Here is a 48,857-nt window from a genome sequence, read left to right on the forward strand (position 1 = left end):
CCGGGTACTCCATCACGACGCCATGAAGCTGTTTTGTTGGCGTAAAACTGGCAATGGCACGATCATGCCGCGCGTCGATCTCGGCTTCGGTCGGAAATGGCTTTGGCTGCGGCACGTTGCGCGCTGCAATCAAGCGGGCGCGTGCTTCCCATGTTGGCAGGTCGCGGAAGTAGTCGCGCGCCTTCTGATAGGCCTCGCGGTTTCTGCCCTCGACAATGAGATCGCAGATCTCGTCCAGTTCTGGCGACATCACAGCCTCCGCGCGTTCGGGCAGTAGCGCGTCAGGCGGTCGCGGAACTCTTCCGCCGCTTTGGCCACTGGCCATGCGGTCAGCCGGCCGCGCATCGGGATGGGCTTTGCCGCGTCGATCGCCGCGCCCCAGCTCTTCGGCGCCGGCATTAGCAGCTGGCGCTGTTCTGTCGCCAGCATGCGCAGGTCGAAGTCGGCGATGGTTGCTCGATAGGTCTTGCCGGGCGGCGGCAGGCCGGCGGCGCGCCAGATGGCCGCATCCAGCCTCGCCTTGGCGGTGGCGATCAGCGTCTCGACCATGCTGGCGGCGGCCGTCCCGTAAAGCTCGGCGGCCATCAGCGCCAGCCATTTGGCAACCGGAGTGGTCATGTCGCCGAAGACATACTCATGCCCGTCATGCACGAGGAAATAGGCGGCAAGGTTGATGTCGCGGGTTTCCTCCATCACGGCATCGGCACCGACGACGCTGTGCTGGGCAACACAAAAGGGATTGCCTGGCACCGCCCCGCCATAACGGCAGATACGTGCCAGGCCCTCGGCGACATCGCCATAAAGGTCGATGTCGAGCGCCGAAAAGCCCGTCATCGGGAAAGCGCGGCCGGTGATGGTCTGCTTCCACAAACCGCGATTGCTGGCGTGTGCGTTCATGCGCGTTCGCTCCGGCTGACATCGGCCTTCTGCGCGGCGGCGACGGCATAGAGGATGCGGTTCACCTCGCGATCGATCAGCGGCAGCTTGCGCAGGAAGGATTTGAGCAGCGCTAGGCAGCGCTCGCTTTGCGACCACCAGGGATCAAGCTTGAAGGCCGCTCGGGCCGAACAGTAAGTGCGCCAAAGCTTTTCTGCGGCGTCCTCGCTGGCCGGATCGAGGCCAGCCGTCTTCGGCATGATGTGCGCCGCCGACAACAGCGCCTTTTCGATTATCTGCGGCACGCGGTCGCCGGCCGGCTGGATCTCGCGGACGAAGCTTTCGGCGATGATGATCTTGGCCATCGGCAGGTGCTCGATGATCTCGCCGACCGAGAAGCCGAGCATGGAGATGTCCTTTTCCGTGGCGCCAAGGCCACCACCGGCGATCTCGCGGATGGCATCGGCCAGCTCAATCGCGCGGGGATGCCGCGTCGTTTCGGTTTCCGGATAGACCGGGCGCGTCTGTGGTGACGGGCGCTCGCCGCGCCCGGCAAGGCTGTGCGGGATTGCGGAGCGCAACGTTTCGGTATCGGTGATGCGGGCGTCCATTTCAGGCCTCCTGTGGCGGTTGGTCGAGCCGGGCAATCGCAGCCTGCAACTCGGCGTCGGAAAAGGTGTCGCGCCAGTCCTTCGGCGCGTGCGCATCGAGGCCAAGACCCTCACATTCGGAAATCAGTTCCTCGCGTGGCGAGAGCGGTTCGCAGGGCATGCCCATCACAGCGCCCCGAAGAGGAGGGCGGTGCAGAACAGCATTGCCGCGACCGCCGCCAGCGAGGCGAGGTTCTTGGCCAGCGAGTAATCCTCGTGATAGCCTCGCGTCCGCTGCAGGCGATCACCTTCAATGACGCCGAGATTGCGCGGGGGAGTTGGATGCGACGATTGATGACCGCGGCGGCGCTGGTGACGGCTTGGGCCGGGCAGGGGCGAGCAGACGATCCTGCCGTACTCGGCCGCGCTGGCATGGAACAGGTTTACGTGTGGCGGGATTACGATGCGTGGAGCGAGGGGCTGGCGCTGGTTCGGGCCGGTGTGCACAAGTCCGACCCGCAGATGGTTCTTCGCCTGATGGCGTGCGTCGCCAAGAATGGTGACCACGCTGTGGTCATCGCAAGGGCCGGCGTTGCATCGAAGACCGTCCTGGTCATTGACGGCGCCCAGAAAGGTTGCCGCGGCTTTGTGACCGACGAGGATCTTGGGTTGCGGTGACACTGGGTGCTCCATCGGCTTTGATGCGATGGGCCAAAGTGTGAATTACTCACATCATGGTGTCAAGCGGTAATGTGATTAACTCACACTGACAATTCAAGCCGTGAGAATCAGGCAGCTCTTATGGAGCCCGTTTGCGCGGCTTGGCCGCAAGCATTGCCGCCAGTTCGCCCGCCAGCCTGACGACCTTGGTGCGCTCCTCGTCGTCGAGTGGAGCAAGGTAGGCGGCAATGACCTCGCCAAACTGCGCCGCCAGGTCTTCGCCGAACGAGCGCTCCAGCCTGTCGATCACTTCCCGGTTGAGGCTCCTGGCGCCGCGAACCGCCTCGAGTCGGGCCTTGAGTTCTGGCGGCAGGCGGACATGGAAGCTGGGGCGCGGCGGGCGTGACATGCCCCGACTTATCGCCGAAAGGTCAAGTCTTCGAAATGGTTCCAGATTTGCTAGGAAACTGGTACTACTTTCCCCGCTATCCACAGGGTATGGTTACAGCTTGAAATATTCTGGTGATCTATCGGCAAGGGTTGTAAGCGTATCAAAACGGGACAACCGGACCGCGTGAAAAAACTGATTTGACAGCCTAAAGGAAATTGTTCCTAATTTCGATGCCGTCCGGTTTGGGAGAGAAAAGCAAGTGATCCAGTACGAATCGCGCGAAGCGGCGGGCGAGCAGGCGATGGAAGAGTTGCGGGCGATGGCGATGTCGCCGCAATCAAGGGCCGCGATGATTGCCAGGCGGATCGACAGGGACACGCGATCAATCGTCGCTGCAATGATGGAAATCCATGGCGGGCGCTGGCGCGTGCTAATCGATCACGATGTCGGCGTGGTCGCGGTTTCGCGAGATTTCTCGGCACCGCTCGGCTCGCCCAGCGCGAATCTGGCATAGGTCAGCACGGCGGCCTGCACTTCCCGCGGCGCCGCCGCCAGACGCGTGAAAACCTCGCGCAACTCGTCGCTGCCATCGATGTCCTGCGGTAAGCCTTCGCCAGTGATCAGCCAGGCTTCCCTGACCCGGAAAGCGCGGGCATAGTCCTTGGCCGCACGGGTGATGCCGGTCCTGCCGCTTTCGTGCTGGATGTAGGTATTGTAGTTGAAGCCGAAACGCTTCGCGGCGGCCTTCGCATTATCGAAGCCGCGCATCTCGCGAGCCTGGCGCAGACGCGCGGCCTGCTCGTCTATTCGGGTTACATCCGTCATGGCGTGACTTTTTCACATTTCCGCTGTGAGTTTCTACTTGACAGATTGATGTGACTTTCTCACACTATCGGTCATGTTGGATCATTCGTTCGAACTAGAGACGGACAAAGCAGTCGACGTGGTCGCCCTGCGGGGCGCGCTCGGTTGGACGCAGCTGCAGCTCGCGGAGCATTGCGGCGTCGACCGCTCGACGGTCTCCACCTGGGAGACGCGGCCGCCGACCAAGGGGCCGGCCCTGATCCTTCTGCGCCAACTTCAGGGCTCGCTTTCTCGTCAGCCGCAGCGATCCGCCGCCGGCGACAACAACGATTTCGACGCCGCCGCCCCTGCGGTCGTCGCTGCCGGCCCCGATTGCCCCTCCCAAGCCGGGGCCGGCCTTTCTTTTCAGCAATTCCAGGAGACGGCGGACAAATGAGACATCGAGCATGCGGGCCTCCATAGCGGCTGTTTAAGACACCGCCACATCACCATCACCGCAGCATTCCCACCACGGGAAACGACGCCGGATTTTCCCGGCGCGGGAAAGCTTTTGTCCGCGAGGCAACCATGTCCGACAAAATGCCCAGTGCCTGGTTCTATCGGCTGAAAGCCGCGCAGCGCGATCTCATCGCGCGGGCAGGCGGCATCGAGCGCTCCGCCGAGATCGCGTCCCTTTCGAAAAGCCAGATCGGCCGCTTCAATAATGCCGGCGACCCGGAGCTGATGCCGCTGTCCGCGGTGCTGATGCTGGAGGCCGAATGCGCAGCGCCCCTGGTGACGCAGGTGATGGCCGAACTGAACGGCCGACGCCTCGCTGACGCCGAAGTGGGCGAGGCGGCGAACGCCTGCATCATGGCCAGTCACGCCGAAGTGGTTGTGCAGGCGGGCGAGCTGATGGCCAAGGGCGCCATGGCCTTCGCCGATGGCCGGCTGACACCTTCCGAAGCCGCAGGCATCGACCGGCAGGCCGCATCGCTAGAGCACGCCGTGTCGGATCTTCGCCGCGCTGCCGCCAGTGCGCGTGTCAGCGGGCTGACGGTGGTCGGGGGCGCGAAATGAGCGCTTTCAGCACGCTTCGCGAGGCGAATGAAGTTCGACAGGCTGAATGGGACAAAGAGAGCGGCATATCGCTGTCCTATCGGGGCAACGAACTGGCCGGCGAAGTCGGCGAAGCGTGCAACGTCATCAAAAAACTAGAGCGCGAACGGCTAGGCATTAGAGGATCGCGTGCAACGATCGAACAATTGGCCGAGGAGTTGGCTGATGCTGTGATCTGCGTCGACCTGATCGCGATGCACGAAGGCATCGATCTGCAGCAAGCTATTGCCAGGAAATTCAACTCCACGTCAGAAAAATACGGGCTCGCAACCCGCATGATCGTTGCTGAGGCGGGCTCCAGATGATCCCCGCCGACACCATCGCCAAGGCGCGCGACATGTCGATCGTCGACGTGGCGCTGGCTCTGGGCGCCGCGCAAGGCGTCAAGATCGATGAGCGCGGCGTGCCGTGCCCGGCCTGCGGCGGCACTGACCGGTTTTCCGTCGACAAGACCAAGAACGTTTTTCTCTGCCGGCATTCCGGTACCGGCGGCGATCCGATCGCGCTCGTGCAGCATGTGCATCAATGCAGCTTTGGCGATGCGATCGAGCATCTGACCGGCGCCAAGCCGTTGGCCACAGCCAGGCGTGCGCCGGCGCAAAGCGAAGACCAGAAAAACATCTATCGCGAAAAAGCCCGACTGCGCGCCTGGCGCATCTGGCAGGACGGCGCGCCGATCGAGGCCGCGCGTGGCGGCCGCTGGGTGCGCGACTATTTCGCCCTGCGCGCCATCCCTTTCCCCGCATGGCGCATCAAGGTGCTGCGTGAGGTCTCGCACCTGCCTTACTGGCACCGGTCGAAGCCCGACCAGTCCTTCGTCGTTATCCATAGCGGTCCGGCGATGCTGGCGGCGATCACCGGGCCGGACGGCCACTTCATGGGCGTGCACCGCACCTGGCTGGATTTTTCCCGCGCCAACGGCAAGGCGGTGATCGTCGACCCGGAGACGGGCGAGGTCCTTGACGCCAAGAAGGTCGAGGGCAGCCAGAAGGGCGGCAAGATCGTCCTGCGCGACGGTGAGTCCGGCGGTGTCTGCGCGGTTGGCGAGGGCATTGAGACGGTACTGTCGTGGGCCGAAATGCAGGCCAGCGCAGCGAGGGAATATCTGGCCAAGCCAGCCCTATGGGTCGGCATCAATATGGGCAACGTCGCCGGCAAGGCTGCCGAGCAAATCCCGCATCCTTCGCTGACGGTCACCGACACGCTCGGCCGCAAGCGCCGTCAGAAGGTCGGCGGCCATGAGCCGGATCTGAACGACACCGAATGCCTGCAGATCCCCGCCGACGATTTCGGGCGGCTTATCCTGCTCGGCGACGGCGACAGCGACCGCTTCACCACGCAGGCGGCGATGCTGCGCGCCCGCAAACGCTTTGAGCTGGCCGGACACACGGTGCGGATCGCCTGGGCGCCAGACGGGCAGGACTTCAACGATGCGCTGCGTGGCATGGCAGCGCCACGGGCGAGGGCGGTGGCGTGATGGGCGGCTCACTGTCAGCACCGGAACCGGCCGGGCTCTACTATCGCTTCTCGGTCAAGTGCGGCCGCGAGATGAATGCGGCGATCGAGAAGGCGGCGAAGGCGGCCGGCATGAGCTCGAGCAGCTTCGTGCAGAAGCATTTCGACGACATCCTTTCGACGGCGCGGCAGCCGATCGACAGCCCGCCGCCCTTAGTGCCTGCGGCCGATGGAAGGCGCGATTTCGACGTGGCGCAAAGCCTCGGCATCACGGTCACGACGCTTCGCCTTTATCGGGCGATGGATCATGCCAAGGACGGCAACGGCAATGTACAGATGTCGCAGCTGGCGCTGGCCGAAGCGGCGGGCGTGGCGCCGGCCTCGGTCAAGACGTTTCAGCAGAAACTGGCGCAGCACCGGTTGGTGAAGCAAGTCGCGCCACCCGGTCACCGGATACCAGCGATCTGGCACGTCTATTCGATCGGAGACGATCGATGACCCTGCAGGCCTATCACGATTTCCTTGCGAAAAAACGCATCGCCGATGTCGCCACCGGCCTGATCAAGCTGCCGGACTTGCCGGAGTTCCTGTTCCCGCATCAGCGCGACATCGTGCGCTGGTCGCTGCGGCGGGGCAGGGCGGCGGTTTTCGCCGGCACCGGCCTCGGCAAGACGCTGATGGAATTGGTCTGGGCGCGCGTCGTCTCAAATCACACTGGCCTGCCGGTGATCCTCTTTGCGCCGCTCGCCGTCGGGCCGCAGCATGAGGACGAGGCCAGAAAATACGATCTGTCCGCCCGTGTCGTCACGCGCGATGGCGTCGTCGACGAGACGGCGATCACCAATTATCAGAAGCTCGACCTGTTCGACCTGACCCGATATGGCGGCATCGCGCTGGACGAAAGCTCGATCCTGAAAAGCTTCGATGGCCACTATCGCAACCGTTTGATCGAGATCGCCAAGCCGATCCCTTTCCGTCTCGCCGCCACCGCCACGCCAGCGCCAAACGATTACATGGAATTGGGTAGTCACGCCGAATTCCTCGGCATCATGTCCTATTTCTCGATGCTGGCGACCTTCTTCACCCATGACGGGTCGGAGACGCGCAACTGGCGGCTGAAAGGCCACGCCGAAAACGACTTCTGGCGCTGGATGGCGTCATGGGCGGTGATGCTGCGCAAGCCGTCCGACCTCGGCTATTCCGACGACGGCTACGAGCTGCCGCCGCTGACCAAGCGCCTGCATGTCGTCGAGACCGGATCGCACTGGCAGAGCGATGGCCAGTTTTCCATGCTGCCGGTGCTGGCCAGAACGCTGCAGGAACGCAACCACGCCCGCAAGTCGACGATCGACGATCGCATCGCCAAGGCCGTGGAGCTGACGCCGGCCGACAAGACCTTCGTCTGGTGGGGCAATCTCAACGCCGAAACCGAGGGCGTGACAAAGCTGATCCCCGGCGCGGTCGAGGTGCGCGGCTCGGATCACGACGACTACAAGGAAGAAAAGCTGAAGGCCTTCAGCCAGGGCAAGATCCGCGTGCTGGTCACGAAACCGTCGATCTGCGGCTTCGGCATGAACTGGCAACACTGCCACCGCACCGGCTTCGTCGGCCTCAATGACAGTTTCGAACAGGTCTATCAGGCGATCCGCCGCTTCTGGCGCTTCGGCCAGAAGGCCGAAGTGACCGCCGACTTCATCGCCGCCGACACCGAAGGCGCGATCATCGCCAATCTCGACCGCAAGGAAGCCGACGCCGAGCGGATGGCGGCGGCGATGGTCCGCCACATGGCGGACCTGTCGTCGGTCGCGGTGCGCGGTTCGACGCTGGACCGTCCCGACTATCAGCCGAAACTGAAACTGCGCCTGCCGCAGTGGGAGGAATTTTCGCGATGAACGATGATCAAGTTGCGTGGCTTGAATTGCGCGAGCCGCGTTGCGTGCCTGAGCGAAAGGGTCCGTTCAAACAGGCCGCACTCGCTGCGACGCTTCGCGAATTCATGGATGCTAGGCCGCAGGCGTTTATCACTGTGATTTCGTTCGATTGCTATGGGCGCCCAATGCTTCAGGATGGGCCAGAAGCCCTCTTGATGGCCGATGGCCGCTCCAGAGGGCGCGCTAATCGACATCGCAAGACCGCCGCGACAGCATTTGCTGATGCGTTTGGCTCTGTCGCCGCCGGCATGTTTGCGGCACTCAAAGCTTTGGAAGCCGTTGGCTATCTCAGGGATCACAGCTGCGCCGGAAAGGATGGCGGTGCTGCACTCAAGCTCGGTCGCGATGCCATCGACGCTGCTCGCAAGGGAGGCTTCGCGTGATACCAAAATATCGGGCGCTGTTCGACCATATGCGGGACGGCATCGTCTCCGCCACAGATCAAACCGGCAATCCCATGGAAGCGCTGATGCTTATGTCGGATGTGAGCGCCGCTGTGCTGATCAAGGTATTTCCGCGTGACCAGTGGGAAGCATCTGCGCAGGTATTCTCCAATCGCCTCGACAACACCATTGATCGTGAAATCGCGATGCAGGGGAAGCCGTCATGAAAAAGCTTCCCGCCATCAAAGCCGTCGACCAGGTCGTGACCGACCGCTACGCCATCTATCAGGGCGACAGCTGCGAACTGATCCGGGCGGTTCCGGGCGACAGCGTGCATTTCGGCGTGCATTCGCCGCCCTTCGAAGGCCTCTATAAATTCTCAGGTTCCGACCGCGACCTGTCGAATTCGGAAGGCGGCGCCTTCTGGCGGCATTACCAGTTCCTGATTTCCGAAATGCTGCGGATCACCATGCCCGGCCGCATCCAGGCGGTGCATGTCATGCAGCTGCCGACATCGAAACGCCGCGACGGCTTCATCGGCATGCGCGACTTCCGCGGCGAGGTTATTCGCGCCTGGCAGGATGCCGGCTGGCATTTCCATTCCGAGGTCTGCATCTGGAAAGATGCGGTGGTGGCGCAGGCGCGGTCGAAGTCGCACCGGCTCAACCACAAGCAGGTGGTGAAAGATTCGACGATTTCAGGGCAGGCTCTGGCGGACTACATCGTCGCTTTCCGCAAGCCTGGCGACAATCCCGAGCCGGTGGCCGGCGCGCTAAAACGCTATGTCGGCGAGGGCGACGGGCCGGACTACGCCAAGTTCACCACCGACAACGATAGCCGCAACTGGTATTCGATCGAGGTCTGGCAGCGCTACGCCTCGCCTGTGTGGATGGATATCCGCCAGTCCCGCACGCTGCAATATCTGACGGCGCGCGGCGAGGCGGATGAAGCCCACATCGCGCCCCTGCAGCTCGACGTCATCGAGCGCTGCATCGATCTGTGGTCCAATCCCGGCGACATCGTCTTCACGCCCTTCCTCGGCATCGGCTCGGAAGTCTGGTCGGCGATCCATTCCGGCCGCCGCGGGCTCGGCTTCGAGCTGAAGGACAAGTATTTCCGGCAGGCGCGCCTCAACATGACGCGCGATCTGGCCGACAAGGAGCCGGACTCGCTTTCCAGCATCGAGCCTCACACAGGCGAGGATGAGGCCGAAGACGTCCCGATGCAGGGCGATGATACCGACGCTGTCCTGGAGGCCGTTTCCTGATGGCCCGTGTACACGCTTGCCTTGAATGTGGTGAGGGCACGACGCGCCAGCGCGAGTTCTGCTCGGCCAAGTGCCGCAGCGACTGGAACAACCGCCGCAAGCAGCGCGGTGCCGAGCTTTACGATCTCTACATGGCGCACCGCTTCGACCGCGCCAATGCGCAGGCGCTGCGCGTGTTCCAGGCGATCAATCGCATGGCGTCCAACTTCCGCGAAGAAGACAAGGCCAGGCGCGCCGGCCGGCAGTCGTGGCGCTCGCCGCGAACGGTGATCGAGGAACGGCCCTATCTGCGCAGCATCACCACGCACGTCCGCATCGGGCGGTCGGGCGGCTGACGCATGCACGAAGACGACGACTTCATGCCGGATCTGCCGGACGACGACCTGCCGCCGCCGGAAGGCGGCGAGGACGGGCCGACGCCCGAGCAAGCCTTGCTTGCCGCATGTGCGGCCGAGCCGGAGACCGACATCGGCAATGGCCGGCGTCTGCGCCGCCGCTTCGGCGATCTGGCCAGGCAACATGCCGGTGCCGCCAGCCATATCGCCATCTGCGTCGCCCATATCGGCTGGCACGTCTTTGACGGCAAGCGCTGGAAAGAGGACGAGGACGGCTCGCTGATCCGCCGGCTGGCGCACAAGACCGCCGAGGCGATCCGCCAGGAAGCGGCGATAATCGATGCCAGCGAGGAAGAGCAGGCCATCATCGGTGCAGGGCAGGTGGCCGCGTCATCGCTGGAAACCATGCTTGGCGACCGCAAGGCGCGACTGCCCGACATGGCCCGCGAGCAGCAGCGGCGCGACTACGAGAAGATGGTCGAGGCGGCCGAAGAGATCGTAAAACTGATCGAGGCCAGGCGCGGCCAGCGTCGCCGTCACGCCAAGTCGACGGCCGGATCGTCAAAGCTCAACAATCTGCTGGCCGAGGGCCAGCCCTACATGTCGGCCAAGGTGCAGGATCTCAACACCGAACGCTATTGGGTGAACTGCCGGTCTGGCACGATCGAATTCCACCAGGTGCCGGACGAAGAGCCGGACCCGGATGGCAACGACCGCTTCACCTGGCATGCACGGCTGCGCGAACACCGGCAGGGCGATTTCATCACAAAGATGGTCGAGGCCGACTGGCAGGAAGGCACCAGGCCCGACATGCCGGAATTCAAGAAATTCCTGATCAAGGTCCAGCCCGATCAGTTGATCCGCGCTTTCCTGAAACGCTTCTGCGGCTATCTGCTGACCGGGCTGACGATCGAGCAGGTGATGCTGTTCTTCTATGGCGTCGGCCGCAACGGCAAATCGACCTTTGTCGAACTGATCTGCTTCATCCTCGGCGATTATTCGGTGACGCTGTCGATCGACAGTTTTTCCGGCGACAACAAGCGCGGCGGCGCCGAGGCGACGCCCGACCTTGCCCGGCTGCCGGGCGCGCGCCTGGTGGCGGCATCGGAACCGGAAGCCGGCACCAAGCTGAAAGACGCGCTGATCAAGACGCTTACCGGCGGCGAGAAGATCCCGGTGCGGCGCCTTCACAAGGATTTCTTCGAGGTCGAGCCGCACTTCAAGATCGTGCTGTCGGGCAACCACAAGCCGCGAATCGATGATGATTCGGACGGCATATGGCGCCGTCTGCTGCTGGTGCCGTGGGCAATCCAGATCCCCGAAAGCGATATCGATCGGGCGCTGCCGCGCAAGCTGCGCGCCGAAGCGGACGGGGTGTTCGCATGGATGGTGGAAGGCGCGGTCGAATACCTCAATCACGGGCTCGACGTGCCGGCTGGCGTGCGCGCGGCGTCGAACGAATACCGGCAGGAAAGCGACGCGATCGGCACCTTCATCCGCATCGCGTGCCATGTCACCGGCCTGCCCGAGGACAAGGAAAAGCCCATCGATCTCTATCATGCCTTCGAGAAATTCGCGGCGTCGGAAGGTGTGTTCGCCTTTAACCGTTCGACCTTCGAAAAGCGTTTTTCCAAGGCCGCCGAGCGCAGCTTCGAAGGCCCTGACGGCACCATGAAGCAATTCGCCCGCTCCCGATCGAACGGCGACACCTTCTATCGCGGCATCGGCATCCGCATCGAATGGCAAAGCCAAGGTGACCACGGCCACGGTCACGGGGAGGATGAGCGGTGAGAGAGCTTCGTGTTTTGATCGGTTGTGAGTTCACCGGCGTCGTGCGACGCGCTTTCGCAGCACTTGGTCACGACGCATGGTCGTGCGATCTGCTTCCCGCCGAAGATGGCAGCAACAAGCATATCGTCGGCGACGTCCGCGACATCTTGGGCGACGGATGGGATCTGCTTATGGTGGCGCACCCACCATGCACGCGTCTTTGCAACTCTGGCGTTCGATGGCTTTCCAATCCGCCTCGCAAGCGGACGCTGCCCGAAATGTGGGACGAATTGCGCGTCGGCGCCAATCTCTTTTCGACATGCTGGAATGCGCCGATCGAACGCATATGCGTCGAAAACCCAATCATGCATAAACACGCTACGGCTTTGATAGAAGCCTATGAGAAGCCGGCGCAGATCGTCCAGCCATGGTGGTTTGGCGAGCCGCAGTTCAAGGCCACGGGCCTCTATCTCAAAGGGCTGGCGCCGCTGGTGCCGACCAACAAGCTGACCCCACCAAAGAGCGGCACGGCCGAACACAGGGCATGGTCCAAGGTACACCGCGCGTCACCCGGTCCTAACCGCGGCCGCGAGCGCTCCCGATTCTTCGACGGCATTGCCACCGCGATGGCTGGTCAGTGGGGATCTGTCGGCTGATGGTCCCGCAATCAACTGCTTTTCCCTTCTCCCCTTGTTTTGGCTTCGCGCTACGAGGGCCGTTATCGCGTCTGTCGGCACTTTCGCCAGTGCCGCTAGTGCCGGTCCTGCGCACTCGCCGCGCGATCAGCACTGCGAAAGGGATAGGGAAATCAGCAGCTTGTGCCGGAAGTGCAGATAGTGCCGGTTAGCGGCGGGTAACGCATGTGATGGCTTGGCGATGGGGATGGGGGCAAGCGTCTTTCCAGTCATATGCGTTATCGCCGTCTATCTGCACTTCCTGCACTTGCGTGTCTTTGCCTTTTAATTTGCTTGCGAAAGCAAGGGTTTATTCACCTTTGAAAGAGAGTGCAGATAATGAAAAACAGTGCAGCTAGTGCCGATCTCGGTTTTGTGACCAGCAAGAACCGACCTTTGAGCCGAAACGCTGCCGGCAAGCGTGCCGGCCCGGTCGAGGATGTCATCGCCTGGGCATGGCGCGACGAGCTGCCCAAGGTACCGAGGCGGCAGGACGGGCCGATGACCATGGCGGGCGGCTGGGATCGCGCCGGTCGCTTTGCCGAACTGCTGTCGCTGGTCGATCTGTTCGGCGTCAACCAGTTCGGCGCCGTGCCTGACTTCTCTGCCGAGAGCTGGCCTTGCCAAGATGCGCAGCTGATCGGCGGCGCGGTGATGGCGCTCGACGACTATGCGCTTGAACTGCCGGAGGACTGGCATCCGGCGCCCGAACTCGACCGCTTCGGCGGCCTTGGTGCCAAGGCGTTGAGTGAGGCCTGGCGGCGCATGACGATCGACGATGGTCAGGGCAGGGTGACGCTGCGGCTGAAGCCGTCCGAACTGATCATCCGCCGCGCGGTGATGGGCTGGGAAGCCGACGCCATGGTGCTGGACGACACCACGCAGGAAATCGAACGGCACGCCAACGGCAAGCCGCGCTATTACCTGAAGACGACGCAGCACCAGCTCACCGGCCGTGTCGTCGACGGGCAGGATGAGACGGTGGCGCGCATCGTCGAGGTCAATGGCGTTAACAAGAAGGGCGAGGCGCTGCCCGGCGCCTACACCAAGCCCTATCTCGACCCGAACCCGGTCAATGCGATCATCGCACGGGCCGAGCATGAGATCTGGGTGTCGGCGCTGGCGATGGTCTTCGATGCCGTCGCTGGTCAGATGGAAGATGTCGTGATGCTGCCGAGCACCGTGCCGCTCGCGCCGTGGCTGGCTGATGCGCCCGTGGCGCGCGTACTTCCCGATCTCGTCGGCGACGCCGCCCTTCGAAAGGCACAGCAGGAGAAGGCTGACGCCTCGCTGAAGGCGCGCTTCCCGCGATGGTTCAAACTCTTCGAAAAGCAGCGTGAAAAAATCGCTGCAGCACCTGCTTGACGGGGGCAGCGATTTGGAGGATGTCTTGTCACGGATAAAAAGTTTCGAAAACCCCGCTGCCGATTCGGACGCGGGGTTTTCGCGTTTCAGGGCGCACGATGTCCGTTGAGCTTCACGTCTACGCGTCAGACTTCGAGCACCTGGCGCGCGGCATTGCGCGCTTGCCGGAGCAGATCAAGGCCAAGGCCGCAGCGCGCGCCATGCGTCGTGTCTCCGATATGGTGAAGACGCGCATCGTCAGGCGGAATGCCGAACGGGTCGATATCCCGCAGTCTCGGGTGAGAGCGCTGACCACGGCGCACTTCAACGCTGGCGGCAACAGCTACGACACCATCGTGCGGTCGAATTGGATTTCGCTTTATAAGCTTGGCGCGACGCAGACCGCCAAGGGCGTGCGTGTTCGCATGAGAGGATCTTATAAATCCGCCTTCATCGCAGAGATGGGCAGCGGCCATGCTGGCGTGTTCAAGCGCCAGGGCAAGGCACGGCTGCCGATCCGCGAGCTGTTCGGTCCAAACCCTGCCCACGACATCACCAACAATCCCGATGTCTATCTCAAGGTCATGGCTGAGGTGATCGAGCAGTACCTGATGCCTCGCTATCTGCATGAGGTCGAGAACCTCTTGCCTCGCTAGGCACCCCCACCCCTTCGGGTCCTTCCCAGCCCTCCACCCCATGCGGGCCGGGGCGACCCCGAAATCCCGCTAGTGAGGCTGGTCAAAAACTGACCTGACAACCCTGACATCGACGCCATGACAACCTTACAAAGCGATGCCGCTGCGAAGGGCGTCTGGATCTCGATTTCGGATCTGGCGAAGCGCAAGAACATTTCGCGCCAGTCGGCCAAGGAACGCGTCGACCGGCTTGTGTCGAAAGGCCTGATCGAGACGCGGCCGGAAGGTCGGTCGAGGATGATCGACCTGGCCGCCTATGATCGGGCGGTCGGCGAAATCGGCGACGCCTACCGGGAAACATCGGCCGAAACCAAAAAGGAACCGGCCCCGGCGCACAAGCCGTTGCGCGACGCCCAGACCGAGCGTGCGCAATACGAGGCGCGCCTAAAGGCGCTTGACCTCGCCGAGCGTCAAGGCAAGATCCTGCCCATCAAGGGCGACCACGGTATCGAGAATGCGCTGACAATCGCCGGCGTCATCATCGCCCGCGAGATCGATCGGTTCATGACGGTGGTCGACGACATCGCTGTCGCGGTCGCCAAGGAAGGCGTGATCGGCGCCAAGCGCGTCATGAAGGAGGCGATCCGCGAGCGCCGCGCTCGCGTCGCAGAAGCGCTGGCCGAGGTCATCGCCAAGGGGCAGGCGGCCGAGCGGGACGGCCCAATCTCGACGGATGTCGGCAGCGACCTGGACGACTGAATGCGCATCGATCATTCGCGCTCGGCGCTTGCGGTCGCCGCCGCCGTGCTTATGGCCCAAATCAGGATGCCGGAGCGCCTGTCGCCGTCCGAATGGGCCAAGCGGCATCTGATCCTGCCGGACGGGCCGCGAGCAAACGAACTTTGGGATATCAACCACGGCCTGCACATCGTCGAGCTGGTCGACGCCATGGGGCCGGACTCGACCGAGAATGAAGCGGCGGTAATGAAGTCGGCGCAGACCGGTTACACGGTCGCGCTGATCATCATCGCCGGTCACTCGATCGACACCGATCCGTGCCGGTTGATGATCACCCAGCCGACCAGCGGCGCGCTGTCCGACTTCAACAAGGAGAAATTGCAGCCGGCGATCGAGGCGACCGAACCACTCGCCGCCAAGGTGCGCCCGACATCATCGCGGTCGTCTGAAGGGTCGACTGCGTCATCCAAGCAGTTCGCCGGCGGCTCACTGATCCTGGCGCTGGCGTCATCTGCGGCCGAGCTGCGGTCGAAGACGATAAAGAAGGCGCTGTGCGACGAGATCGACCAGTATCCCGACGACCTCGACGGGCAGGGCGACCCGCTCGAAATGATCGAGGCGCGCCAGATCTCGTTCCTGAATTCCGGCGACTGGAAGCGCGCCTTCATATCGACGCCGACCGTCAAGGGCGCGTCGAAGATCGAAAAGAAATATCTGGCTGGCGATCAGCGGCGCTGGCACGTGAAGTGTCCCGGCTGCGGCGATCGTTTCGTCTTCGAATTCGACCGCAAGCATTTCCGCTTCAACGACGCGTTTCCGTTCAATGCGCACTACGTGACGCCGTGCTGCGGCACGATTATCGAAGGGCACGAAAAGACCGCCGTTTACCGGACCGGGATATGGACCGCGACGGCACCTCGTCCAGGCGCGCGCCACAGCTATCACTTCGACGCGCTGTCGTCGCCGCTGGTGCCGTGGGACGAGATCGCCCGCAAATATGTCGAGGCTGATGGCGATCCGCAGCTGCTGAAGGCGTTCTGGAACCTCTATCTCGGCCTTCCCTACGAGATCCGCGGCGACGCTCCGGATCACGTCAGGCTGATGGAACGGCGCGACACCGAACTGAAGCGCGGCCACATCCCGCCGCTCGGCCTGATCCTAGTCGGATCGGCAGACGTGCAGATGCGCGGCATCTATTATTCGATCCGGGCGTTCGGCCCTGACCGACAGAGCTGGGTCGTCGACGCCGGCATCATTGAAGGCGAGACCGACGATCCGCAGGCCGGCGCCTTCCTGAAGCTGGTGAAGGTGTTTGAGACCAGCTATCCCGACGCCTTCGGCGGCCGGCGCAAGGTCGATGCTTTCGGTGTCGATTCAGGCTTCCGCAGCCATGTCGTCTACACCTGGGTCAAGGGCCGCCTCGGATGCTTCGCGCTGAAGGGCCTCGACGGCTGGCACCGTCCGGCGCTCGGCACCGGCACGCCGGTTGACATCGACTTCAATGGCAAGCGCATCCGCAACGGCGCCTATGTCTGGGGTGTCGGAACGTGGTCGCTCAAGGGCGCCTTCTATGACGACCTTCGCAAGGAAGGGCTGAAGTCCGGCAAGGATGCCAATCCGCCCGGCTACATCCATTTCGGCCACTGGCTGGACGAGGTCTATTTCCGCCAGATCACCTCCGAATATCTCGGCAACGAGAATTTCAAGGGCAGGGTGCGGCGGGTCTGGAAAGTCAGGGCCGGCGAGGAAAACCACTTCCTCGACTGCGAAGTCTACAATTCGGCACTGGCCGACTATCTCGGCCTGTCGCGTCTGACGCAGGACGATTGGGCAAACCTCGCGGCGCAGCGCGCAGCGCCGGAAATCGCTCGCAACCCGGACATGTTTTCGCCAGCGCCGATTCTGGCCAGGGCGATGCCGAAACCGCAGGAACAGGACGGTGCCGATCGGCCGTCCGCTCCCGCTTCGCCCTCATTCTGGGATTGACCGATGGCCTGGACGCAAAGCGATCTCGATGCGATCGAAAAGGCCATCGCCACCGGCGCGCGCCGCGTGCGCTACCAGACGCATGAAGTCGAGTACCAGAGCCTCAGCGACATGCTGAAGGTTCGCCAGATCATCAAGGACGAACTGGCCGGCAATTCGCCGGGCGTCGTTCTCACAGAATACCAGAGCGGGGCGTAATCCCTTTGAACCCGATCGATGCCCTGATCGCATTCGTCGCGCCGGAGCGTGGTGTGCGCCGCATTCTGGCGCGCGACGCCATTCGCTCGCTTGCCGAGACTCGCGCCTATGCCGCCGCCGGCCAGGGTCGCCGCAACAAGGGCTGGCGTGCCCGGCCGACTTCGTCCAATGCCGAGATCGGCGCTTCGCTCAACAATCTTCGCAACCGGTCCCGCGAATATGTCCGCGACAGCTGGGCCGGCCAGCGCATCCTCGACGTGATGGTCTCGCATGTCGTCGGCACCGGCATCGTGCCCGCCGTCGAAACGGGAAGCGATCGGGCGAACAAGAAATTCTCGCTTGCGTGGGAAGAGTGGAGCGCCGCAGCCGACATTGAGGGCGTGCTTGATTTCGGTGGCCAGCAGTCGCTTGGCGTTCGTTCGATGATCGAGGGCGGTGACACCGTCCTTCGCTATCACGACATCACCATGAATGAGGCCGGCCGCACCGTCCCGTTCAGGCTGCAGGGCCTGGAAGGCGACCAGATCGACACCTCGCGGGACGCGCAGCTTGCCGATCAGAATGTCCGCCTTGGCGTGAAGCTAGGCGCCAACGGTCGCCGTCTTGGGCTCTACCTGCACGAAGATCATCCCGGCGAGATGACGCTTAAGGGCACGTCCTATTCGTCGAACCTGGTCGCGTGGAATGACCTGTCGCATCTCTATCGGCCGCTGCGCTGGGGCCAGGTCAGGGGCGCTTCGTGGTTCGCGCCGATCCTTCTGACGGCCAAGGAAATACAGGACCTCACAGACGCGGCGATCGTCAAGGCGCGCGTCGAGGCCTGTTTTGCCGCCTTCCGCAAGAACGCCGCCACCGGCGCATCGCCCTTCGCCGCCAAGACCGACGAGAATGGCGACAAGGTGACCCGGATAGAGCCGGGCATGATTTTCGACATCGGCGATTCCGACATCGTCTTCGCCCAGCCTTCATCGCAGTCATCCTTCGCCGAGGTCTACATCGCCGGCATGCAGGCGATGGCTGCCGGTATCGGCATGACCTATGACCAGCTGACCGGCGATCTGCGGCAGGCCAACTATTCGTCGATGCGTGCCGGACGGATCGAATTCCGCCGCCTGGTCGAGCAGATCCAGTGGCACATTGTCATTCCCCGCCTGTGCATTCCGGTCTTGAACCGTTTTGTGGCGAGGGCGGTTCTTTCCGGCATCCTGCCCGACCGCAGGGAAGGCTATCCGGTCAAGTGGATCACGCCGGCCAACGAGCCGATCGATCCCAAGAAGGACCTGGAGGCGGACATCCTCGCCGTCCGCTCCGGCCGCCTGTCGCCGCAGGAATTTATCTCGGCATGGGGCCGCGACTGGCGTGCCGTGGTTGCCGACTACGCGCTTTTCCTGAAGGCGATAGACGACGCCGGCGTGCCGCTCGACATAGATCCGCGCAAGCCCGCCAACGGCCTCGCCGCTCCGGCGCCTGGCGATCAGACCAAAGGAAATCAGGATGGCTGAGATCATTCGCCTGCCGCAGATGCTGCGCGACGCCGAAGTTCGCGCCGGTTCGTTCGACGATGCCGCCAACACGATCGAGGTCATCTGGACCACCGGCGCGACCGTGCGCCGGGTGTCCTGGCTGGAGGGCGAGTTCGATGAAGAGCTGATCGTCAGCGCCAACGCGGTCCGGCTCGACCGGCTCAACAGCGGCGCGCCATTTCTGGACACACACGGCCAGTGGAGCCTCGACAGCGTCATCGGGTCTGTGGTGCGCGGCACGGCGCGGATCGAAGGCGGGCAGGGTCTTGCCCGCGTCAAGCTGTCCGCCGCCCCGGATGCCATTGATCGTGTCGCCAAGATCAAGGAAGGCACCGTTTCCAACATCTCGGTCGGCTACCGCATCCATTCGGTCGAGCGGAAAGAGCGCGACGGCAAGATCCCGCTGCACCGCGTCATCGATTGGGAGCCGTGGGAAATCTCTGCCGTGCCGATCCCGGCCGATCCGGGCGCGCAGGTTCGCAGCGCCAAATCCGACATGTTCGACTGCATGGTTGAGCGCGCGCTTGCCGACGACAACGACGTTCGCCGCATCCGCCTTGCCATGCAGCAGCGCATGGCCGGGCTCGGCCGCTAACCAGTTCACCCTCTCACAGGCCGCCTGCGCTCCACCGGGGACGCAGGGCGACGGCGTATCGCCCCGGAAACGCAAAGGAACAAGCCATGAAAAAGGCTTCATTCTCCGCGGCCGTCGCCATGATCCTGTGCGCCGGCCTCATTCTCGGTCTGGGAGCAGAGGCAGCTCATGCTCTGCCTCACCTTTCGCTGCCGGTTTCGCATGAGCATTTCAATCTTTCCGATCACATTCTGCATGCGTCGGTCGCGCTTGCCGGGCTGCGCAGCAAACTGGCGGACCTGACCACCAAGGCCGAAAAGAAGATCGGTGAGATCAAGGACGACACGTCGCCTGAAGCGGCGCGCACGATCCAGACGGAACACACCGGCCTTCTCGCCGATATCGATCAGGTTCGCGCCCAGATCCGGGACGCCGAGGAAGAGGAAGCGCGCCGCAATGCGCCTCCGGCTCCCGACACGGCGACCCGTGCCGCCGACATCGTCGGCATCGCCGCCGCCGCCCGTGCCGCCGGCGCCGAGGTTTCGACCGAAGACGAGCAGACCGCGATCCGCACCAATGTCGAGCCGGCGACCTTCCGTGCCCAGATGTTCGATCGGCTTGCGGCCCGTTCCAGCCAAAACCGCACCGATCCGGCGCGCATCACCCAGGATGAACGCGAGACGCGCCGCAATGCCATGACCGAAGCCCTGTCCTATGGTCTCGGCGCACCGATCCCGCAAGCCGGTCCTTCGGCCGCTGCCCGTGGCTTCATGGGCCGTGGGCTGATCGACCTTGCCGCGCAATGCATCGACTATCGCGGCGGCCTGGTCATGAATGCCCGTCAGATCGACGACATCCTGACGCGCGCCGGCATGCACTCGACTTCGGACTTTCCGATCATCTTCGAAAGCGCCGTCAACCGCACCCTGGAAGGCCGTTACGCGCTGGCGCAGCCGACCTTCCGCCGCATCGCCCGCAAGCAGAACTTCCGCGATTTCCGCCCGCACACCACCGTCAAGCTCGGCGATTTTCCGATGCTGCAGAAGGTGCTGGAAACCGGCGAAATCAAATACGGCACCTTCAATGAAGGCAAGGAAACCGTCCAGGCCTTCAGCTACGCGATCGCCATCGCCGTCAGCCGTCAGATGCTGATCAACGACGACATCGGCGCCATTGCCGATCTGCTGTCGAGCTATGGCGCCAGCGTCGCCCTGTTCGAGGAGGTCATGTTCTACAGCACCGCCTTCAACGCCAATCTGGCGGACGGCAACCCGGTGTTCCATGCCAGCCACGGCAATCTCGCCGGTGCCGGCACTGTCATCGACGTGACCAATGTCGGCAAGGCGCGCGCTGCCATGTCGAAGCAGAAGAGCGTCGGCGGCAACCTGCTGCTCGAGAACCGCGCCCGCCTCCTGCTGGTCGGTCCGGACAAGCTGACGGAAGCGGAAATGCTGCTGGCATCGATCACGCCGGCGACCGTCGCCAACGTCAACATCTTCTCCGGCAAGCTGGAGCCTGTCGACACCGCGCAGGTCACTGGCAACGCCTGGTACACCTTCGCCGACCCCTCGACCGGTTCGAACTACCGCTGGGGCTATCTCGAAGGCTACGAGGCGCCGCGCGTGCGCATGGACGAGCCGTTCGGCAAACAGGGCTTCGCCATGTCGGTCGAGCACGACTTCGGCGTCGGCGCCACCGACTACCGCTTCGGCTACAAGAATCCGGGCGCCTGATCGCCCGGCCGAAACCCTGTCCTGAAACCTTTAGGGCGGCATTTCCCATCTTTCGGGAGCCGCCCATTTCACAAGGAAAGAAGCGATGAAAAACTTCATCCAGCCGGGCAATTCGATCTCGGCAATCGCGCCGGTCGGCGGCGTCGTCTCTGGCATTCCCGTTATCATCGGGTCACTGGCCGGCATCCCCGGCACGACCGCCTTGGAGGCGGCCGAATTCGAACTGCACCTGGTCGGCGTCTATGACATCGACAAGGCGACCGGTGCGGCCTGGGCGGTCGGCGACAAGATCTATTGGGACGCAACCGCCAAGAAAGGCACCAAGACCACGACCAGCAACACGCTGTTTGCCGTCGCGGTGGCGGCCGCCGCTTCCGGTGATACCACCGGCCGCATCCGTCTTGGCGCGCCGGCAGTCTAATCCGGCGTGTCTTCGTTATTCGCGTCCTTGGCAGGGCTTGCCCGCACGACCGTCGAGCGCGTCCATGGAGAGGCTGTCACCATCCTCCCCATGGATCGCCCGACCGGCCCGAACGGCAAGCGGCAAGCCTCGTCCGCGCGGATGCCGTGGCAGGTCTTCGCGCTGTTCTATCGCGAGGCCGAGGGTGTGGACCGCGACATGATCTCGGCGTTCCCCCGCGGCGGCTCGAGCAACACAGGCGGCGTCATGCGGGCGGGCCGGCACACCGCGTCTGTCGGCAAGGGGCCGCAGGGCCAACTGCCGATCGAGGGCGATGTTCTGCGCCAAGACGACGGCAGCCTGGCGCATTTCGAGATCACAGCCATCGATCCCGATGGCCTCGGCCACTATACGCTGACGCTCGCCACGACCAAGGCACCGACATGACCATCTCGGCCGAAATGGCGCGGCTTGTCGCGATCGAGTGCCTGGCGCCGACTGCCGCCCTTTTGGCGGGCAGAGGTTTTCCGACATTGGCCGGCGGCAATTTTTTCGACAGCCGGCGCATTTCGGTGGGCGAGCTTTCGATCGAACGGTTCACGCCGGCAGTGTCGCTCTACACACGAAAGGCGGAATCGCCGCGGCGCGGCCAGGGGCAGGGCAGCGTCGAGCGCTTCGCCCGTACGGCACTGGAAATCGTTGCCGAACTGGCGATCGGGGCCAGCGACGAGTCCGGCGACTTCACCGATGCTCTGGCGGAGGACGATGTCACAGCCAGGCTGACGCTTGCTGCGCTGTGCGGCCAGATCGTCCAGACGCTGACCGCGTCACCCGCCGGTGCGCTGTTTCGCAAGGCAGTCATTGCCATCGACGGCATCGACTTCGAGCCGCATGCGATCCCGCAACTCAATCTTCGGTGGCAGCGCACGACCATGCTGTTCGATTGTCAGATCCCCGGTGACGACTTCACGGTCGGCGGGCAATTGCCGGAGCCGAGCGCGGCTTTGGCCTCGCTTCTCCCGGCAGGATCATACGCGGCTGGCATCCTTGCCGACCTCGGCAGCCGGTTTGCGGCATCGCCGACCTATCCGGCAATTCAGACCATTGCCTTTGAGGTGAAGCGAAACGGCGTTTCCGGCGAGATGGGAACCACTGCCGCCGTAGCACCGCCGTTCCCAGATATCGAGGACTAGATCATGGCCAATCTCGTTCATGCCAGGCTGGCGGATGCTTCGCACCGCATGCCCCATCCTTTCCGCCAGAACACCGACTTTCCCGCCGAAGGCCAGACGATCGACATGGAAGATCCGGCCTGGATGCAGCTCGTCAAGGACGGTTCGCTGGTTGTCGACCCAATCGAAGCGCCTGCCGCCCAGTCCCTTCCGGGTCATGGGTCCGCAGGCAAGCGCAAGGAGAAAAACTGATGGGCATCCTGTTCAACAACATTCCCGGCGCCGGCCTGGTTGCACCGCTGTTTGCCTTCGAGGTCACCTCCGGCGGCAGCTACCAGTCGGCCTCGCGCCTGCTCTTGATCGGCCACAAGAACACCGGCGCGGCGATTGCCGATAATGTGCCGACGCCGGTCGGTTCTGCCCAGGAGGCTGTCGCGCTTTGCGGTGCCGGCTCGATGCTGGCCGAGATGGCCCGCGTCGCCTTCCTCAACGCGCCGACGCAGGAGACCTGGATCATGACCGCGCCGGCGACCGGCACGGCGCGCGTCGACACCATCAAGGTCAATTCGGTTCCGGCCGGTGGCGGTGTCGCCACCATCGAGATCGGCGGCGAGCCGGTGCAGGTGCAGATCGCGGCGGGCGACAGCGTCAATACTGTCGCCGCAGCTCTGGCCGCAGCCATCAACGCGTATTTCAATTCGCTGACCGGCGCCTCGCTGTCGGTCACCGCCACCGTCGCCACCGACACGGTGACCGTCACCGCCCGCCATCTCGGCCTGATCTACGTCGACTATGATTTTTATGTGCCGACCGTTGTCGCCGGCAACGCCTTCGCCGGGGCTGCCGTCACCATCACCAACACCGTGGTTCCGACCGGCAGCCCTGATCTGTCGGCAGCTTTGGCGGCGCTTGGCGACGATCCGTTCGATTGGATCGTCTCGCCCTTCTCGGATGCGACCAACATCACCCGCTACACGACGGCGATGAACGATGTCTCCGGCCGCTGGGCTTATAACCGCCAGGTTTACGGGCACGTCTTCACCACCGCGGCCGGCACGCTGTCGGCGCTGACCACGATCGGCCTGGCGCTGAACGACCGCCATCTGACCATTCATCCGCGCCTGCCTGTGGCCGCCGGCAACCCGACGCCCGCCTGGCTGGCCGCCGCTGCTCGCACGGCGCGCATCGTGCCATGGTTGTCCGACGACGCCACGGGCAATGTCTCGCGCAACCAGAAGGGCCTGGTGGTGCAAGGCGAGCGGCCGCCGCGCGACCGTTCGCTGGTGCCGACCTATGCCGGGCGCAACACCATGCTGCGCTCCGGCATCTCCAGCGTCATCGTCAACACCGATGGCGGCGTGGCGATCGACAAGGTTATCACCACCTACCAGAAGGACGCCAATTCGCAGCCGGACGAAACCTTCCGCGACATCCAGGCCATCGGCCAGCTCGTCGCCATCCTGCGCTATTTCCGGGCGCAGCTTTCTTACGAGCACGGGCAGAAGTCGCTTGCCGACGAAAACCCCGGCGGCCTCGGCGCGATCTCGACGCCGAAGGCGATCAAGGCGACACTTGTGCACGCCGCCGACACGCTGGAAAACCGTGGCGTGCTGGAAAACGCCCGCGGCTTTGCCGACCGGCTGATCGTCCAGCGCAACAGCCAGAGCGCCAACCGCGTCGACATCATGGCGCCGATCGATCGCGTCAACCCGCTCGACGTGATCGCCGCCAACGCGATGCTTTACAGCCAGTATCGCGCCGCCTGATCGTCGCAGCCATCCATTCAACTGAGAGGAAAAACCGATGCAGAATTTCGGCGGAGAAATGACGTTCGGTCTTTCGACCGGCGAGCGGATCGTGGTGCGCGGTGCGGCCGAGATCATGCCGTCCAATGTCGAGATCACCGGCGCCGCGAACCAGGACGGATCGGTGTATCGCACGAGCGAGCCGACCGGCTTCAAGGCGAACCTCACCTTCGAGGATTTGCCGACCGACGACTGGAACCGGCTGATGCGGGCTTCCGGCTTCAACGTGACGCTCAACGAAAGCTTCACCGGGGTCCAGCATCTGTGGACCGAAGCCGCCTTCACCGGCACGCCGACGATCAACCGGGCGACCGGTGAAGTCACCGGTGTCGCGCTGATCTCTCGCGTCTACCGGAAGATCTGACGATGGCGGAAACGGTCGTTCCGCTGTCGAAGCGCTATGAGGCCCACGACGAAGCCTTCGAAAGCGTCACCCTGCGGGAGCCGCGCTTCGAGGATCTGCTGGCGCTGGGCGAGCCTTACGAAATCCAGCGCGCCGCCGGCAACAATGTCGTGATCGAGAATGTCGATACCGTCGCTGCCTATGTTCGCCGCTGTGTCGTGGCGCCCGGGATCGAGAAGCTTGGCGTGCTCGAGCTGGCCGACGCCAGGCTGGTGCGCGACGCGGTGATCGGTTTTTTTATGCGTACCGCGCCGGCGGTTACCGAGTAGGCGAGGTCGTCGGCATTCAGGCCGATGACCTGATGTTCTTCTTCAACTGGCAGCCCGGCACGGTGCTGCCGATGCCGTTTTCCGAGATCGCCATGCTGCACAGGCGCGGCATTGAATTCCTGAAGCGTAGGCCGAAGACATGAGCAACCGCACGATCGAGGCCATACTGCGCCTGTCGGCGAAGCTCGGCCCGATGGGCGCCTTTGGCCAATTGTCCAGCAAGCTCAACCAGGTCAATCAGAAGGCGCTGGCGTTTAACCGCACGCAAGGGCTGATGGCGCGCAACAGCATGCTGGCGGCAAACGCCGTGCGCGGCCTGGTCGCGTATGGCCTGGTACGCGGCACGGCGGAACTGGTGACACACTTCGCCAGCGCCGAACGGCGTCTGAACCGCATCGCCATCAATGCCGATGCCGGCAAGGACAAGCTCGCCGAGATGTTCCACACCGTCGATCGCGCCGCGCTCGACTATTCGACGACGCAGGACAGCGTCACCTCCGGCCTTGAAACGCTGGTCGCCGCCGGCCGCGACCTCGACGATGCGCTGGCCTTCCTGCCGGCGGTGACCGCCACGGCGCAGGCCGCTGGCGCGGAGATCACCGACATCGCCACCACCGCCGATTCGATCGGCACCAATTTCGGCATTGCCGGCGACAAGATGCAGCGCGCCTTCGACATCCTCGTCACCTCGGGAAAGCAGGGCAAGTTCGAGCTGAAGGACATGGCGCAGTATATTCCGAGCCTGGCGCCGGCCTTCGCCGCGCTCGGCTACAAGGGCGAGAAAGGGCTTGGCAGGCTGGCGTCGGCGCTGCAGACGATCCGCATCCGCGAAGGTGACGCCTCAGAGGCCGCGACCGACCTGCAGAACGTGCTGCAGAAGATGGAATCGAAGGAGACGGTCAAGAACTTCGCCAAGTTCCACATCAATCTGCCGGAGGAGCTGGACAAGGCCCGCAAGTCGGGCAAGGACTTGCTCGACGTCATGATCGAGCTGACCGAAAAGGCGACCAAGGGCGACCTGTCGAAGATCCCGCGTCTGTTCACCGATCTGCAGGTGCAGAAGGGCATGCGGGCGCTTGTCCAGGGCAAGGACGCCTTCCACCAGTTCGTTGCCGACCTCGACAATGTCGACGGCTCGACCCTGCGTGATCTTGGCCGCATCCTCGACGACAACCAGTCGAAGATCGACCGCATGGGCGCGTCCTGGGAACGAATGATGCGTTCGATCGGCTCCGGCATTGCGCCAACCGCGACCGGCGCCATGGATTTCGTCAGCTCCAACATGGACAAGGCGCAGTTCATCAATGCCGAGTTGGACAAGGAAGGCATGGGCTGGTGGGAAAAGCGCATGTGGTGGCTGCGCAACGGCTTCGACAATCAGGACCAGGGGCTGACGGCTTTCAAAGGCGGATGGCGTTCGCCGGAAGGCATTCTTGCCGCGAAAGGCACGCCCGATGTCAATCCAGAACTGCCGTCCCACAGGCAGGACCAGCCGGGCCGCACGCCGATCCCGACACCGCGCCCGGTTGCGCCGAGCGTGGCCGAACAATACCGGCTCTACGGTCGCGGCCACGCTGCCGCCGTGCGCAACAGCGTTCAGGTCGCAAAACCGGCCGGCTACTTCGGCAACGAAATCGATTTCAGCGCGATGGAACGAGCCACGGACGCCGCAGCCGCCGACCTGAAGGGCGCCGGCGTCGAGACGGCATCGTCCGTTGCTGACGGCGGCAAGCAGGCCGGTGACAGCATCAAGTCTGGTGCCGACACTCTGGCATCGGTCGCGGGCAAGCTGGAAGCGGCAATCGTCGCCGGCGCCAATGCGCTTGCCGGAGCTGCCCGCAGTGCCGCCGCCGACCTGTCGCGGCCTATCGGCTCGCTTAAGGCGGTGCGCGCCGACACCGGCAAATCCAATGCCGGCCATCTGATGGGGCCACGCTGATGCGCGACTGGCTGAAAGCCTTCCGGCCCGCGTCATTCCGGGGCGTGCCGTTCTTCGTCGAGGCCGAGGAAGCCGAAGGCGGCCGGCGCGTCGCCATCTCGCCGATCGCCTATTCCGATCTGCACATTACCGAGGACATGGGCGGTGATGTCAGGCGCTTCAGTCTTTCGGCCTATGTCGCGGGCGACGTTGCCGATGCCGCCGCCCGCAACTTCACCGCTGCGCTCAACGCGCCGGGCGCTGCGACGCTGGTGCTGCCGATGGGCGGTCCAGTCCTCGTCCGCGTGCCGCGCTGGTCACTGTCGCGCGAGCGCGGCCGTGCCGGCTATGTCGGTTTCGACATAGAATTCGTTGCGGCCGGCCTGCCGGCGTTGCCTTTCGCCGCGGTGCCCGGCGCCTTTGCCATTGCCGGCAAGATCGCTGCCGGCGTCGACATGATCGCGTCTGCCGCCGCGTTCCGCATGCGCGATGTCGCGCCCGGTCAGGCGGCACCCTCGGCACTCGCCGCCGCATCTGCCGCGGTGGCGATGGCCTCGGTCGCCGATGCGGCGGAGATGCCGGCCGAAACACGACCCGTCATTGCCGATCAGATTGCGACGATCACGCGCCTGTCGTCAGAGCCGGTCACCCAGGCCGGTCCGATTGCTGCGGCGATCGTCTCCACGGTCGGCGCCATCGCCGATGCGGCGAGGCCGACCGAAGCCACTGAAGCTTTTGCGGTTGCGGCCGCACCTTCCGGCACCGATGTCTTCGCCCTGGTGTCGGCCGCCGCCTTCGCCGCCGGCTTTTGCCAGGCGCTTGCTGCCGGCGATTATATTTCGCGGCAAGATGCGCGCCGTGCCCGTGACCGCATTGCGCCGGTCGTCGATCCCGTCCTCGAGGCGCTGTCCACAGGTCTCGACGTGGCAGTCAGCGAATGGCTGTCGGATATCGCGGCGACCGCGGCATCCGACCTAAGTGCCGTTGCCGCCAATCGGGCGCCGCTGGTCAGCGTTCAGACCGAAATATCGTTGCCGGCGACGGCGCTGGCCTACGCGCTTTATGGCGATGCTGGCCGCGCCGGCGAGCTGGTCCAGCGCAACAGCGTCGCCACGCCTGCGGCCATGCCGATCAGCTTCGAGGCCATCGCCCCGTAGCCTACGTGTACACGCTGCCCCACAGGGCAGCCTGAGAGGATCGTGCCTTGCCGCTTGAGACCATTGTCATCCAGGCAGGCGGGCTGTTTCTGCCGTGGCAGGATGTCTCGATCTCGATCTCGGCCGAAGAGGCTGTGCGCAGCGCCGTGGTCACCGGGCACATACCGCCGGGTGCCTCACCGCCTTGGCCCGATGACAAGGCCAGCCTGACGGCGAACGGCACGCTGCTGTTGACTGGCTATGTCCGCGACCTCAGGCCCGATCAGGGATCGGACGACTGGCGCGCGACCATCTCTCTGGTTTCGCGCACCGTCGATGCTGTCGAGACATCGATCCTGCACAAGACCGGCCTGGTCGAGAACAAGGACATCAAGGGCATCGGCGAGGCCTTCGACAATTGCGGCATCGGCATCGAGGCGAAGGGATCGTTCGAAACCATTGCCAAGCATCAGATCGAGCCGGGAGAATCGCTCTACTCGACACTGGAGCCGCTGGCGCGCGCCGAGGCGGCGATCATCCACGACACGCCGGAAGGCAAATTACGCATCGTCCAGAAGCCGGAGGGATCGCACAGCGGCGGCCTGGCGGCTGGCGTCAACATCATTTCCGCCGCAGCGGAATTTTCGGGCGAGGGCAGGTTCAACCCGGTCATCGTTCGCGGCCAGCAATCGCGGGGCACGACACCGCAGGCACTGCGGCCGGAGGCCAAGGCGTCCGATCCATCGGTCGGCCGCAGCCGCCCCAAGATCGTCGTTCTCGATGGCGAGGCAACGACGAAGCATATGAAGAACGCGGTCGAATGGGAGACGCGTGCGGCGGCTGGTCTCGCGGTCAACGCGACCATTACCGTTTCCGGCTGGCGCGATGCCGGCGGCAAAATCTGGACGCCGAACTTTCTGGTCTATGTGCGCCATCCTCGCGTCTATCTCGACCAGATGATGGTCATCAAGTCGGTGGAACTGACGCAGGACACGCAAGCCGATGGTGACGGCACGCGGGCGACCCTGACGCTGACCGATCCGCGCGCGCTCGGCGGCACTTCGTCCGGTTCGAAGTCGGGCAAGGGCTGGTCCGCGCCGGAGCCAAAGGCGGAGTATTCGGCACAATGAAATCTTCCGCGCACCTGACGCGTTTCGAGATCGACTCTTCGCGCTTCGACAATGGCCAGCTGCTGATCTCCGGTCGTGGTCTTGCCGGCGAGACATTCAAGGATCTGCTCTATGTCCAGCCGCATGGCGCCGCCAGCCGTCCGCCCAAGGGCGCGATCGGCGTTGCCATGGTCATGCCCGGCCGCCGCACACAGGCGATGCTCATGGGCATCGAGCACGCGCAACACCGGCCCGACCTGCCGGACGGCGCTGCGGCGCTTTACGACGCGTCGGGAAACATCATCAAACTGTTCGCGGGAGGCGTGACCATGGATTTCGGCTCGCGGACCATCACGCTGACCGGCGGCACCTGGAATTTGAAAGGCGACCTCAACGTCGACGGCAACATCAACGCCACGGGCTCGATCATCGATGCCGGCGGCAACACGCCGCACCATACGCACTGATGATAAGGATCGTTCCACTCACCGGCGACGGCGAACCGCTGCTGTCGCCCGATACGCTATGGGACGGCACGTCAGGCGACTGGGCGCTTGCCGGCGACGACAAGGCCAATGCCGGCGGCCTGCGCGCCAAAGCGGAACTTGCCACCGCCGTGCTGCTCTGCCTGATGACCGACGCCCGCGTCGAGCCGGACGAGCTGCCGCCCGAAGAGCAGAACCGCGGCTGGCCGGGCGACAGTTTCGACCTGCGTACCGACCTCGGCGAGACCGCGATCGGCTCGAAACTCTGGCTGCTGCGCCGTTCCACGGCAAACGACGCGACAGCGCTGCGCGCCGAAGATTATGCCCGTGCCGCCCTGCAGACGCTTATCGACCAGGGCGCGGTCTCGACGGTCGAGGTGACCGGCACGGCCGACCCGGCGCAGCGCCGCATCGATTTGAAAATCACGTTGAAGGACCGCGATGGCGCGGTCGTCTTCGATCGCCGTTTCGGCGTCCTGTGGGAGCAATTGCGTGGCCTGGACCGTCCTCTCGCCAACTGAGATTTCGACCCGGCTGCGCGGCACCTTGCGGCGCTACCTGCCGGGCACCGATGCGCTGGTCTGGCCGAACAATCTGACCGCGATCGTCAAGACCGTCGCCGCCGGCATGCACGACATGCATCTGCGCGCCGCCTGGCTTTACGATCAGATTTTCGCCACTACGGCCAGCGTTCAGCATCTGGAGCGCCACGGTGCCGAACTCGGCATCTATCGCCGGCCGATGGCGCGGGCCGAGGGCGTGGTGACGCTCAATGGCTATGCCGACACCATTTACCCGGCCGGCATCGCCTTCATCGCCGGCAATCGGCTCTATCGCTCGGTGTCGGATGCCCGGTCAGACCTGACAGGCCTTTTGACGCTGACCATCCTGTCCGACGATTATGGCGTCGCCACCAACATCGCCGCCGGCGAGACTTTGCAGCGCGCCGACCCGACGCAGTTTCCGAATCTCGAGCTGGAAGCGACCGTGGCCAGCGGCGGCATTGGCGGCGGTGCCGATACCGAGACGGATGCCAGCCTCCGCGCGCGCATCCTCGACCGCAAGCGCAGGCCGCCGCAGGGCGGCGCCTATTCGGACTACGAGCAGTTTGCCCGTGCCGTGCCCGGCGTCACTCAGGCCTGGGCCTTTCCATTCGCCGACGCGCCCGGCACGGTCGGCGTCTGGTTCCTGTTCGAAGGCCGCGTCAACGGCATTCCGGAGGCTGGCGACATTGCCCTGGTGCAGGATGCGCTGGAAGCGCGGCGACTGATCCGTGCCGGCCTGTCGGTTTCGGCACCTATCCCGTCGCCGCTCGACATCACCATCGCCAATCTTGCCGTCGACACGGTGCAGACGCGTGCGGCGATTGCCGCCTCGATTGCCGCCATGCTGGTCAGACGCGCGCGGCCGGGCGTCGCTTCCGCACCTTTCACACTGTCGCGCTCGTGGATCTCGGAGGCGATCAGCCTTGCTGTCGGCGAGGACCGGCACTTCCTGATCAACCCGTCTGGCGACATCATCTATGTCGCCGGCGAAATGCCGGTGCTGGGCACGGTCAACTATGTCTGATGCCGTGCGCTGGCCGCGCTATCCGGGCGAGGACGAGCTTGCCTTCTTCCATTTCGCCCCGGATGACCCGTTCATCGGCGCGCCGCCGCAGGGCGATGTCCTGTCCGATCCCTCGGATGAGGCCGCAGAGGGTTTTCTGACGGCACTGTTGCCGAAGGGTGCGGCATGGGGCACGCCCGACAACCAGGCACTCGATCCGCTGTCAGTGCTGTCGCGGTTCTGGCGCGCGGCCGGCTCGGCCTTTGCCGATGCCTATCGGGCGCTGTTCGGGGTCGCGCTCGAATCGACGGCGGTCACGCTGGTCACGTCGCTCGACGACTGGGAAATCGAATACGGGCTGCCCGATCCATGCCTGGGGCCGGACCAGACGATCGACGCGCGCATGCGCTCGCTGCTGCTGAAAATCCGCTCCGGCGGCACCATCACGCCGGCCGATTTCATCAAGCTCGCCGCCGATGCCGGCTATGCGATCTCGATCGAGGAGCCGACGCCGTTCCGGGCCGGCGCCTCGACTTGCGGCGGCCCTGAGGCAATCGCCGGCGGCGATGTGGTCGAGTATGTCTGGATCGTCAGCGTCCCCGGCGTATCCGTCGAATATTTCCGGGCCGGCGATGGCCGCGCCGGCGAAACGCCGCTCGGCCGGCTCGGTCTGCCTGACGATCTTATCTGCCTGTTCAACGCGCTGAAGCCAGCCTGGACCACCATCGTTTTTTCCGTCTGAAAAGAGGCCGCCATGAAGTTCGTCAATCCGCGCAATGCGCCGCCATCCGAGGAGCGCATTCCTTACTGGAACGAGAACCGGCCGGCCGGCCTTACCGGCGCCATCCCTCCGGCCGATGTCTTCAACGATCCGCAGGACGAGATACTGAAGGTGATCGTCGAAGCCGGCCTTACACCCGATGCTGCGGACAAGACGCAGCTCTGGCAGGCGCTGCAGGCGCTGATCGCCGACATCGTCGCCGGCGGCACGCCGTCGATCGAGGTGCCGCCCGGCTCGGTCTCGATGTTCGCTGCCGCAACCGCGCCGACCGGCTGGCTGAAATGCAATGGCCAGGCGGTCAGCCGCACCACCTATGCCGACCTGTTCGCGGCGATCGGCACCAGCTGGGGCGTCGGCGATGCGGTTTCCACGTTCAACGTGCCGGACTTTCGTGGCGAATTCCTGCGCGGCTTTGACGACGGACGCGGCATCGACGCCGGCCGTGTCTTCGGCAGCTTGCAGGACTATGCGACGGCGCGTCCGCAGACCGACGATGTCGCGCGCGTCGATCCGGCGACCGGCGATCCCGTCACGCTCAAGCAGGCCGGCAATCCGTCTCCGGCGACCAATCCGTCAGAGGTCGGCTTTGTACGCGCCTCGAAGCTCGGCGAGCGCATCGTCACCGGCGATTTCGATCCTGGCGGCGGCGGCAACCCTTATGTCGACATCGTCAACGTCGTGACCGGCGACGAAGAAACGCGGCCGCGCAACCGGGCGGTGCTGTATATAATCAAAACTTGACGCCCCGCGACGCGCACCGGCCGGTTCGGCCTCAGCTCTTCTCACAACTGGATTGACCCATGGCCGCACCCGACCTGTTCGGTATCCTTGATGTCGTCAAGAAACTGACGCCGCCGGCGGGCATGGGCACCGCCCATGTCGACGGCTTCTCCTGGGCGCGCAACGGCCTGTCCTATGGCGATTCGACCAAGCTGACAGCCGACGACTGGAACCGCATCATCGCCAATCTGCGCGTCGTGCTGATCGCCTCCGGGGTTAATCTCTCAACGCTCGACCCGGCCGACCCGGCGCTGCTGAAGACCGTGCTGGAGCTCTATCTGGGTGCGGCGGTCACCGACATCCTGTCCGGCGTCGATGTCGGTGGCTACGGCATGATGGCCAAGTCGGTCTATGACGCCAACAATGACGGGCTGATCGATATCGATCATGGCGGCACCGGCGCGTCCAGCCTGATTGATGCCGCCGACAATCTGTCGGCCATGTCGGCTGACATCGCCAGCGCCGCCACCACCGATCTTGGCGACGGCACCGGCATCAACGTCCGGATTACCGGCACCGACGCGATCTCTTCCTTCGGCTCGGCGCCGAACGGCGCCATCCGCCGCCTGACCTTTGCTGCCGGGCTGACGCTGACCCATAACGCCACCAGCATGATCCTGATCGGCGGCGCCGATTTTGCGACCGAGGCTGGTGATACCGCGTGGATGCAGTCGCTCGGCTCCGGCAACTGGCGCATGCTCGGCTTTTTCAGGGCCAGCGGCGCTGCGCTCAGCAACATCCTGCGGCAGGGCTCAAACCCGCTGCCGACCGCCGATGGCGATATCCGCTGGGACACCGACGACAACATCCTGGTCATCGGCGATGGCGCCGGGCAAAGGCTGTTCCTGGCGGCGCCGCCAGGCCTGGTGGCGGGTGACCTGCTTTATGCCACAGGGCCGAAGGTTCTGGCGCGAGTGCCCAAGGGCGCAGCGCGGCGCACGCTGCGCATGAATGCCGCCGCGACCGCGCCGGAATATGGCGGCGGCAACGGCCTGCCTGATGCCGTGCTGGAGGACCAGAAGCCGTCCGGCACCAATGGCGGCAGCTCGGCGCCCGGCAATGGCGCCTGGGTGACGCACATCCTCAACACCAAGGTTCGCGACCCCTACAATCTAACGGCGCTGGCCAGCAACGTCTTCACGCCGGCGAACGATGGCCAGGTTGAATGGCAGGTCGTCGGCTATGGCACCGAACTGCAGGTGCGCCTGTTCGACGTGACCGCCGGAGCCGAGGTCGGCATCGGCATGGGCGCGGGAGGCAACACCTCGCCGGATACCGGTTGCATTGCGGTCGGCGGGGCGATGGTCGTCGGCGGCCACGCCTATCGCCTGGAATGGCGCACGTCACACACACACGCCAACGGCCTCGGCCTAGCCTTTGGCTTCGGCTCGATCGAGGTCTACGCCCGCGTGAAATATTGGGGAGACTAGATGAGCAATTTCGTCCTCGTCGAAAACGGCATCGTCGTTCAGTCCGACCGTTCGGGCGCCGAGCCGGAAGGTTTTATCGAAGCCGGCGACGAAGTCTGCCCTGGCTTCCTGTTCGACGGCCAAATCTTCACCGCGCCGCCAATCGAGCCGGTCATTCCCGATCGGGTTTCGGCACGACAGTTCAAACTGCAGCTGCTCAATGCCGGCCTGCTAGCAGAAGTCGAGAACTGGATCGCGGCGCAAGGCCCTGCCGTCCAGATCGCCTATGACAACAGCGGCAGCTTCGTGCGCGCCGATCCGACGATGCAGGCCGGCTTTGCTGCTCTGGGTTTCACCGGCGCCCAGATTGACACCTTCTTCTCCGCCGCATCGGATCTCTGAAAAATGGCCAAGTATGTCTTTCCCGATGTCGAGCCGATCCGGCCCGGCTATGATTTCGAAATGCGCCTGCAATTCCCGCAGGATCTGTGGGATGCCGAACAGATCGGCAGCGGCCGGCTGGTGGCGCAGTTCCGCTCGGCCGTACCCGGCCCGGTGCTGTTCGAAGCCGACACGCTTGATCTGACGATCCAGCGCGAGGCACCGCGCACGCTGGCCTTCTTCCTGTCGGAAGCGGCGACGCGTCCGATGGATGTCTCGACCATCGTCGTTTTCGACATCGCCCGCATCGACGGCACTGACAGCCGCATGGTGCTCGACAAAGTGATCTGGCCAGTTTTGACAACGGTGACGCGCGATGTCGTATGATGCAATCCTCGAAATCCCCAATGTCGTCGTCGTGCCCGGTCCGGCTGGCCAGTCCCTGTTTGTTGTGCAGGACGCGGCTGATCTCGCCGCTGATTTCGGTCGCGACGATGACCGTGCCATCATTCGCGCCACGGGCGCCGAATGGCTGAAAACGGCTGGCGCCTGGGCCGCGACCGGCGCGAATTTCTGGGGGACGTTGCTGCCGCAAGCCGCCGCGATGGTCGAACTGGCGCGTCGTTGGGCAGAGGAAGCGCCAGACGTCGATGTCGATGGCGGGTTCTCGGCGCTGCATTGGGCCGGCCGCTCGCAATATTGGGCGACCCGGCCGGAAGTCATCACGGTTTCGATGAACATTGCCGCCGTGCTTGCGGCTTCTGACAATATGGCGGCGATCATCGACGCGCCGGCGCAGGCGACGGCGGCCTCAACTGCCGCCGGGCAAGCCCTTGGATACAAGAACACCGCCTCGACCAAGGCCGATCTTGCCGCCGCCTGGGCTGAAGGCACGCTGCCGGGTGGTGCCGGCACGAAGTCAGCCAAGGAATGGGCCGAAGTGTCGACCACCTCTGTGCTGGTCATTGTCGAGTGCTCGGATGAGACGACGCCGGTTCTTGCCCAGACCGGGCTGCGCTTCGGCCGATTTCCCTACGCCGGCACCATTCAGGACGTTCGGATTGAGCTCGGCGATTCGCAGACTTCCGGCGCCCTTTTCACGGTCGACCTCAAAGTCTGGAATGGAGCGGCATGGGTGTCGATCTTCTCGACAAAGCCGACGGTGGACAATGGCGAACTGACCTCTGTCACGGCGGCCATACAGCGCGTCATATCAACCAGCGCTATCACCGATGACCAGCAATACCGCATCGACGTGACACAGATCGGCTCGGGTGATGCGTTGGGCCTGAAAGTCAAGATTTACCTGGCGCGGGCATAGCTGAATGAACGCGATCACAGTCCCGTTTCCGCAGGGTCGAGCGCGCAAGTTCGATCGTATCGTCGCGGGCAGTTTGGGGCAGGGCTCGAAGGTGGTTTTGCAGAACCTGCGGACCGTGACCTATCTCGAATATGCGGTGTTCGTTCAGAACGGCGAGGGCAGCGTCGAATGGTGGCGCCACCTGGTCAGCAACCGCTTTCATACCCTAAATCCCAATCTCGGCGCACCCCGATCGCTGGCGTGCACGCTCTGCTACCTCTACGCCACGACAGCTGTCGCGGCGCTCGCCTCGAACAAGGCAACCGGCACGACAGGGCAGGCAGCGATCCTCACGCAGGGAACTAGCAGCGGTACGTACACCGGAACATTTGTCGGCCCGACCACTATCGTTGGTGTTCCGGACATTAAATACTCCTCCACGATCGGAGATTTCGTCACGTATACAGTGACGGGGGTCTCGCGAATAGTGTTCCGAGGTGCAATCACCAGTAACGGCGGCATTGAGTCGGTACTAATCACCGATAATAGCACTGGCTTTGAAATTCCAGCCGGTGACTACCTGTTGCCCTCGACCAAGCTAATCAATTGGGCGGGGCAATCATCTGGGCTAGCCCATATCCCAGGTGCAAATGTCGATCCGGCGAAAACTTACACCGTTAAGAAAACGGTTCACGCGAGCAATCCCGCTGGATTTCGGATGTACCAGGGCGGCCTGCTCGGGTACGCGCCCATTGCCTTCGATGCTGTCGGTGTTCATGGGATCGTCGATGTCACGTCGATAGCCGGCGTCAACGCCGTCCGCTCCTATCCATCGGGTACGGTAAGGGTCGAACGCTTCGACAACGCCACCCGCATCGACTGGCAATACGTCACCACCAATGCCAGCGGCATTGCCGTGTTCAAGGTTTACAACAGCCTCGGTGTCGAGATCGGGGCCTACGACGCCACGCAAAAAGACACCTATTCGACATCCACCGTGCTCGCCAGGATGAAGGTGGCGAGCGGACTGCCAAAAGGCACCTACTACCTGCACGTCACCTCGAAAACGACGAAGAATGCGGCCTCTACTGACTACCGCCTTTACGACTTTGGAGGCTTCGCGGTCGACGAGACGCAAGTTGGCAATCCGGCTACCGACGAGTTCGACATTCTGGATATGTCGCTTTCGCCCACCAGCGTCGCTCAGTTCGGCAACAGCCTGGGCACCGGAACTGGAAACCTCGAGCTGGCCATTCAGTTGCGAAAGTCGACCGATGCCCTCGGCCTGCAGGAGTTCGTCGGCGGAACGCACGGCCATGAAAGCGCGCCCACCGGCTTCACGGTCAAGGTGGATGGTGTTGTCATAAACTACGCCGCTGCCACACAATTCCAGCGATGGAGCGGTTCGATCATCGAAATCACGATGCAATCGAACTTGCTGGCGCCGAGCGATGGAAGCGTTGTTGCGAATGTCGCATGGACGCAGACGTTCTTCGGCTCCTACTACGTGCCGAGCGAGGTCATAACCACCACGGCACCTGTCAAAGTGCATGTCGATTACGGCACTATGCTGCACGTTCCCAACGCGCTTGCCGGGACGCAAGGCATCGGCGGCGGCTACAACAAGGTCGCCTTTGATGGCGTTGGCGACATTTCAGGCTTGCCCGGCAGCAATCTGGTCACGCCGATCCCTGGCCACCAACGGGGGGTGTGCTTCTACAATTCGGACTATGCGGCGATGGCCTATCCGCTGAACGAGCCCGATTGGACGGGCTTCTTCCCGGGCGCTTCGTTCCAGACGACCCGCAGCCTGTGGCAGTCATGGGATCGCAACGACCTCAGTGCAAAGGTCTACCAGCGGATGTATGGCGGCGACGAGACGAATGGCGTTCTCGTGCCGGCCGGCACGACTTGGAGCCGTCGCAAGGTGATCCGCGTAATGAAACACCCGGATATGCCTGCCCTGCTCGGCCTGGCGGCGTGAATTCGAGGAACCTGAAATGATTACCGCAGAGCATCTGTCAGAAGCACTTGGCGAGGCGGTCGAGGATGGCGACTGGTATGACGACAGCACCCTCAACTCTGTCATAGTGGATGGCCATATCGACCTTGAGGAAGCTGCTCGGCTCCTCAATGCCGCCACGGTTTCCCGTGAGACCGTCCTTCTCGCCTGCGCAAAGGCTGCTGCGGTACAGATGGCCGTCGCGGAATATATGGCCAACTGTGACGGACGGGACGACACGACGCAAGAGGCGTGGGAGGGCTGGGCAACATTGCCGGGGCTGGGGAGTATCTACGGCCCCTCCGATGAGCTTAAGGCTCTCCGCGCGGCTATTTTGGCCATCGACCCAACGTGGTCGTGGACAGAGCGCTAGACGCCTGTTCTCGGCACCATCAGCGGCCCAATCTCGCTCGCCCAAACGCGATAGCCGTTCCCATTCAGGTGGAGACCGTCAATCGTGAAATCTCGCTGTAGGGCACCGTCTTTGGAAAGCAGGGCGTTGAGATCGAGGTACCGGCAGTTCGGTGCGCTGTCGCATAGGACCGCAAGCGCGTCATTCAGGCGTTTGATGGCAGCATTATTCTTGGCCTCGCCGCTCGTGAACAACGTCGACTGCACTACGATCTGGTCGACGCCAGCCAAACCCTTGATGACGTGGCCATAGGCTTCTGCAACGTCATCAGCATCGGCATACGCCCGAATGTCATTCACCCCGAGCATGATGAAAACTATCTGCGGCCGGGCAGCGGTAATTTGGTCGAGCCTAAGCAGGACACCCGCAACCCCATCGCCGGATATGCCCCGGTTAATGATCGACAGCTTAGGGAAGAGCTCCTGCCAAAGGGCATTTTCGGTGAGGGAATCGCCGAGCATGACGATTTCGGCATGGCCGTCATAGTGGCTGAACTCGTCGACCTTTGTTCGCCAGTGATCGTTCTTGGATATGTCGGTGGTTCGTTGCCACAGGTAGACAGACCGAACCAAGCGGTAAATCGGGCTACCTTCGGAAGACGCCGCCGCGTAGCCTGAGGCGAAGACCGCAGCAAGCACTGCCGACAGCATACCGCCGACGATCAATTTCTTCTTCACGTTGAATGCCCCTCAAGCCCGCCGGCAAGTTGCACCTATAACGGGAAAAGTCAATCTTCCTCCCGCCAAGTCCTCACACCAATTCCGTGAATATCTCAACCTGCCCGTGAGGGCCGAAAGGACTTCCCATGTTCGACGCTTCGACGCGGCATGCGATCGATGGCCTTGCCGGTCGGCTCAAATGCTCGCCTGCCGCACTGCAAGCAGTGGCCGAGGTCGAGAGCAACGGCCAGGTGTTCGCCATGGTCAAGGGCAAGCAGGAGCCGTTGATCCGTTTCGAGGCGCACTATTTCGATGCGCGGCTCAATGCCACGAACCGCACCATTGCCCGCGCCCAAGGCCTCGCCAGCCCGGTTGCCGGCAAGGTGAAGAACCCGGCATCGCAGGCGGATCGCTGGATGCTGCTGGCGCGCGCGGCCAGGATTGATCGCCAGGCCGCGCTCGAAAGCTTCTCGATCGGCCTCGGCCAGGTGATGACGGCGCATTGGCAGAAGCTCGGATTCGCCAGCGTCGACGACATGATCAAGCTGGCGCGCAGCGGTGCCGGCGGCCAGATCGACATCATGGCCCGCTTCATCGACAAGTTCGGACTGGCCGACGAGCTGCGCCGGCTGGATTTTGTCGCCTTCGCCCGCGGTTACAATGGCCCTGCCTACAAGAAGCAGGGCTATCATTTGAAGATGGCGGCGGCCTATCGGCGCCTCAGCGGCGGCGCGCAGCCGGTGTCGGCTTCGACCGGCATGCTGCGCATGGGCTCGACCGGCGCCCGCGTTCGCGACCTGCAGACGCTGCTGGCGCGCGCCGGCTATGCCGTCAACGTCGACGGCGACTATGGCCCGTCGACCCGCGATGCGGTGCGCGATTTCCAGAAGGCGCAGAAGGTCACCGCCGACGGCGTCGCCGGGCCGGAGACCTTCCGCCGCCTCGATGCATGGAAACAGAGTGCGGCCGAGCAGCCCGGCGAGCAGCTGGTCAGCCAGGTGCCGGAGGTCAAGGAGGCCACCAAGGGCGGCGGCGTGCTGGTGCTGATCATAGCGGCGCGCGACCAGGTCGCCGAGACGGCAAGCTATCTGACCGGCATCGAAGCCGACACGGCGCAAATAGTCGCCAACGCGCTGCTTGCCGGCTCCAGCCTGATCGGCCTTGGCCTTGCCGCCTACGCGGTGTGGGGCTGGTTCAAGAGCCGCCGCACCGACGAGGGCGACATCGCGATCGACGCCGAGGCCGCGGCGCCTGACGCGGTGCTGGCATGATGGCCTGGATCATCACGCTTGTCGCCGGCCGGCTGGGCGTCAGCCACGCGCTGGCCAACCTCATTGCCATCGGCGCTGCCATTGTCGTCGCCTCGGGCGCGGCATGGGGCGTCTATGCCTACGTCAAGCACAAGGGCGCGGAGGAAGTCCGCATCCAGATCGAGAAGGACAATCAGGATGCGATACGCAAGGGCATCGAAGCCAGCCGTTCTTTTGACAACTGCCTTGCTGCTGGCGGGGTGTGGGACTTCCGGCGTCAGCGGTGTTCCAGCGCTTCGCTCGGCCCTCGGTAACAGCCTGGCGGGCGCGCAAGGCAAGACGGTCGAGGATCAGAGCCGCATCGACCGCACCATGGCGCCAGGCTGCGCCATCGGCCTCTACAGGACGACCGAATGCGATTTCCACACCAAGGCGAGCTCGGCACGCCGCGCTGAACTGAAATCCTGAATGGGCGGGGTACGATGGCAGAAACAGATCCGCTCCTGTTGCCGCAGCGCTGGCGGGAGCTCGACAAGCGCACCATCGAAATGGTGGCGCGCTGGAACGAGGAAGAGCGGGAGCGGATCATCCAGATCAGCCATCTGTCCAGGAAGCAGATGGACCGGCTCGACCAGTTTTTGAAGCTGCCCGACGATAAGTGGGAGGCAGGCTTCCGGATCGTCACCCGCTCTGTGATCCTCAACAAGACGCTGCGCTCGGCGCCAAAATTCGTGCTCGGGCTTGCCGCCGTGCTGGTGGCGCTGAACCAGCTCTGGGCGCTGCTGGCGCCCTACCTGAGGTCGCTCAAATGACGGTGCTGGCCAAATGACGGTTCTGGAACGAACGCGCGCCTTCGACTGGCGCTCCGCGCTGGTCGCGTCCCCCTTTGCCGTGCTGCTGGCATGGCTGGTCACCATCCTGATCGACCGCGAGCCGCCGATCGTCTTCGAGACGGCGAGCGTGCTGACGCCGCAGGTGCCGCAGGGCGGCGTGCTCGATGTCCAGTACACGGTGATCCAGAACCGCATCTGCGCCGCGACAGTCGAGCGCTATGTCACCGATTCGGATGGCATCGTGCATGTGCCATCGACCTACACTGTCGGCCGCCGGCCGCTGATCGACGGCTACCCGCCGGAGGGCCGTGAGACCTATCAGCGCTCGATCACCATTCCGCTGGCCACCGCGCTCGGCCGGGCGCACTACGAGGCGCGCTTCACCTACACCTGCAACGTCATGCAGAAGCTGGCCTTCCCGATCGAGGTGACGGCGCCGACCGTCTCTTTCGACATCGTGCCGGCGCCGGCGACGCTGACGCCGCTGACCCCGGAAGCGCCTTAGCAATCCGCGCCCGGCGGCTCCGGGCAAATCTCCCAAAGGAAAACACTTACATGACCACGACCATCAAGGTGAACACCAACGGCAACTACGTCTCGACCATCAAGATCAACGGCGTCGAGTCCGGCACGGTGGGTCCAGGCTTCCCGGCTGAAAAGTCGTTCGGCCTTCCGCACAACAACGGCGGTCCCTCGGTGTTCGAGGTGTTCGAGCGCCAGGCCACGCCTGAGGAGATCGAGGCTGCGAAGGCCGCCGCGACCAGCTGATCATCTTCCCGACGCCGGCATTATGATCGCCCGCCGCGCCGAAAGGTGCGGCGGGCTATTTTGCGTTTGGCGGGGCGGGATTGACAACGTCGCCGGACCATGAACGGAATGAGAACATCCAAAGGGGTTCTCATGCATCTCGCCATCGATATTTCCGACCTGCCGGCCGGCGACGCCGTCGACAGCTTCGTCGTCCTGGCGCCGTCCAGCGCCCGCTCCGACGTCGCCTTGCGCGAGGTCGAGGCTTTCCTGAAGGGCTGCTTCCCGGAATACGATTTTCTCGCCAATGGCGAAGCCACGCCGTTCGACGGCGATTACCAGGTGCTGCCGATCTGCGGCGTGGTCGGCGACGATCCGGACACGCTGCGCATGCTCGACTATCCCGAGCAATCGGTGATGATGGGCATTGCCGCAGCCCTGAAGGGCTTCAGGCCCGGCCGGCCGCCGGCGCTGAACTAGGGCTATTGCTCGACCGGAAGCGGATCATGTTCCGGCTCGGCATGGTGAAAGACCTGGCCAAGATCGCGCGCGTCGAATGTCTGGCCACAGACAGGGCAATGGACGAAGTGCTTCGATTCGTCCTCCACCGGCCCGCAATGCGGCTTGCCCTTGTAGCCGGTGGCGATGTTGTCGGTTCTGATCTTCATTCACCCGCAACGCTAAGCACGGCCTTTTGTTGCCAAATCACCTTCTGTGCACTCTGGCTAATATATCCGGCGGACCTAAGTTCCTTTGGGTGCGCAAGCCAGTGGTTGCCGGCAGGGGCCGGCTGGGGTTTATTCCGCCGATGTTGCCGACCCTGGTGGCAAAACCGCCGCAGGGGGAGGGATGGTCGCACGAGTTCAAGTTCGACGGCTACCGCTCGCAGATCGTCATCGACGGCAATGCCCGCATCTACACCCGTAGCGGTCTCGACTGGACGTCGAAATACCGCGACCTGGCCAAGGCCGCGCTGGGGCTCTACGTCGAGAACGCCATCATCGACGGCGAGATCGTCGTGCTCGACGAGGCCGGCCTGTCACATTTCAGAGCACTGCGGTCGGCGATTTTCCAGCGCCAGCACGACCTCTATTTCGTCGCCTTCGACTTGCTGCACCTCAACGGCCACGATCTGCGCGACATGACCCTGGAAGAACGCCGCGAGATTCTTGCCGGCCTCATTCCGCCCGGCATCCGCATCCAGTTCAGCCAGGCGCTGCCGGGCGAGGCGAACGCCATCTATCACCTGGTCGACCAGGCCGGCCTCGAGGGCATGGTGTCGAAGCGCATCGACAGCAAGTATCGCAGCGGCCGCACGACCAACTGGCTGAAGGCCAAGTGCTATGACGTGGCCGAGTTCGACATCATCGGTATCCAGCGCGAGGCCGGCAAGCCGGCAATGGCCTTGATGGCCGACCATGGCACGTATATCGGCGGCGCCTTCATCACCATCAACCGCGAGGTCCGCGACCGGCTATACAAACGCGCCGAGACTTTGGCCGGCGCGCCGCCTCCGAAAGGCTTGCCGAAGGAAAAGGCGCGATGGATCAAGCCCGGTCTCGTCGGCCGGGTGAAGTTCCTGCGCGGCGAGGACGAATTGCGCCATGCCTCGCTGCTCGACTTCAGAGAGCGTGACTGAAGCGCTACTCAACGATTATCGAAAGCTTCCCATGATTTTTGAACGTCAGCGAGAGTTCCGATTAAAATTTGGAAGCCATCCGGTCCTGCGAGGCTGGCATAGTCTTCCGAAATGCGACGGAAAATCAGTATCATTTCGAAGCTTGGTATTTTGAAAGGTATGCCGTCGAAAACTGATGCCGGCAACGGCACGGATATGGCCCGTGTTTGAACCGTTTCGCTTGCGGATGTGCCCCAGATCCCGAAAACGTTGGGCGGCATACTGACCTCGAGATCGAAGGTCACCGTCTCGTCGCCGTTTCCCGCAAGCGTCCCTTGGTATCTTGAGCCGGAGAGATCATTGCCGACCAATCGACCATCTTTGATCTTTATTGTTGCGATTGACGAGCCGCCGATTGCGCTTGCGACGACGGAATACACACCGTCATATTCTCCAGTCATTTTTCTGAAATCCCCTCACCACCGCGAATCGCAATCTGCGATCGTACCCAAGCTTGGCGATAGATTCCACAATGTGTCTTGACGAGCAAGGAAAATGTTCCTTTTCTGTTCTCATGGCACACGATCCGATTGACACGCTAGGCAAAGCGACCCGGCACAACATGCTCGTCAAGGCCGAGTGCAGCTGCGGCAATGTCCGCTACTGTCGTTCGGCCGACCTGATGATGGTCTATGGCGGCGGCGCTGATCCGCTGAAGCTGAGATTCGACTGCAGCCGCTGCAAGCCAACGGTGAAGATCACCTTGCTCGAGGTGCATCCGGAGCACCTTCCCAAGCGCCTGATGATCCACAAGCCGATGAAGATCGATGGAAAAATCCACTGGACCACTGAGCGGTTCCGGGGTGATTGATCGCCTGAAAGTTCGCCTCGCCTACCACCGCGGCTTCCAGGTCGTCGACGGCAGCACGGTGCTGCATACTTTCAAGGATCGCGACGACGCCTTCAAGTTCGTGCACGGGCGAGGCGCCCGCGTCTGGCTCGACTGGTCGCGGACGGTGATCGGCGGCCAGACGCCGCCTTTCGACTTCACCGCGCTGTTTCAGCAGGATGCGGTCGGGCGGATATTCAAGACGGTACACGGCCCTGGCGCCGACACCTGGTTCTGGACATGCTTTGAAGGCGGGGCGAGGGGAACAGTCGGGGACAAAGACGAAGCGGTCGCCGGCGTCGAGCGCGCCTACACGCGCTATGTCATCAAGGCGGATTGGCGCTAACTAATCGCACCAGGGGCGGCGCTTGCCGGTCCACGGCCGCGCCAGGCCTTCGCCGATCAGGATTTCGCCGACGTCATGCCCGTCGACGTCGATCGTCGCCAGCGTGCGGCCATAGCGGTCCGTCAGACGGCCGCTCTTCGGATCGCCGGGATGCACAGTCACCGGGCCGCTGTTCAGCAGCTCAACCAGCCGGCGCTTGGCCGCCATGCCGAGCCGCAGCTCGGCGTCGCAGTGATAGTCATGGATCTCCGGCGCGTCGATATTGGCAACGCGGATGTGCGTTCCGTCGAGCACGATCGTGTCGCCGTCGAGAACGACAGGCCAGCCGGAGAGCAGCGCGACCAACAACAGTTTTTCCATTCAGAGTTCGATCCTTCTGTTGCGTCGTTGTTAGCATGTTGTTGAGGAGGGTGTGGCACTCTGCTGCAGAAAGCCCTGGTTGACCGTGGGATTTGACTCTGCCACACCCTCCGCTAATAGAATGAAACTGAACGGAACGAGGGCTCCGGGCGAGGCCTCCAATGCCCGAGCCCCCGCGCGTCAGCGCCAGGGGGCTTCAGTTCCGGTCGAAACAGCCGCGGCCTTCGCGCGGCAAGCGGATGGTTGGAACATGAGCGCTGATTTTGCCGAACGCCGGGTGAAGATGGTCGACGGCCAGATCCGCACCACCGACGTGACCAGCGCGCCGTTGCTCGAGGCGATGCTTGTCGTGCCGCGCGAGGCCTTTGTCGGCGCCGGCCAGCGCGATCTCGCCTATATCGATGAGGACATCCGTATTGCCGATACGGCCGACGGCCCGCGCTATCTGATGGAACCGTCGCCATTGGCCAAGCTGATGCAACTGGCCGATATCGGCCCAAGCGCTTCGGCACTCGATGTCGGCTGCGGCACTGGCTATGCGGCGGCGATCCTGTCGCGGCTGGCAAGGTCCGTGGTTGCGCTGGAAAGCGATCCGGCGCTGGCCGAAACCGCCACTTCGACGCTTGCCGCGCTGGGTTGCGGCAATGTCACGGTGGTCCAGGGGCCGCTGCCGCAAGGCCATTCTGCCAAGGCGCCTTACGACGTGATCCTGTGCGGCGGCAGCGGCGGGGAGGTGCCGGCGGCGCTGTTCGACCAGCTTGCCGAAGGCGGCCGACTCGTCGCCGTGGAGGGGCAGGGCAATTCGGGCGTAGCCCGGCTTTTTTTTAAGACTGGAGGGGTTGTAACGGGAAGACGCGCATTTAATGCGGCAATTAAGCCACTACCTGGATTTGAACGCATTCCCGCCTTCGAATTCTGAGTGATTTTGCCTTGCAGCGAAGGCGTTGTCATGATCGCTTGCGTTTGAACAATCGTTGCTGATCTGCATAACCGGGTGTTTCTTGGGGGCTTTCAGCGGGGGAACGATAAAAAACGCGGCGCCGGCTGATCAGAGGAGAAGCCAGCGTGGCGCAGTTCCCGTGCAAAACGAATGAGGGAATATAACGTGCCGTCTGTACGCAAGTTGCTTTTTACCGCTGTCCTCGTTTCGGCGACCGCGCTTTCTCCAATGGTCGCCTCGGCCGAAACGATCATCGGGGCCCTTTCAAAGGCCTACCAAAACAATTCCTCGCTCAATTCGACACGCGCCGGCGTCCGCGTCACCGACGAGGGCGTTGCAATCGCCAAGTCCGGCTGGCGCCCGACCATCACCGGTTCCGCGGACATCGACTACACCAGCACCCACGTCAATGGTACCAGTCGAACCGCACGCATAACTACCGGCAACTTTGGCGTCCAGATCAATCAAACCCTGTTCGACGGCTTTCAGACCAGGAACAATGTCGCGGCCGCTGAAGCGCGGGTCAGCGCCTCGGTCGAGAGCCTGCGCAACACCGAAGAAAACACCCTGTTCAACGCGGCAAGTGCCTATATGGACGTCATCCGCGACCGCCAGATCGCGGTGCTGACCGAACAGAATCTGCAATTCCTGACCGAGCAGGCGCGTGCGGCGCGTTCGCGCTTCGAGGTCGGCGAAGGCACGCGCACCGACGTCGCGCAAGCCGATGCTTCGCGCGCCTCCGCGGTGGCGCAGTTGAGCGCCGCCCGCGCGACAGCGCTGGCAAGTGCTGCGACCTATCGCCAGATCGTCGGCGACGAGCCGGGCAGGCTCAGGCCGGCTTCGCCGCTGTCAAAGCTGTTGCCGTCGAGTCTCGATGCAGCGATTGCGATCGCATCGGCCGAACATCCGGCCATCCTCGCCACCGAGCATCTGGTCGACGCGGCGGCGTTTTCGGTTAAATCGGCCGAAGGCGCGCTGCTGCCGCAGCTTTCGGCTAGCGCCGGCGTTTCCGGCGACTATCGCAACACGGTTCCGGGCGTCCTTGGGGCATCGCAGGATGGTACAAGGACGTCGGCGAACATCGGCGCGACACTGACCGTGCCGATCTATTCCGGCGGACGGACCTCGGCGACCGTGCGCCAGAACAAGGAATCGCTCAGCCAGGCGCGGATCGAAGTCGACGTGAGTCGCGACCAGGTGCGCCAGGCCGTGACATCGGCATGGACGCAATATACCGCCGCGCAGCAAAGCGTCACGGCCAACCGGCAGGTGGTCGCCGCCGCGCAACTTGCCTTGAACGGCGTCATCGAGGAGCGCAATGTCGGCCAGCGTACCACGCTCGACGTTCTCAATGCGCAGGCGACCGTCATCACCGCCAAGATCAATCTTGCCAGTGCCGAACGCGACGTGGTGGTGGCAAGCTATGCCATCCTCTCGGCGGTTGGCCATTTGTCGGCAGACCGCCTTGCGCTCAATGTGACGAAGTACAGGCCGGAAGAGCATTACAACGCCGTCAAAGACAAGTGGATCGGCCTGCGCACGCCGGACGGCCGCTGATCGCCAGGCCGTGGTTTCAGCCCGCGCTCGAACGACGCGCGGGCTTCCACTCCCGACCCTAATCTGTTGAAATCCGAGATGTCGCCAGATTGGGGATTCTCGCAGGGCGTTCCGTCGGTTACGCTGTCGCCATGATTCGAATCCGGCATTGCCGGACAGGAAATCTGAGAACGAGTCACAAGGGCGGCGGATGTGACGATGGCGACGGCAAGCAGCGTACAGCGCGAACCTTCCATGGAAGAGATACTGGCTTCCATCAGAAGGATCATCGAGGACAGCGATACCGGCCGCAAGCAGCCGGGCGACGCGGACGAGCTGCGCCAGGATCTGCAACCGGCGCCGGCAGCCGGACGGGCAGCGGAGGGCGATGCGTTCCGTTCCGAACTGCGCGGCGGACTGGAGATCGCCAAGCCGGCCACGCGGGCCGAGGTGCAGCCATCATCCGCGCCCGTCAATGCGTATACGGAAGTGCGTCCCGGCCCGGCAAAAGCGCCGGTCACTCTGGCTGAGGTGAACACCGCTCCCGAACCGCCCGCAAAGCCGGATCGGCCTGCGACGGCCAAGGCTGCCGAGACGACGGACACCATCATTGCCGATTGGCGGCGCGAGATCGCAGCGGTCGGCGACGCGATGGCCAAACCGGACCGGGCCGAGCCACCCCGGACGCCGGACGCCGGGCCAAAAGCCGAGGTTTTCGAAGACGAGGCGACTGCTGGACCTGCGCCGGAGCCTTCTGAAAATGGGCCGCAGTCTTCGGAAAGCGGCCTGGAACCTTCGAAAATCGGCCCGGGACCTTCGAAAATGGGATTGGCGAGTTCGGCGGCCAGCGAGGCGCCGTACTCTCGGCCGGCGATCCTTTCGGAACATACGGGGCGGCAGGTTGCCGCCGCCTTCGGCGAGCTTTCAGACGCATTTGCCAGCCGCAGCAAGAAGACCTTCGACGAGATGGCCGAGGAGATGCTGCGGCCGATGCTGCAGGACTGGCTAGACAACAACCTGCCGACGCTGGTCGAGCGGCTGGTGCGCGAGGAAATCGAGCGCGTCGCGCGCGGCGCGCAGTAAGTTCAGAAACCAGGACCAAAGGCTGTCTCCAGGCGGCGTCTTTATTGAGTTTGGACGCCACCCCTCCGGTGTCGAAATCGCCGCTGCCCCTCATCCGCCCTGCCGACAGGCGCCATCGGCGAAGCATCCAATCTTCCCCGTTGCGGGGGAGATGCCCGGCAGGGCAGAGGGGGGTGCTGTCCCTCCGGCCTCTCAACGATCGCAGCTACGCCTGCAGGAGTTGTGTGCGTCAAGTTCTGCAAAAATGGCGTGGCAGTAGCTGTGACGTCGGCGTGTCCGCCGCGCAGCCCCCGTGTTTAGCGGAGCGGCGGACACACGGCG

The 48,857-nt window shown here is 63.7% G+C and carries 65 protein-coding genes (1 of these 65 only partly in view); 53 read left to right on the plus strand and 12 right to left on the minus strand.

The features are described 5' to 3' along the window. The 8 genes from NKH71_RS03130 to NKH71_RS03165 form a co-directional block, all read right to left on the minus strand. On the minus strand, nucleotides 1–250 hold the 5' portion of the coding sequence (locus NKH71_RS03130) for a hypothetical protein (protein WP_352894291.1). It extends 5 nt beyond the left edge of the window; the window shows 250 of its 255 coding nt (coding positions 1–250); its start codon is at nucleotides 248–250; its stop codon lies beyond the left edge, outside the window. Further along, nucleotides 250–897, minus strand: a complete 648-nt coding sequence (locus NKH71_RS03135) for a hypothetical protein (protein WP_352894293.1) — start codon at nucleotides 895–897, stop codon at nucleotides 250–252. Before NKH71_RS03135 ends, NKH71_RS03130 begins: the two co-directional genes overlap by 1 nt. After that, nucleotides 894–1,487: a hypothetical protein gene (locus tag NKH71_RS03140; protein ID WP_352894295.1), complete on the minus strand. Its 594-nt coding sequence runs from the start codon at nucleotides 1,485–1,487 to the stop codon at nucleotides 894–896. Before NKH71_RS03140 ends, NKH71_RS03135 begins: the two co-directional genes overlap by 4 nt. A 1-nt stretch (nucleotide 1,488) precedes the next feature. Then, nucleotides 1,489–1,653, minus strand: a complete 165-nt coding sequence (locus NKH71_RS03145; protein WP_352894296.1) for a hypothetical protein — start codon at nucleotides 1,651–1,653, stop codon at nucleotides 1,489–1,491. Then, a complete protein-coding gene (locus tag NKH71_RS03150) occupies nucleotides 1,653–2,147 on the minus strand; it encodes a hypothetical protein (protein ID WP_352894298.1) in 495 nt (164 codons plus the stop codon). Before NKH71_RS03150 ends, NKH71_RS03145 begins: the two co-directional genes overlap by 1 nt. A gap of 118 nt (nucleotides 2,148–2,265) precedes the next feature. Continuing rightward, on the minus strand, nucleotides 2,266–2,535 hold the full coding sequence (locus NKH71_RS03155) for an Arc family DNA-binding protein (RefSeq protein ID WP_352894300.1): 270 nt from the start codon (nucleotides 2,533–2,535) through the stop codon (nucleotides 2,266–2,268). Nucleotides 2,536–2,628: 93 nt separating this feature from the next. Continuing rightward, nucleotides 2,629–2,895 (minus strand): hypothetical protein, encoded by a 267-nt coding sequence (locus NKH71_RS03160; RefSeq protein WP_352894301.1) that lies wholly within the window; start codon nucleotides 2,893–2,895, stop codon nucleotides 2,629–2,631. A gap of 60 nt (nucleotides 2,896–2,955) precedes the next feature. Further along, a complete protein-coding gene (locus NKH71_RS03165; protein WP_352853526.1) occupies nucleotides 2,956–3,342 on the minus strand; it encodes a helix-turn-helix domain-containing protein in 387 nt (128 codons plus the stop codon). A gap of 73 nt (nucleotides 3,343–3,415) precedes the next feature. On the opposite strand from NKH71_RS03165, the gene NKH71_RS03170 reads away from it, so the two are divergent. From NKH71_RS03170 to NKH71_RS03370, 41 genes are all read left to right on the plus strand, one after another. Next, entirely contained in the window at nucleotides 3,416–3,757 is a 342-nt protein-coding gene (locus NKH71_RS03170) for a helix-turn-helix domain-containing protein (protein ID WP_352894304.1), read from the plus strand. 131 nt (nucleotides 3,758–3,888) lie between these two features. Further along, nucleotides 3,889–4,380, plus strand: a complete 492-nt coding sequence (locus NKH71_RS03175) for a hypothetical protein (protein ID WP_352894305.1) — start codon at nucleotides 3,889–3,891, stop codon at nucleotides 4,378–4,380. Next, the gene (locus NKH71_RS03180) at nucleotides 4,377–4,724 is read left to right on the plus strand and encodes a MazG-like family protein (RefSeq protein ID WP_352894307.1); all 348 of its coding nucleotides are present in this window, start codon (nucleotides 4,377–4,379) and stop codon (nucleotides 4,722–4,724) included. Before NKH71_RS03175 ends, NKH71_RS03180 begins: the two co-directional genes overlap by 4 nt. Beyond that, complete coding sequence (locus NKH71_RS03185; RefSeq protein WP_352894308.1) at nucleotides 4,721–5,896, plus strand: DUF7146 domain-containing protein; 1,176 nt, start codon at nucleotides 4,721–4,723, stop codon at nucleotides 5,894–5,896. The genes NKH71_RS03180 and NKH71_RS03185 overlap by 4 nt, the downstream gene beginning before the upstream one ends. After that, a complete protein-coding gene (locus tag NKH71_RS03190) occupies nucleotides 5,896–6,372 on the plus strand; it encodes a hypothetical protein (protein ID WP_352894310.1) in 477 nt (158 codons plus the stop codon). Before NKH71_RS03185 ends, NKH71_RS03190 begins: the two co-directional genes overlap by 1 nt. Continuing rightward, the gene (locus tag NKH71_RS03195; RefSeq protein ID WP_352894311.1) at nucleotides 6,369–7,766 is read left to right on the plus strand and encodes a helicase; all 1,398 of its coding nucleotides are present in this window, start codon (nucleotides 6,369–6,371) and stop codon (nucleotides 7,764–7,766) included. Before NKH71_RS03190 ends, NKH71_RS03195 begins: the two co-directional genes overlap by 4 nt. Beyond that, nucleotides 7,763–8,188: a hypothetical protein gene (locus NKH71_RS03200; RefSeq protein ID WP_352894312.1), complete on the plus strand. Its 426-nt coding sequence runs from the start codon at nucleotides 7,763–7,765 to the stop codon at nucleotides 8,186–8,188. The genes NKH71_RS03195 and NKH71_RS03200 overlap by 4 nt, the downstream gene beginning before the upstream one ends. Further along, entirely contained in the window at nucleotides 8,185–8,415 is a 231-nt protein-coding gene (locus NKH71_RS03205; RefSeq protein WP_352894314.1) for a hypothetical protein, read from the plus strand. The genes NKH71_RS03200 and NKH71_RS03205 overlap by 4 nt, the downstream gene beginning before the upstream one ends. Then, nucleotides 8,412–9,455 carry a DNA-methyltransferase gene (locus tag NKH71_RS03210; protein WP_352894316.1) on the plus strand — a complete coding sequence of 348 codons (1,044 nt, stop codon included), beginning with the start codon at nucleotides 8,412–8,414 and terminating at the stop codon, nucleotides 9,453–9,455. Before NKH71_RS03205 ends, NKH71_RS03210 begins: the two co-directional genes overlap by 4 nt. Further along, nucleotides 9,455–9,790, plus strand: a complete 336-nt coding sequence (locus tag NKH71_RS03215; RefSeq protein ID WP_352894318.1) for a DUF2116 family Zn-ribbon domain-containing protein — start codon at nucleotides 9,455–9,457, stop codon at nucleotides 9,788–9,790. The genes NKH71_RS03210 and NKH71_RS03215 overlap by 1 nt, the downstream gene beginning before the upstream one ends. Nucleotides 9,791–9,793: 3 nt before the next feature. Then, nucleotides 9,794–11,581, plus strand: a complete 1,788-nt coding sequence (locus NKH71_RS03220) for a DNA primase family protein (protein WP_352894319.1) — start codon at nucleotides 9,794–9,796, stop codon at nucleotides 11,579–11,581. After that, a complete protein-coding gene (locus tag NKH71_RS03225) occupies nucleotides 11,578–12,216 on the plus strand; it encodes a hypothetical protein (RefSeq protein ID WP_352894322.1) in 639 nt (212 codons plus the stop codon). The genes NKH71_RS03220 and NKH71_RS03225 overlap by 4 nt, the downstream gene beginning before the upstream one ends. Before the next feature lie 357 nt (nucleotides 12,217–12,573). Then, on the plus strand, nucleotides 12,574–13,599 hold the full coding sequence (locus tag NKH71_RS03230) for a hypothetical protein (RefSeq protein ID WP_352894324.1): 1,026 nt from the start codon (nucleotides 12,574–12,576) through the stop codon (nucleotides 13,597–13,599). Nucleotides 13,600–13,697: 98 nt separating this feature from the next. After that, complete coding sequence (locus NKH71_RS03235; RefSeq protein ID WP_352894326.1) at nucleotides 13,698–14,234, plus strand: phage tail protein; 537 nt, start codon at nucleotides 13,698–13,700, stop codon at nucleotides 14,232–14,234. Nucleotides 14,235–14,351: 117 nt separating this feature from the next. Continuing rightward, nucleotides 14,352–14,972, plus strand: coding sequence for a winged helix-turn-helix domain-containing protein (locus NKH71_RS03240; protein WP_352894328.1), 621 nt, complete (start codon nucleotides 14,352–14,354; stop codon nucleotides 14,970–14,972). Beyond that, nucleotides 14,973–16,937, plus strand: a complete 1,965-nt coding sequence (locus tag NKH71_RS03245; RefSeq protein WP_352894330.1) for a phage terminase large subunit family protein — start codon at nucleotides 14,973–14,975, stop codon at nucleotides 16,935–16,937. It abuts the gene before it with no gap. A 3-nt stretch (nucleotides 16,938–16,940) separates the two neighbouring features. Next, nucleotides 16,941–17,135: a phage head-tail joining protein gene (locus tag NKH71_RS03250; RefSeq protein ID WP_352894333.1), complete on the plus strand. Its 195-nt coding sequence runs from the start codon at nucleotides 16,941–16,943 to the stop codon at nucleotides 17,133–17,135. Nucleotides 17,136–17,140: 5 nt separating this feature from the next. Beyond that, nucleotides 17,141–18,637: a phage portal protein gene (locus NKH71_RS03255; RefSeq protein ID WP_352894335.1), complete on the plus strand. Its 1,497-nt coding sequence runs from the start codon at nucleotides 17,141–17,143 to the stop codon at nucleotides 18,635–18,637. Further along, the gene (locus tag NKH71_RS03260; RefSeq protein ID WP_352894338.1) at nucleotides 18,630–19,253 is read left to right on the plus strand and encodes an HK97 family phage prohead protease; all 624 of its coding nucleotides are present in this window, start codon (nucleotides 18,630–18,632) and stop codon (nucleotides 19,251–19,253) included. The genes NKH71_RS03255 and NKH71_RS03260 overlap by 8 nt, the downstream gene beginning before the upstream one ends. Nucleotides 19,254–19,339: 86 nt before the next feature. Next, nucleotides 19,340–20,965 carry a phage major capsid protein gene (locus NKH71_RS03265; protein WP_352894340.1) on the plus strand — a complete coding sequence of 542 codons (1,626 nt, stop codon included), beginning with the start codon at nucleotides 19,340–19,342 and terminating at the stop codon, nucleotides 20,963–20,965. 85 nt (nucleotides 20,966–21,050) lie between these two features. Beyond that, nucleotides 21,051–21,386, plus strand: coding sequence for a DUF2190 family protein (locus NKH71_RS03270; protein ID WP_352894342.1), 336 nt, complete (start codon nucleotides 21,051–21,053; stop codon nucleotides 21,384–21,386). Between the two features lie 6 nt (nucleotides 21,387–21,392). Continuing rightward, nucleotides 21,393–21,812 (plus strand): hypothetical protein, encoded by a 420-nt coding sequence (locus NKH71_RS03275; protein WP_352894345.1) that lies wholly within the window; start codon nucleotides 21,393–21,395, stop codon nucleotides 21,810–21,812. Continuing rightward, nucleotides 21,809–22,558 (plus strand): hypothetical protein, encoded by a 750-nt coding sequence (locus NKH71_RS03280; RefSeq protein WP_352894347.1) that lies wholly within the window; start codon nucleotides 21,809–21,811, stop codon nucleotides 22,556–22,558. Before NKH71_RS03275 ends, NKH71_RS03280 begins: the two co-directional genes overlap by 4 nt. Nucleotides 22,559–22,561: 3 nt before the next feature. Beyond that, nucleotides 22,562–22,789, plus strand: coding sequence for a hypothetical protein (locus NKH71_RS03285; protein ID WP_352894348.1), 228 nt, complete (start codon nucleotides 22,562–22,564; stop codon nucleotides 22,787–22,789). After that, entirely contained in the window at nucleotides 22,789–24,303 is a 1,515-nt protein-coding gene (locus NKH71_RS03290) for a phage tail sheath subtilisin-like domain-containing protein (RefSeq protein ID WP_352894351.1), read from the plus strand. The genes NKH71_RS03285 and NKH71_RS03290 overlap by 1 nt, the downstream gene beginning before the upstream one ends. A 37-nt stretch (nucleotides 24,304–24,340) precedes the next feature. Continuing rightward, entirely contained in the window at nucleotides 24,341–24,706 is a 366-nt protein-coding gene (locus tag NKH71_RS03295) for a phage tail tube protein (protein WP_352894354.1), read from the plus strand. A 2-nt stretch (nucleotides 24,707–24,708) separates the two neighbouring features. Then, nucleotides 24,709–25,014 (plus strand): hypothetical protein, encoded by a 306-nt coding sequence (locus NKH71_RS03300; RefSeq protein ID WP_352894356.1) that lies wholly within the window; start codon nucleotides 24,709–24,711, stop codon nucleotides 25,012–25,014. A 139-nt stretch (nucleotides 25,015–25,153) separates the two neighbouring features. Further along, on the plus strand, nucleotides 25,154–26,953 hold the full coding sequence (locus NKH71_RS03305; RefSeq protein ID WP_352894358.1) for a phage tail tape measure protein: 1,800 nt from the start codon (nucleotides 25,154–25,156) through the stop codon (nucleotides 26,951–26,953). After that, nucleotides 26,953–28,089 carry a DNA circularization N-terminal domain-containing protein gene (locus NKH71_RS03310; RefSeq protein WP_352894361.1) on the plus strand — a complete coding sequence of 379 codons (1,137 nt, stop codon included), beginning with the start codon at nucleotides 26,953–26,955 and terminating at the stop codon, nucleotides 28,087–28,089. Before NKH71_RS03305 ends, NKH71_RS03310 begins: the two co-directional genes overlap by 1 nt. Before the next feature lie 47 nt (nucleotides 28,090–28,136). Further along, nucleotides 28,137–29,198, plus strand: coding sequence for a phage baseplate assembly protein (locus tag NKH71_RS03315; RefSeq protein WP_352894363.1), 1,062 nt, complete (start codon nucleotides 28,137–28,139; stop codon nucleotides 29,196–29,198). Continuing rightward, complete coding sequence (locus tag NKH71_RS03320) at nucleotides 29,195–29,644, plus strand: phage baseplate assembly protein domain-containing protein (protein ID WP_352847997.1); 450 nt, start codon at nucleotides 29,195–29,197, stop codon at nucleotides 29,642–29,644. Before NKH71_RS03315 ends, NKH71_RS03320 begins: the two co-directional genes overlap by 4 nt. Next, nucleotides 29,644–30,183: a phage GP46 family protein gene (locus NKH71_RS03325; RefSeq protein ID WP_352894366.1), complete on the plus strand. Its 540-nt coding sequence runs from the start codon at nucleotides 29,644–29,646 to the stop codon at nucleotides 30,181–30,183. The genes NKH71_RS03320 and NKH71_RS03325 overlap by 1 nt, the downstream gene beginning before the upstream one ends. Continuing rightward, on the plus strand, nucleotides 30,155–31,231 hold the full coding sequence (locus tag NKH71_RS03330; protein ID WP_352894368.1) for a baseplate J/gp47 family protein: 1,077 nt from the start codon (nucleotides 30,155–30,157) through the stop codon (nucleotides 31,229–31,231). Before NKH71_RS03325 ends, NKH71_RS03330 begins: the two co-directional genes overlap by 29 nt. Further along, nucleotides 31,224–31,952, plus strand: a complete 729-nt coding sequence (locus NKH71_RS03335) for a putative phage tail protein (RefSeq protein ID WP_352894371.1) — start codon at nucleotides 31,224–31,226, stop codon at nucleotides 31,950–31,952. The genes NKH71_RS03330 and NKH71_RS03335 overlap by 8 nt, the downstream gene beginning before the upstream one ends. A gap of 12 nt (nucleotides 31,953–31,964) precedes the next feature. Then, nucleotides 31,965–32,732: a phage tail protein gene (locus tag NKH71_RS03340; protein WP_352894373.1), complete on the plus strand. Its 768-nt coding sequence runs from the start codon at nucleotides 31,965–31,967 to the stop codon at nucleotides 32,730–32,732. Between the two features lie 59 nt (nucleotides 32,733–32,791). Further along, on the plus strand, nucleotides 32,792–34,201 hold the full coding sequence (locus tag NKH71_RS03345) for a hypothetical protein (protein ID WP_352894375.1): 1,410 nt from the start codon (nucleotides 32,792–32,794) through the stop codon (nucleotides 34,199–34,201). Further along, a complete protein-coding gene (locus NKH71_RS03350; RefSeq protein WP_352894377.1) occupies nucleotides 34,202–34,582 on the plus strand; it encodes a hypothetical protein in 381 nt (126 codons plus the stop codon). A gap of 3 nt (nucleotides 34,583–34,585) precedes the next feature. Then, nucleotides 34,586–34,948 carry a hypothetical protein gene (locus NKH71_RS03355; RefSeq protein WP_352894378.1) on the plus strand — a complete coding sequence of 121 codons (363 nt, stop codon included), beginning with the start codon at nucleotides 34,586–34,588 and terminating at the stop codon, nucleotides 34,946–34,948. Continuing rightward, nucleotides 34,938–35,882, plus strand: coding sequence for a hypothetical protein (locus tag NKH71_RS03360; RefSeq protein ID WP_352894380.1), 945 nt, complete (start codon nucleotides 34,938–34,940; stop codon nucleotides 35,880–35,882). Before NKH71_RS03355 ends, NKH71_RS03360 begins: the two co-directional genes overlap by 11 nt. A 4-nt stretch (nucleotides 35,883–35,886) precedes the next feature. Further along, on the plus strand, nucleotides 35,887–37,845 hold the full coding sequence (locus tag NKH71_RS03365) for a hypothetical protein (RefSeq protein ID WP_352894382.1): 1,959 nt from the start codon (nucleotides 35,887–35,889) through the stop codon (nucleotides 37,843–37,845). 16 nt (nucleotides 37,846–37,861) lie between these two features. Beyond that, a complete protein-coding gene (locus NKH71_RS03370; protein ID WP_352894384.1) occupies nucleotides 37,862–38,236 on the plus strand; it encodes a hypothetical protein in 375 nt (124 codons plus the stop codon). Here NKH71_RS03370 and NKH71_RS03375 read toward each other — a convergent pair. Next, a complete protein-coding gene (locus NKH71_RS03375) occupies nucleotides 38,233–38,952 on the minus strand; it encodes a GDSL-type esterase/lipase family protein (RefSeq protein WP_352894386.1) in 720 nt (239 codons plus the stop codon). The genes NKH71_RS03370 and NKH71_RS03375 overlap by 4 nt on opposite strands. 128 nt (nucleotides 38,953–39,080) lie before the next feature. Here NKH71_RS03375 and NKH71_RS03380 point away from each other — a divergent pair, with 128 nt between their 5' ends. The 6 genes from NKH71_RS03380 (at nucleotide 39,081) to NKH71_RS03405 (ending at nucleotide 42,244) form a co-directional block, all read left to right on the plus strand. Further along, nucleotides 39,081–40,205, plus strand: a complete 1,125-nt coding sequence (locus NKH71_RS03380) for an N-acetylmuramidase domain-containing protein (RefSeq protein WP_352894387.1) — start codon at nucleotides 39,081–39,083, stop codon at nucleotides 40,203–40,205. Further along, a complete protein-coding gene (locus NKH71_RS03385) occupies nucleotides 40,202–40,498 on the plus strand; it encodes a hypothetical protein (RefSeq protein ID WP_352894389.1) in 297 nt (98 codons plus the stop codon). The genes NKH71_RS03380 and NKH71_RS03385 overlap by 4 nt, the downstream gene beginning before the upstream one ends. A gap of 168 nt (nucleotides 40,499–40,666) precedes the next feature. Continuing rightward, complete coding sequence (locus NKH71_RS03390) at nucleotides 40,667–40,996, plus strand: hypothetical protein (RefSeq protein ID WP_352894391.1); 330 nt, start codon at nucleotides 40,667–40,669, stop codon at nucleotides 40,994–40,996. Nucleotides 40,997–41,009: 13 nt separating this feature from the next. Then, complete coding sequence (locus NKH71_RS03395) at nucleotides 41,010–41,522, plus strand: hypothetical protein (RefSeq protein WP_352894393.1); 513 nt, start codon at nucleotides 41,010–41,012, stop codon at nucleotides 41,520–41,522. A gap of 50 nt (nucleotides 41,523–41,572) precedes the next feature. Beyond that, nucleotides 41,573–41,785, plus strand: a complete 213-nt coding sequence (locus NKH71_RS03400) for a hypothetical protein (protein ID WP_352704871.1) — start codon at nucleotides 41,573–41,575, stop codon at nucleotides 41,783–41,785. A 132-nt stretch (nucleotides 41,786–41,917) separates the two neighbouring features. Then, a complete protein-coding gene (locus tag NKH71_RS03405) occupies nucleotides 41,918–42,244 on the plus strand; it encodes a hypothetical protein (RefSeq protein ID WP_352894395.1) in 327 nt (108 codons plus the stop codon). Nucleotides 42,245–42,246: 2 nt separating this feature from the next. On the opposite strand, the gene NKH71_RS03410 is transcribed toward NKH71_RS03405, so the two are convergent. Beyond that, nucleotides 42,247–42,432 (minus strand): hypothetical protein, encoded by a 186-nt coding sequence (locus tag NKH71_RS03410; RefSeq protein ID WP_352894397.1) that lies wholly within the window; start codon nucleotides 42,430–42,432, stop codon nucleotides 42,247–42,249. Nucleotides 42,433–42,572: 140 nt separating this feature from the next. Between NKH71_RS03410 and NKH71_RS03415 the strand changes: the two genes are divergently transcribed. Next, nucleotides 42,573–43,403 carry an ATP-dependent DNA ligase gene (locus NKH71_RS03415; RefSeq protein WP_352894399.1) on the plus strand — a complete coding sequence of 277 codons (831 nt, stop codon included), beginning with the start codon at nucleotides 42,573–42,575 and terminating at the stop codon, nucleotides 43,401–43,403. A gap of 8 nt (nucleotides 43,404–43,411) precedes the next feature. On the opposite strand, the gene NKH71_RS03420 is transcribed toward NKH71_RS03415, so the two are convergent. Beyond that, nucleotides 43,412–43,843 carry a hypothetical protein gene (locus tag NKH71_RS03420; RefSeq protein ID WP_352894401.1) on the minus strand — a complete coding sequence of 144 codons (432 nt, stop codon included), beginning with the start codon at nucleotides 43,841–43,843 and terminating at the stop codon, nucleotides 43,412–43,414. Between the two features lie 71 nt (nucleotides 43,844–43,914). On the opposite strand from NKH71_RS03420, the gene NKH71_RS03425 reads away from it, so the two are divergent. Beyond that, entirely contained in the window at nucleotides 43,915–44,253 is a 339-nt protein-coding gene (locus NKH71_RS03425) for a hypothetical protein (protein WP_352894403.1), read from the plus strand. After that, a complete protein-coding gene (locus NKH71_RS03430) occupies nucleotides 44,210–44,617 on the plus strand; it encodes a hypothetical protein (RefSeq protein ID WP_352894405.1) in 408 nt (135 codons plus the stop codon). Before NKH71_RS03425 ends, NKH71_RS03430 begins: the two co-directional genes overlap by 44 nt. On the opposite strand, the gene NKH71_RS03435 is transcribed toward NKH71_RS03430, so the two are convergent. Continuing rightward, nucleotides 44,618–44,977, minus strand: a complete 360-nt coding sequence (locus tag NKH71_RS03435) for a thermonuclease family protein (RefSeq protein ID WP_352894407.1) — start codon at nucleotides 44,975–44,977, stop codon at nucleotides 44,618–44,620. A 250-nt stretch (nucleotides 44,978–45,227) separates the two neighbouring features. Between NKH71_RS03435 and NKH71_RS03440 the strand changes: the two genes are divergently transcribed. The 3 genes from NKH71_RS03440 to NKH71_RS03450 all read left to right on the plus strand — a co-directional run bounded on the left by NKH71_RS03440 (nucleotide 45,228) and on the right by NKH71_RS03450 (nucleotide 48,536). Continuing rightward, entirely contained in the window at nucleotides 45,228–45,896 is a 669-nt protein-coding gene (locus tag NKH71_RS03440) for a protein-L-isoaspartate O-methyltransferase family protein (RefSeq protein WP_352894408.1), read from the plus strand. 186 nt (nucleotides 45,897–46,082) lie between these two features. Then, complete coding sequence (locus tag NKH71_RS03445) at nucleotides 46,083–47,474, plus strand: TolC family outer membrane protein (protein WP_023720047.1); 1,392 nt, start codon at nucleotides 46,083–46,085, stop codon at nucleotides 47,472–47,474. Between the two features lie 198 nt (nucleotides 47,475–47,672). Beyond that, nucleotides 47,673–48,536, plus strand: coding sequence for a DUF2497 domain-containing protein (locus NKH71_RS03450; RefSeq protein ID WP_352495394.1), 864 nt, complete (start codon nucleotides 47,673–47,675; stop codon nucleotides 48,534–48,536). Nucleotides 48,537–48,857 lie beyond the last annotated feature (321 nt).

Origin of the sequence: Mesorhizobium sp. M0983 (assembly GCF_040318975.1) — a bacterium.
GTDB lineage: Bacteria > Pseudomonadota > Alphaproteobacteria > Rhizobiales > Rhizobiaceae > Mesorhizobium.

Bases quoted from the DNA above. Each gene is read 5' to 3' on its own strand.
- NKH71_RS03135 (WP_352894293.1), bottom strand. From the start codon at position 897: ATGAACGCACACGCCAGCAATCGCGGTTTGTGGAAGCAGACCATCACC.
- NKH71_RS03140 (WP_352894295.1), bottom strand. From the start codon at position 1,487: ATGGACGCCCGCATCACCGATACCGAAACGTTGCGCTCCGCAATCCCG.
- NKH71_RS03145 (WP_352894296.1), bottom strand. From the start codon at position 1,653: ATGGGCATGCCCTGCGAACCGCTCTCGCCACGCGAGGAACTGATTTCC.
- NKH71_RS03155 (WP_352894300.1), bottom strand. From the start codon at position 2,535: ATGTCACGCCCGCCGCGCCCCAGCTTCCATGTCCGCCTGCCGCCAGAA.
- NKH71_RS03165 (WP_352853526.1), bottom strand. From the start codon at position 3,342: ATGACGGATGTAACCCGAATAGACGAGCAGGCCGCGCGTCTGCGCCAG.
- NKH71_RS03170 (WP_352894304.1), top strand. From the start codon at position 3,416: ATGTTGGATCATTCGTTCGAACTAGAGACGGACAAAGCAGTCGACGTG.
- NKH71_RS03175 (WP_352894305.1), top strand. From the start codon at position 3,889: ATGTCCGACAAAATGCCCAGTGCCTGGTTCTATCGGCTGAAAGCCGCG.
- NKH71_RS03180 (WP_352894307.1), top strand. From the start codon at position 4,377: ATGAGCGCTTTCAGCACGCTTCGCGAGGCGAATGAAGTTCGACAGGCT.
- NKH71_RS03185 (WP_352894308.1), top strand. From the start codon at position 4,721: ATGATCCCCGCCGACACCATCGCCAAGGCGCGCGACATGTCGATCGTC.
- NKH71_RS03190 (WP_352894310.1), top strand. From the start codon at position 5,896: ATGGGCGGCTCACTGTCAGCACCGGAACCGGCCGGGCTCTACTATCGC.
- NKH71_RS03195 (WP_352894311.1), top strand. From the start codon at position 6,369: ATGACCCTGCAGGCCTATCACGATTTCCTTGCGAAAAAACGCATCGCC.
- NKH71_RS03200 (WP_352894312.1), top strand. From the start codon at position 7,763: ATGAACGATGATCAAGTTGCGTGGCTTGAATTGCGCGAGCCGCGTTGC.
- NKH71_RS03210 (WP_352894316.1), top strand. From the start codon at position 8,412: ATGAAAAAGCTTCCCGCCATCAAAGCCGTCGACCAGGTCGTGACCGAC.
- NKH71_RS03215 (WP_352894318.1), top strand. From the start codon at position 9,455: ATGGCCCGTGTACACGCTTGCCTTGAATGTGGTGAGGGCACGACGCGC.
- NKH71_RS03220 (WP_352894319.1), top strand. From the start codon at position 9,794: ATGCACGAAGACGACGACTTCATGCCGGATCTGCCGGACGACGACCTG.
- NKH71_RS03230 (WP_352894324.1), top strand. From the start codon at position 12,574: ATGAAAAACAGTGCAGCTAGTGCCGATCTCGGTTTTGTGACCAGCAAG.
- NKH71_RS03235 (WP_352894326.1), top strand. From the start codon at position 13,698: ATGTCCGTTGAGCTTCACGTCTACGCGTCAGACTTCGAGCACCTGGCG.
- NKH71_RS03240 (WP_352894328.1), top strand. From the start codon at position 14,352: ATGACAACCTTACAAAGCGATGCCGCTGCGAAGGGCGTCTGGATCTCG.
- NKH71_RS03245 (WP_352894330.1), top strand. From the start codon at position 14,973: ATGCGCATCGATCATTCGCGCTCGGCGCTTGCGGTCGCCGCCGCCGTG.
- NKH71_RS03250 (WP_352894333.1), top strand. From the start codon at position 16,941: ATGGCCTGGACGCAAAGCGATCTCGATGCGATCGAAAAGGCCATCGCC.
- NKH71_RS03260 (WP_352894338.1), top strand. From the start codon at position 18,630: ATGGCTGAGATCATTCGCCTGCCGCAGATGCTGCGCGACGCCGAAGTT.
- NKH71_RS03265 (WP_352894340.1), top strand. From the start codon at position 19,340: ATGAAAAAGGCTTCATTCTCCGCGGCCGTCGCCATGATCCTGTGCGCC.
- NKH71_RS03270 (WP_352894342.1), top strand. From the start codon at position 21,051: ATGAAAAACTTCATCCAGCCGGGCAATTCGATCTCGGCAATCGCGCCG.
- NKH71_RS03280 (WP_352894347.1), top strand. From the start codon at position 21,809: ATGACCATCTCGGCCGAAATGGCGCGGCTTGTCGCGATCGAGTGCCTG.
- NKH71_RS03285 (WP_352894348.1), top strand. From the start codon at position 22,562: ATGGCCAATCTCGTTCATGCCAGGCTGGCGGATGCTTCGCACCGCATG.
- NKH71_RS03290 (WP_352894351.1), top strand. From the start codon at position 22,789: ATGGGCATCCTGTTCAACAACATTCCCGGCGCCGGCCTGGTTGCACCG.
- NKH71_RS03295 (WP_352894354.1), top strand. From the start codon at position 24,341: ATGCAGAATTTCGGCGGAGAAATGACGTTCGGTCTTTCGACCGGCGAG.
- NKH71_RS03300 (WP_352894356.1), top strand. From the start codon at position 24,709: ATGGCGGAAACGGTCGTTCCGCTGTCGAAGCGCTATGAGGCCCACGAC.
- NKH71_RS03305 (WP_352894358.1), top strand. From the start codon at position 25,154: ATGAGCAACCGCACGATCGAGGCCATACTGCGCCTGTCGGCGAAGCTC.
- NKH71_RS03310 (WP_352894361.1), top strand. From the start codon at position 26,953: ATGCGCGACTGGCTGAAAGCCTTCCGGCCCGCGTCATTCCGGGGCGTG.
- NKH71_RS03320 (WP_352847997.1), top strand. From the start codon at position 29,195: ATGAAATCTTCCGCGCACCTGACGCGTTTCGAGATCGACTCTTCGCGC.
- NKH71_RS03325 (WP_352894366.1), top strand. From the start codon at position 29,644: ATGATAAGGATCGTTCCACTCACCGGCGACGGCGAACCGCTGCTGTCG.
- NKH71_RS03335 (WP_352894371.1), top strand. From the start codon at position 31,224: ATGTCTGATGCCGTGCGCTGGCCGCGCTATCCGGGCGAGGACGAGCTT.
- NKH71_RS03340 (WP_352894373.1), top strand. From the start codon at position 31,965: ATGAAGTTCGTCAATCCGCGCAATGCGCCGCCATCCGAGGAGCGCATT.
- NKH71_RS03345 (WP_352894375.1), top strand. From the start codon at position 32,792: ATGGCCGCACCCGACCTGTTCGGTATCCTTGATGTCGTCAAGAAACTG.
- NKH71_RS03350 (WP_352894377.1), top strand. From the start codon at position 34,202: ATGAGCAATTTCGTCCTCGTCGAAAACGGCATCGTCGTTCAGTCCGAC.
- NKH71_RS03355 (WP_352894378.1), top strand. From the start codon at position 34,586: ATGGCCAAGTATGTCTTTCCCGATGTCGAGCCGATCCGGCCCGGCTAT.
- NKH71_RS03360 (WP_352894380.1), top strand. From the start codon at position 34,938: ATGTCGTATGATGCAATCCTCGAAATCCCCAATGTCGTCGTCGTGCCC.
- NKH71_RS03365 (WP_352894382.1), top strand. From the start codon at position 35,887: ATGAACGCGATCACAGTCCCGTTTCCGCAGGGTCGAGCGCGCAAGTTC.
- NKH71_RS03370 (WP_352894384.1), top strand. From the start codon at position 37,862: ATGATTACCGCAGAGCATCTGTCAGAAGCACTTGGCGAGGCGGTCGAG.
- NKH71_RS03380 (WP_352894387.1), top strand. From the start codon at position 39,081: ATGTTCGACGCTTCGACGCGGCATGCGATCGATGGCCTTGCCGGTCGG.
- NKH71_RS03385 (WP_352894389.1), top strand. From the start codon at position 40,202: ATGATGGCCTGGATCATCACGCTTGTCGCCGGCCGGCTGGGCGTCAGC.
- NKH71_RS03390 (WP_352894391.1), top strand. From the start codon at position 40,667: ATGGCAGAAACAGATCCGCTCCTGTTGCCGCAGCGCTGGCGGGAGCTC.
- NKH71_RS03395 (WP_352894393.1), top strand. From the start codon at position 41,010: ATGACGGTTCTGGAACGAACGCGCGCCTTCGACTGGCGCTCCGCGCTG.
- NKH71_RS03400 (WP_352704871.1), top strand. From the start codon at position 41,573: ATGACCACGACCATCAAGGTGAACACCAACGGCAACTACGTCTCGACC.
- NKH71_RS03405 (WP_352894395.1), top strand. From the start codon at position 41,918: ATGCATCTCGCCATCGATATTTCCGACCTGCCGGCCGGCGACGCCGTC.
- NKH71_RS03410 (WP_352894397.1), bottom strand. From the start codon at position 42,432: ATGAAGATCAGAACCGACAACATCGCCACCGGCTACAAGGGCAAGCCG.
- NKH71_RS03415 (WP_352894399.1), top strand. From the start codon at position 42,573: ATGTTGCCGACCCTGGTGGCAAAACCGCCGCAGGGGGAGGGATGGTCG.
- NKH71_RS03420 (WP_352894401.1), bottom strand. From the start codon at position 43,843: ATGACTGGAGAATATGACGGTGTGTATTCCGTCGTCGCAAGCGCAATC.
- NKH71_RS03425 (WP_352894403.1), top strand. From the start codon at position 43,915: ATGTGTCTTGACGAGCAAGGAAAATGTTCCTTTTCTGTTCTCATGGCA.
- NKH71_RS03430 (WP_352894405.1), top strand. From the start codon at position 44,210: ATGGAAAAATCCACTGGACCACTGAGCGGTTCCGGGGTGATTGATCGC.
- NKH71_RS03435 (WP_352894407.1), bottom strand. From the start codon at position 44,977: ATGGAAAAACTGTTGTTGGTCGCGCTGCTCTCCGGCTGGCCTGTCGTT.
- NKH71_RS03440 (WP_352894408.1), top strand. From the start codon at position 45,228: ATGAGCGCTGATTTTGCCGAACGCCGGGTGAAGATGGTCGACGGCCAG.
- NKH71_RS03450 (WP_352495394.1), top strand. From the start codon at position 47,673: ATGGCGACGGCAAGCAGCGTACAGCGCGAACCTTCCATGGAAGAGATA.